Source organism: Nonomuraea sp. NPDC049725 (assembly GCF_040674795.1).
GTDB lineage: Bacteria > Actinomycetota > Actinomycetes > Streptosporangiales > Streptosporangiaceae > Nonomuraea > Nonomuraea ceibae.
The window spans coordinates 1-55,860 of the sequence record NZ_JBFANJ010000031.1 but is presented as its reverse complement, the minus strand read 5'-3'; the positions used below and the strand labels follow the sequence as shown (position 1 = coordinate 55,860).

51 protein-coding genes (1 of these 51 only partly in view) are annotated in these 55,860 nt (G+C 73.2%); 26 read left to right on the top strand and 25 right to left on the bottom strand.

Going from position 1 to position 55,860, the window contains the following annotated elements; genetic code table 11:
- Positions 1–470, top strand: partial view of an MFS transporter gene (locus tag AB0J53_RS43995; RefSeq protein WP_364183999.1) — the end only. The gene continues 973 nt to the left of window position 1, outside the view; only the last 470 of its 1,443 coding nucleotides appear in the window; the start codon falls outside the window, past its left edge; its stop codon occupies positions 468–470.
- Here AB0J53_RS43995 and AB0J53_RS43990 read toward each other — a convergent pair.
- On the bottom strand, positions 467–1,168 hold the full coding sequence (locus AB0J53_RS43990) for an alternative oxidase (protein WP_364183996.1): 702 nt from the start codon (positions 1,166–1,168) through the stop codon (positions 467–469). The two genes, AB0J53_RS43995 and AB0J53_RS43990, sit on opposite strands and share 4 nt — an antisense overlap.
- A 219-nt stretch (positions 1,169–1,387) precedes the next feature.
- Positions 1,388–1,660, bottom strand: a complete 273-nt coding sequence (locus AB0J53_RS43985; protein WP_219509881.1) for a WGxxGxxG family protein — start codon at positions 1,658–1,660, stop codon at positions 1,388–1,390.
- A gap of 246 nt (positions 1,661–1,906) precedes the next feature.
- On the opposite strand from AB0J53_RS43985, the gene AB0J53_RS43980 reads away from it, so the two are divergent.
- The 3 genes from AB0J53_RS43980 (at position 1,907) to AB0J53_RS43970 (ending at position 5,848) form a co-directional block, all read left to right on the top strand.
- Entirely contained in the window at positions 1,907–3,187 is a 1,281-nt protein-coding gene (locus AB0J53_RS43980; protein ID WP_364183992.1) for an aspartate aminotransferase family protein, read from the top strand.
- The gene (locus tag AB0J53_RS43975) at positions 3,184–4,689 is read left to right on the top strand and encodes a CoA-acylating methylmalonate-semialdehyde dehydrogenase (RefSeq protein WP_357593570.1); all 1,506 of its coding nucleotides are present in this window, start codon (positions 3,184–3,186) and stop codon (positions 4,687–4,689) included. The genes AB0J53_RS43980 and AB0J53_RS43975 overlap by 4 nt, the downstream gene beginning before the upstream one ends.
- 61 nt (positions 4,690–4,750) lie before the next feature.
- Positions 4,751–5,848 (top strand): extracellular solute-binding protein, encoded by a 1,098-nt coding sequence (locus tag AB0J53_RS43970; protein WP_364183989.1) that lies wholly within the window; start codon positions 4,751–4,753, stop codon positions 5,846–5,848.
- A gap of 229 nt (positions 5,849–6,077) precedes the next feature.
- Here the strand turns inward: AB0J53_RS43970 and AB0J53_RS43965 are convergent, their stop codons facing one another.
- On the bottom strand, positions 6,078–6,254 hold the full coding sequence (locus AB0J53_RS43965; RefSeq protein WP_246646013.1) for a hypothetical protein: 177 nt from the start codon (positions 6,252–6,254) through the stop codon (positions 6,078–6,080).
- Positions 6,255–6,486: 232 nt separating this feature from the next.
- Positions 6,487–7,815, bottom strand: coding sequence for a 4-aminobutyrate--2-oxoglutarate transaminase (gene gabT / locus AB0J53_RS43960; protein WP_357593566.1), 1,329 nt, complete (start codon positions 7,813–7,815; stop codon positions 6,487–6,489).
- A gap of 91 nt (positions 7,816–7,906) precedes the next feature.
- On the opposite strand from gabT, the gene AB0J53_RS43955 reads away from it, so the two are divergent.
- Positions 7,907–9,361 (top strand): PucR family transcriptional regulator, encoded by a 1,455-nt coding sequence (locus AB0J53_RS43955; RefSeq protein ID WP_364183985.1) that lies wholly within the window; start codon positions 7,907–7,909, stop codon positions 9,359–9,361.
- Here the strand turns inward: AB0J53_RS43955 and AB0J53_RS43950 are convergent.
- On the bottom strand, positions 9,358–9,984 hold the full coding sequence (locus tag AB0J53_RS43950; protein ID WP_219509874.1) for a TetR/AcrR family transcriptional regulator: 627 nt from the start codon (positions 9,982–9,984) through the stop codon (positions 9,358–9,360). The two genes, AB0J53_RS43955 and AB0J53_RS43950, sit on opposite strands and share 4 nt — an antisense overlap.
- Positions 9,985–10,215: 231 nt before the next feature.
- Here AB0J53_RS43950 and AB0J53_RS43945 point away from each other — a divergent pair, with 231 nt between their 5' ends.
- Together AB0J53_RS43945 and AB0J53_RS43940 are read left to right on the top strand one after the other, a co-directional pair.
- The gene (locus AB0J53_RS43945; RefSeq protein WP_364183981.1) at positions 10,216–11,643 is read left to right on the top strand and encodes an aldehyde dehydrogenase family protein; all 1,428 of its coding nucleotides are present in this window, start codon (positions 10,216–10,218) and stop codon (positions 11,641–11,643) included.
- 30 nt (positions 11,644–11,673) lie between these two features.
- Positions 11,674–14,262, top strand: coding sequence for a hypothetical protein (locus AB0J53_RS43940; RefSeq protein ID WP_364183979.1), 2,589 nt, complete (start codon positions 11,674–11,676; stop codon positions 14,260–14,262).
- Here AB0J53_RS43940 and AB0J53_RS43935 read toward each other — a convergent pair.
- Positions 14,243–15,418: a hypothetical protein gene (locus tag AB0J53_RS43935; RefSeq protein WP_364183976.1), complete on the bottom strand. Its 1,176-nt coding sequence runs from the start codon at positions 15,416–15,418 to the stop codon at positions 14,243–14,245. The genes AB0J53_RS43940 and AB0J53_RS43935 overlap by 20 nt on opposite strands.
- A 56-nt stretch (positions 15,419–15,474) precedes the next feature.
- Positions 15,475–16,446 carry a peptidase gene (locus AB0J53_RS43930; RefSeq protein WP_219509870.1) on the bottom strand — a complete coding sequence of 324 codons (972 nt, stop codon included), beginning with the start codon at positions 16,444–16,446 and terminating at the stop codon, positions 15,475–15,477.
- 188 nt (positions 16,447–16,634) lie between these two features.
- Here AB0J53_RS43930 and dxr point away from each other — a divergent pair, with 188 nt between their 5' ends.
- From dxr to AB0J53_RS43915, 3 genes are read left to right on the top strand one after another with little or no spacing between them, the layout of a single operon-like run.
- Entirely contained in the window at positions 16,635–17,825 is a 1,191-nt protein-coding gene (dxr, locus tag AB0J53_RS43925) for a 1-deoxy-D-xylulose-5-phosphate reductoisomerase (RefSeq protein WP_364183973.1), read from the top strand.
- Between the two features lie 41 nt (positions 17,826–17,866).
- Positions 17,867–19,036, top strand: a complete 1,170-nt coding sequence (gene ispG / locus AB0J53_RS43920) for a flavodoxin-dependent (E)-4-hydroxy-3-methylbut-2-enyl-diphosphate synthase (RefSeq protein ID WP_219509868.1) — start codon at positions 17,867–17,869, stop codon at positions 19,034–19,036.
- Complete coding sequence (locus tag AB0J53_RS43915; protein ID WP_364183969.1) at positions 19,036–19,470, top strand: cytidine deaminase; 435 nt, start codon at positions 19,036–19,038, stop codon at positions 19,468–19,470. The genes ispG and AB0J53_RS43915 overlap by 1 nt, the downstream gene beginning before the upstream one ends.
- Here the strand turns inward: AB0J53_RS43915 and AB0J53_RS43910 are convergent.
- A complete protein-coding gene (locus tag AB0J53_RS43910; protein WP_364183966.1) occupies positions 19,465–20,298 on the bottom strand; it encodes a MarR family transcriptional regulator in 834 nt (277 codons plus the stop codon). The two genes, AB0J53_RS43915 and AB0J53_RS43910, sit on opposite strands and share 6 nt — an antisense overlap.
- A gap of 103 nt (positions 20,299–20,401) precedes the next feature.
- Between AB0J53_RS43910 and AB0J53_RS43905 the strand changes: the two genes are divergently transcribed.
- The 3 genes from AB0J53_RS43905 (at position 20,402) to AB0J53_RS43895 (ending at position 23,594) form a co-directional block, all read left to right on the top strand.
- Positions 20,402–21,043, top strand: coding sequence for a hemerythrin domain-containing protein (locus tag AB0J53_RS43905; RefSeq protein WP_364183963.1), 642 nt, complete (start codon positions 20,402–20,404; stop codon positions 21,041–21,043).
- 94 nt (positions 21,044–21,137) lie between these two features.
- Positions 21,138–22,715 carry an alpha/beta hydrolase gene (locus tag AB0J53_RS43900; protein ID WP_364183960.1) on the top strand — a complete coding sequence of 526 codons (1,578 nt, stop codon included), beginning with the start codon at positions 21,138–21,140 and terminating at the stop codon, positions 22,713–22,715.
- 36 nt (positions 22,716–22,751) lie between these two features.
- On the top strand, positions 22,752–23,594 hold the full coding sequence (locus tag AB0J53_RS43895; RefSeq protein ID WP_219509891.1) for a GNAT family N-acetyltransferase: 843 nt from the start codon (positions 22,752–22,754) through the stop codon (positions 23,592–23,594).
- Here the strand turns inward: AB0J53_RS43895 and AB0J53_RS43890 are convergent.
- Positions 23,575–23,883: a hypothetical protein gene (locus tag AB0J53_RS43890; RefSeq protein ID WP_219509864.1), complete on the bottom strand. Its 309-nt coding sequence runs from the start codon at positions 23,881–23,883 to the stop codon at positions 23,575–23,577. The genes AB0J53_RS43895 and AB0J53_RS43890 overlap by 20 nt on opposite strands.
- 64 nt (positions 23,884–23,947) lie before the next feature.
- On the opposite strand from AB0J53_RS43890, the gene AB0J53_RS43885 reads away from it, so the two are divergent.
- Positions 23,948–24,331: a GntR family transcriptional regulator gene (locus AB0J53_RS43885; protein WP_364183957.1), complete on the top strand. Its 384-nt coding sequence runs from the start codon at positions 23,948–23,950 to the stop codon at positions 24,329–24,331.
- 5 nt (positions 24,332–24,336) lie between these two features.
- On the opposite strand, the gene AB0J53_RS43880 is transcribed toward AB0J53_RS43885, so the two are convergent.
- Both AB0J53_RS43880 and AB0J53_RS43875 read right to left on the bottom strand, forming a co-directional pair.
- Entirely contained in the window at positions 24,337–24,714 is a 378-nt protein-coding gene (locus AB0J53_RS43880; RefSeq protein WP_219509860.1) for a DUF3037 domain-containing protein, read from the bottom strand.
- Positions 24,711–25,514: a HipA family kinase gene (locus AB0J53_RS43875; protein ID WP_219509858.1), complete on the bottom strand. Its 804-nt coding sequence runs from the start codon at positions 25,512–25,514 to the stop codon at positions 24,711–24,713. The genes AB0J53_RS43880 and AB0J53_RS43875 overlap by 4 nt, the downstream gene beginning before the upstream one ends.
- 117 nt (positions 25,515–25,631) lie before the next feature.
- Between AB0J53_RS43875 and AB0J53_RS43870 the strand changes: the two genes are divergently transcribed.
- Both AB0J53_RS43870 and AB0J53_RS43865 read left to right on the top strand, forming a co-directional pair.
- Positions 25,632–27,431 (top strand): serine/threonine-protein kinase, encoded by a 1,800-nt coding sequence (locus AB0J53_RS43870; protein ID WP_364183953.1) that lies wholly within the window; start codon positions 25,632–25,634, stop codon positions 27,429–27,431.
- Between the two features lie 107 nt (positions 27,432–27,538).
- The gene (locus tag AB0J53_RS43865) at positions 27,539–29,482 is read left to right on the top strand and encodes a PASTA domain-containing protein (RefSeq protein WP_364183951.1); all 1,944 of its coding nucleotides are present in this window, start codon (positions 27,539–27,541) and stop codon (positions 29,480–29,482) included.
- Positions 29,483–29,494: 12 nt separating this feature from the next.
- On the opposite strand, the gene AB0J53_RS43860 is transcribed toward AB0J53_RS43865, so the two are convergent.
- Genes AB0J53_RS43860 through AB0J53_RS43840 form a run of 5 tightly spaced genes read right to left on the bottom strand, consistent with a single transcriptional unit; the run spans position 29,495 to position 34,707 of the window.
- Entirely contained in the window at positions 29,495–30,469 is a 975-nt protein-coding gene (locus tag AB0J53_RS43860; protein WP_364183948.1) for a hypothetical protein, read from the bottom strand.
- 54 nt (positions 30,470–30,523) lie between these two features.
- Positions 30,524–31,330 carry a carbohydrate ABC transporter permease gene (locus tag AB0J53_RS43855; RefSeq protein WP_364183945.1) on the bottom strand — a complete coding sequence of 269 codons (807 nt, stop codon included), beginning with the start codon at positions 31,328–31,330 and terminating at the stop codon, positions 30,524–30,526.
- Positions 31,320–32,231, bottom strand: coding sequence for a sugar ABC transporter permease (locus tag AB0J53_RS43850; protein ID WP_357593554.1), 912 nt, complete (start codon positions 32,229–32,231; stop codon positions 31,320–31,322). The genes AB0J53_RS43855 and AB0J53_RS43850 overlap by 11 nt, the downstream gene beginning before the upstream one ends.
- Positions 32,231–33,481, bottom strand: coding sequence for an ABC transporter substrate-binding protein (locus tag AB0J53_RS43845; RefSeq protein WP_364183942.1), 1,251 nt, complete (start codon positions 33,479–33,481; stop codon positions 32,231–32,233). Before AB0J53_RS43845 ends, AB0J53_RS43850 begins: the two co-directional genes overlap by 1 nt.
- On the bottom strand, positions 33,478–34,707 hold the full coding sequence (locus AB0J53_RS43840; RefSeq protein ID WP_364183939.1) for a Gfo/Idh/MocA family oxidoreductase: 1,230 nt from the start codon (positions 34,705–34,707) through the stop codon (positions 33,478–33,480). The genes AB0J53_RS43845 and AB0J53_RS43840 overlap by 4 nt, the downstream gene beginning before the upstream one ends.
- A gap of 99 nt (positions 34,708–34,806) precedes the next feature.
- On the opposite strand from AB0J53_RS43840, the gene AB0J53_RS43835 reads away from it, so the two are divergent.
- A complete protein-coding gene (locus AB0J53_RS43835; RefSeq protein WP_364183936.1) occupies positions 34,807–35,904 on the top strand; it encodes an ROK family transcriptional regulator in 1,098 nt (365 codons plus the stop codon).
- Here the strand turns inward: AB0J53_RS43835 and AB0J53_RS43830 are convergent.
- Positions 35,901–36,431, bottom strand: a complete 531-nt coding sequence (locus tag AB0J53_RS43830) for a TetR family transcriptional regulator (RefSeq protein WP_219509845.1) — start codon at positions 36,429–36,431, stop codon at positions 35,901–35,903. The genes AB0J53_RS43835 and AB0J53_RS43830 overlap by 4 nt on opposite strands.
- Before the next feature lie 76 nt (positions 36,432–36,507).
- On the opposite strand from AB0J53_RS43830, the gene AB0J53_RS43825 reads away from it, so the two are divergent.
- Positions 36,508–38,709: an MMPL family transporter gene (locus AB0J53_RS43825; RefSeq protein WP_364183932.1), complete on the top strand. Its 2,202-nt coding sequence runs from the start codon at positions 36,508–36,510 to the stop codon at positions 38,707–38,709.
- 3 nt (positions 38,710–38,712) lie between these two features.
- Here AB0J53_RS43825 and AB0J53_RS43820 read toward each other — a convergent pair whose 3' ends face one another.
- The gene (locus AB0J53_RS43820) at positions 38,713–39,513 is read right to left on the bottom strand and encodes a nucleotidyltransferase domain-containing protein (protein ID WP_364183929.1); all 801 of its coding nucleotides are present in this window, start codon (positions 39,511–39,513) and stop codon (positions 38,713–38,715) included.
- Positions 39,514–39,555: 42 nt separating this feature from the next.
- The gene (locus tag AB0J53_RS43815) at positions 39,556–40,017 is read right to left on the bottom strand and encodes a MarR family winged helix-turn-helix transcriptional regulator (protein ID WP_364183926.1); all 462 of its coding nucleotides are present in this window, start codon (positions 40,015–40,017) and stop codon (positions 39,556–39,558) included.
- An 89-nt stretch (positions 40,018–40,106) separates the two neighbouring features.
- Here AB0J53_RS43815 and AB0J53_RS43810 point away from each other — a divergent pair, with 89 nt between their 5' ends.
- A complete protein-coding gene (locus tag AB0J53_RS43810) occupies positions 40,107–40,949 on the top strand; it encodes an NAD(P)H-binding protein (protein ID WP_364183923.1) in 843 nt (280 codons plus the stop codon).
- Positions 40,950–40,964: 15 nt separating this feature from the next.
- The gene (locus AB0J53_RS43805; protein ID WP_364183921.1) at positions 40,965–42,347 is read left to right on the top strand and encodes an MFS transporter; all 1,383 of its coding nucleotides are present in this window, start codon (positions 40,965–40,967) and stop codon (positions 42,345–42,347) included.
- Here AB0J53_RS43805 and AB0J53_RS43800 read toward each other — a convergent pair.
- Positions 42,344–42,637: a hypothetical protein gene (locus tag AB0J53_RS43800; RefSeq protein ID WP_357585412.1), complete on the bottom strand. Its 294-nt coding sequence runs from the start codon at positions 42,635–42,637 to the stop codon at positions 42,344–42,346. The genes AB0J53_RS43805 and AB0J53_RS43800 overlap by 4 nt on opposite strands.
- A gap of 144 nt (positions 42,638–42,781) precedes the next feature.
- Here AB0J53_RS43800 and gdhA point away from each other — a divergent pair, with 144 nt between their 5' ends.
- Complete coding sequence (gene gdhA, locus AB0J53_RS43795; protein ID WP_219509837.1) at positions 42,782–44,125, top strand: NADP-specific glutamate dehydrogenase; 1,344 nt, start codon at positions 42,782–42,784, stop codon at positions 44,123–44,125.
- Here gdhA and AB0J53_RS43790 read toward each other — a convergent pair.
- Both AB0J53_RS43790 and AB0J53_RS43785 read right to left on the bottom strand, forming a co-directional pair.
- Positions 44,122–44,613: a cupin domain-containing protein gene (locus tag AB0J53_RS43790; protein ID WP_219509836.1), complete on the bottom strand. Its 492-nt coding sequence runs from the start codon at positions 44,611–44,613 to the stop codon at positions 44,122–44,124. The two genes, gdhA and AB0J53_RS43790, sit on opposite strands and share 4 nt — an antisense overlap.
- A gap of 75 nt (positions 44,614–44,688) precedes the next feature.
- The gene (locus AB0J53_RS43785; protein WP_364183917.1) at positions 44,689–46,521 is read right to left on the bottom strand and encodes a CHAP domain-containing protein; all 1,833 of its coding nucleotides are present in this window, start codon (positions 46,519–46,521) and stop codon (positions 44,689–44,691) included.
- A 303-nt stretch (positions 46,522–46,824) separates the two neighbouring features.
- Between AB0J53_RS43785 and AB0J53_RS43780 the strand changes: the two genes are divergently transcribed.
- Positions 46,825–47,472: a PaaI family thioesterase gene (locus tag AB0J53_RS43780; protein WP_364183914.1), complete on the top strand. Its 648-nt coding sequence runs from the start codon at positions 46,825–46,827 to the stop codon at positions 47,470–47,472.
- Here the strand turns inward: AB0J53_RS43780 and AB0J53_RS43775 are convergent.
- The 3 genes from AB0J53_RS43775 to AB0J53_RS43765 all read right to left on the bottom strand — a co-directional run bounded on the left by AB0J53_RS43775 (position 47,457) and on the right by AB0J53_RS43765 (position 50,817).
- Entirely contained in the window at positions 47,457–47,780 is a 324-nt protein-coding gene (locus tag AB0J53_RS43775) for a VOC family protein (protein WP_308125985.1), read from the bottom strand. The genes AB0J53_RS43780 and AB0J53_RS43775 overlap by 16 nt on opposite strands.
- Positions 47,781–47,858: 78 nt before the next feature.
- Positions 47,859–49,562 carry a serine/threonine-protein kinase gene (locus AB0J53_RS43770; RefSeq protein WP_364183909.1) on the bottom strand — a complete coding sequence of 568 codons (1,704 nt, stop codon included), beginning with the start codon at positions 49,560–49,562 and terminating at the stop codon, positions 47,859–47,861.
- Positions 49,563–49,620: 58 nt separating this feature from the next.
- Positions 49,621–50,817, bottom strand: coding sequence for a serine hydrolase domain-containing protein (locus AB0J53_RS43765; RefSeq protein WP_364183907.1), 1,197 nt, complete (start codon positions 50,815–50,817; stop codon positions 49,621–49,623).
- Between the two features lie 122 nt (positions 50,818–50,939).
- On the opposite strand from AB0J53_RS43765, the gene AB0J53_RS43760 reads away from it, so the two are divergent.
- Genes AB0J53_RS43760 through AB0J53_RS43745 form a run of 4 tightly spaced genes read left to right on the top strand, consistent with a single transcriptional unit; the run spans position 50,940 to position 55,751 of the window.
- Positions 50,940–51,875 carry a hypothetical protein gene (locus AB0J53_RS43760; protein ID WP_308126003.1) on the top strand — a complete coding sequence of 312 codons (936 nt, stop codon included), beginning with the start codon at positions 50,940–50,942 and terminating at the stop codon, positions 51,873–51,875.
- A complete protein-coding gene (locus AB0J53_RS43755; RefSeq protein WP_364183904.1) occupies positions 51,872–52,966 on the top strand; it encodes an FAD-dependent oxidoreductase in 1,095 nt (364 codons plus the stop codon). Before AB0J53_RS43760 ends, AB0J53_RS43755 begins: the two co-directional genes overlap by 4 nt.
- A gap of 2 nt (positions 52,967–52,968) precedes the next feature.
- A complete protein-coding gene (locus AB0J53_RS43750) occupies positions 52,969–54,213 on the top strand; it encodes a cytochrome P450 (RefSeq protein WP_364183901.1) in 1,245 nt (414 codons plus the stop codon).
- Complete coding sequence (locus tag AB0J53_RS43745) at positions 54,210–55,751, top strand: class I adenylate-forming enzyme family protein (protein ID WP_364183898.1); 1,542 nt, start codon at positions 54,210–54,212, stop codon at positions 55,749–55,751. Before AB0J53_RS43750 ends, AB0J53_RS43745 begins: the two co-directional genes overlap by 4 nt.
- The last annotated feature ends 109 nt before the right edge of the window (positions 55,752–55,860 follow it).

Here is a 55,860-nt window from a genome sequence, read left to right as displayed (position 1 = left end):
TGGCCGTCATGGCCGGTGGGTTCCTGGTGATGGCCACCACCACCGGCTATCTGGGGCTGCTGATCGGGCTCGTGCTCATGGGCGTCGGCGGCGGCCTGGCCGGGCCGTCGGCGTACGCGTCGCTGATGAACGCGATCCCGCTGGAGCACGCCGGGGTGGGCTCGGCCATGAACGACACCGTCCAGCAGGTCGGCCTGGCCCTGAGCATCGCCGTGCTGGGCAGCGTGCTGGCCGGGGTGTTCACCTCGTCCATGCCCGCGGGCGCGCCCGAGGCGGCCAGGGAGTCGATCGGCGTCGCGTTCCGGACGCCCGAACTGGTCGAGCCGGCCAAGGCGGCGTTCACCGACGCGATGCACGTCGGCTGCTTCGTGGGCGCCGGGTTCTGCCTGGCCGCGGCGCTGCTCGCGCTCCTCGTGCTCCGGCCCGCCGCCACCGCGCCGGACACCGCGCCCGAGCCGGTGAGCGCCTAGCGGATGCGGGGCTCGCGCATGCTCCGCAGGCTGTCGAGCTTGTGCGTCCGCTCGTCGTGGCCGATCTGCCGCAGCAGGTCGGCCACCGAGCGGTAACGGCCGTACTCGGCGGCGTAGGCGCCCGGGTCGGGGACGAAGTCCAGGTCCGGGTTGTCCGCCACGAACGTCATGTACTCGTGCTCGGCGTGGTCCTCGAACTCGGCGTTGAGCCGGTAGCTCCAGTCGGGCCGGACCAGGAACAGCACCCACGACACGTGGTAGTAGAAGAACGCGATCAGCCAGGGCGCGGCCCGGTGCAGCAGCCAGCCCTGCCGGTGCCCGGAGCGCTGCACCAGGTCCTGCATGATGAGCAGGTGCCACTGCTCGTTGTCCTGGTCGGCACGGGCCTCGACGATGCGCTCGAAGACCCGGCGGGCCAGCGCCGAGCGGCCTCTGTGGCGGTGCACCGCCCAGTAGCCCATCCGCTCCCACGCCTGGTAGGGCACCCGGGCGATGATCTCCAGCATGGCGAACTTCGTGTACGAGCCCTCCTTGCCGTACATGAGGTCCACGGGCTTGAACATCATCTTGGCCAGCAGGCTGTACTTCATGCGCGGGGTGGCGAGCGTGTCCTGCTGGGCCTGGCGGAGCTGGTCGCGGTCGAGCTTGGGCGGCCCGGGGTGGGTGGTGGCGGGGGCGTGGTCCAGGGCGAGCGTCATGCCGGTCTCCTCGGGTCTGCTGTGGTGATGACCCGATGGTGGCGGACCGGACCCGCGCCGGTCGTCGCCCGCGAGTGGGCTTTCCGGGTGCCTCCGGCGGCGTAGCCCGTACGCCGGCCGTACGCCCGCAGGCGGACGGGTGATCCCCTAAGGGACGGTGCCGGTGGACGGGGAATCCCCGTGCCGGGCTCGCCGGCACGGGGATCCCGCGCGAGGACCTTACGGGTTGCGGTGCGGCCGATTGGTCATGTGCTCGGCCGTGCCGACCTGGCTCTTCTGCTTGCGCATGCCGGTCAGGCCCAGCAGCCCGAGCAGGCCCAGCAGGCCCCACAGGCCGGCGTTGCTGCCGCCTTCGTCCCGGGTGTCGGTCGGCTGAGGTGACGGATTGACCTGGCTCTGCGCGGCCTGAACGGGTGTGTCCGCCGTGGCGGCCGCGGCCGGGGCGAGCGTCAGGAAGAAGGCCAGCCCCAGACCCGTGAGCGTCTTGCGCATTGGGTTCCCCCGATCCGGCGGTCTTACGACGGTCGCCAGACCGCCTGTCGCGTCTTCTGGACGGTGCTCCAGAAGGCTTCCCCCTGGAGGGGCGATCTCACATATTCCCTGCTAGACGTAGCCATACCATCACCCATCCCGACGAAACCTCTTCTCGGCCCCGGGTCGACAGTATGTAAGCCAATTCGGCGACAGGCCGACATCTTGCCGTTCCGGGGAACGCGCGGCAACAGCGATACTCAAGACATGTCCGAGCTTCTCGCGCGCCACAGGGCCGTGATCCCCGCCTGGGTGAGCCTCAACTACGACGAGCCCATCGAGATCGTCAGCGGCAAGGGCAACCGTGTCGTCGACGCCGACGGCAAGAGTTACCTCGACTTCTTCGCCGGCATCCTGACCAACATGATCGGCTACGACGTGCCGGAGGTGCGCGAGGCCGTCGAGCGCCAGCTCGCCACCGGCGTCGTCCACACCAGCACCGTCTACCTGCTGCGCGGCCAGGTCGAGCTCGCCGAGAAGATCGCCAGGCTGTCCGGCATCCCCGACGCCAAGGTGTTCTTCACCAACTCCGGCACCGAGGCGAACGAGACCGCCCTGCTCCTGGCCACCTGCGCGCGCAAGAGCGACCAGGTGCTCGCCATGCGGCAGAGCTACCACGGCCGCAGCTTCGGCGCCATCAGCGTCACCTCCAACCGGGCCTGGAAGAACAACTCGCTCTCCCCGCTCAACGCGCACTTCCTGCACGGCACCGACCGGCACCTGACCCAGTTCAAGGGCCTGTCCGACGCCGACTACATCCGCGCGTGCACCGAGGACCTGCGCCACGTGCTCGCCACCGCCGTCGCGGGCGACGTCGCCGCGCTCATCGCCGAGCCGATCCAGGGCGTGGGCGGGTTCACCATGCCGCCCGACGGGTTGTTCGCCGCCTACAAGGAGGTCCTGGACGAACAGGGCATCCTGTTCATCTCCGACGAGGTGCAGACCGGCTGGGGACGCACCGGCAGCGCGTTCTTCGGCATCCAGAACCACGGCGTGACGCCCGACATGATGACGTTCGCCAAGGGCCTGGGCAACGGGTTCGCCGTCGGCGGCGTCGTGGCGCGCGGCGACCTGATGGACGTCCTGCCCGCCGTCGGCCTGGCGACGTTCGGCGGCAACCCGATCTCCATGGCCGCCGCCAACGCCACCCTCGACTACGTCCTCGACCGCGACCTCCAGGCCAACGCCGCCAGGACCGGCAAGATCATCATCGACGGCCTGCGCGAGGCCGCCGCCCGCCTGCCCATCGTCAAGGAGGTGCGCGGCAAGGGCCTGATGTTCGCCGTCGAGCTGGAGAGCCCGGCCCAGGCCGCCCGCTTCATGGAGGAGACCAAGAAGGCCGGCCTGCTCGCCGGCAAGGGCGGCCTGTACGGCACCGCGATCCGCATGGCGCCGCCGCTCACCCTGACCGTCGACGAGGCCGCCGAGGGGCTCGGCATCATCGTCGGCGCGCTCGAAGTCATCAACGCGGAGGCGGCGCAGCAGTGAAGTCAGTCAAGCACTGGATCGGCGGAAAGCTCGTCGACGGTGACCCCCGTACGAGCGAGATCTTCAACCCGGCGACCGGGGAGGTCAGCGGCACGGTCGCGATGGCGTCGGCGGCCGATGTCGACGCGGCGGTCGCCGCCGCGGCGGCCGCGTTCCCCGCGTGGCGTGACACGTCGCTGGTCAGGCGCGCGCACGTGCTGTTCCGCTTCCGCGAGCTCCTGTACGCCCACCGCGACGAGATGGCGGCCCTGATCTCCGCCGAGCACGGCAAGGTCCACTCCGACGCGCTCGGCGAGGTGGCCCGCGGGCTGGAGGTCGTGGAGTTCGCCTGCGGCATCCCGCACCTGCTCAAGGGTGGTTTCTCCGAAGGGGTGTCCACCCGCGTGGACTCCTACTCGATCCGGCAGCCGCTCGGCGTCGTCGCCGGGATCACGCCGTTCAACTTCCCGGCCATGGTGCCGATGTGGATGTACCCGATCGCGATCGCGTGCGGCAACGCGTTCGTGCTCAAGCCGTCGGAGAAGGACCCGTCGGCGTCGCTGCTCATGGCGCGGCTCTGGCAGGAGGCCGGGCTGCCCGACGGCGTGTTCAACGTCGTGCAGGGCGACAAGGTGGCGGTGGACCGGCTGCTGGAGCACCCCGAGGTGCGCGCCGTCTCGTTCGTCGGCTCCACCCCGATCGCCCGCTACGTCTACGAGACCGGATCGGCCCACGGCAAGCGGGTGCAGGCGCTCGGCGGCGCCAAGAACCACATGCTCGTGCTGCCCGACGCCGACCTCGACCTGGTGGCCGACTCCGCGGTGTCGGCCGGGTTCGGCTCGGCGGGCGAGCGGTGCATGGCGATCTCCGTCGTGCTGGCCGTCGACCCCGTCGGCGACGAGCTCGTGCAGAAGATCGTCGAACGGGTCGAGCGGCTGACCATCGGCCCCGGCGACGACCCCGCCTCCGAGATGGGCCCGCTCGTCACCGGCCCGCACCGCGACAAGGTCGCCTCCTACCTCGACGTGGCCGTCGAGGAGGGCGCCAAGGTGGTCGTCGACGGCCGCGAGACGCCGGTGCGCGGCGGCGGCAAGGCGTCGGAGACGCCCGGGTTCTGGCTCGGGCCGACCGTCGTCGACCACGTCAGGCCCGGCTCACGGGTGCACGTCGAGGAGATCTTCGGGCCCGTCCTGTCGATCGTCCGCGTCGGCTCGTACGAGGAGGGCGTCGAGGTCATCAACGCCGGCGAGTACGGCAACGGCACCGCGATCTTCACCAACGACGGCGGCGCCGCCCGGCGCTTCCAGAACGAGATCGAGGTCGGCATGATCGGCATCAACGTGCCGATCCCGGTGCCGATGGCGTTCTACAGCTTCGGCGGCTGGAAGTCCTCGCTCTTCGGCGACACGCACGCCCACGGCACCGAGGGCGTGCACTTCTACACCCGCGGCAAGGTCGTCACCTCCCGCTGGCTCGACCCGTCCCACGGCGGCGTCAACCTGGGGTTCCCGACGAACAAGTAGGTTGTCCACAGGCGGGCGGGCTTCGGCTCCGCCCGCCCGGGGCCCCGGTAAGCTCCAGGGCGTGGATCTCCGACGCGCTCCCGCCCTGGCCCTGGCCGCCCTGGCGATGCTGGCCGGCACCGGCGCGGCCACGCCGTCGCCCAAGCCCACCACGAGCCCCACGCAGCGCGACGGCACCCTGCAGATCCTCGCCTACCGGGGCTATGCCGAATACGGCGGCACCAGCCCGCAGGCCAACTGGACGGGCACGTTCGAGAAGGAGACCGGCTGCCGGGTGGCCCGGCTCGACACGGTCTCCACGCCCGAGGAGATGGCGGCCCGCGTCGCCGAGCGGCCCTACGACGTGATCGCCGCCGATCCGGTGCTGGCCGCCTCCATGATCGAGGCCAAGCAGGTGCAGCCCATCGACACGGCCGAGATCGAGGGCTACGACGACCTGCTGGAGCCGCTGCGCGAGCTGGTGAGCGACTCCGGCAAGTCCTACGGGGTGCCGTTCCTGTGGGGCTACCACGAGTTCCTCTACGACCCGGAGCGGGTCAAGGGCGGCGACCTGGGCCAGGTGCTCAAGGCCGGGCGCGTGATGCTCAAGGACAGCCCGCTGACGCTGGCCGACGCGGCGCTCGTCGACGACGCCGTCGACCGGCCGTTCGAGCTGACCGCCACCCAGCTCGACCGGGTGGCGGAGGGGCTGGAGGGCCACGAGGACCGCACTTACTGGAAGAACCCGCTCGACCTGATCAAGGGCTTCGCCACCGGCTCGATCGACTACGCCCAGGCGACGCCCTACCACCGGCTGCTGCTGGAGAAGGCTGGCAAGAAGGTCAAGGCGGTCGCCGCGCGCAAGGCCACCGGGTGGGCCGACTCGTGGATGCTCGGCTCCGGAGTCACCGACACGGGCTGCGCCTACCTCTGGCTCAACCGGATGACCGACCCCGACTCCCAGCGTGACGCCGCCGCGTGGCTCGGGCTGGCGCCGGCCAATACCAAGGCGTGCAAAGGCCGCGCCAAACCGGTCTGTGAGGCGTACGGTGCGACCAGGTCACCACGGCTCGACCGCATCGCCTTCGCGGTGCGGCCGCCGGGCGACTGCCGTCCGCCGGAAGGAGAGTGCGTGGACTACGCCACCTGGACCGCCCGGTGGCGTGAGCTCGCGAAGTGACGGCCGGCCGGTGACCTCGCCCGCGGCGGGCGCGCTCTATCCCCCCGCTGAGCGCGCCTGCTGAGACGCCCCCGGGCGGTCCCCCGCCCTGGGGCGTCTCGTCTCCCCAGAGGCGGCCCCGGCGCGTACGGGGGCTGTGTGCGTGGTCGGTGTTGGCGTGGCCAGTACGGCTTGGTCAGTGGCGTGGCCAGTACGGCCTGGTCAGTGCGGCTTGGTCAGTGCGGCTTGGTCAGCGTGACGGGAAGGCCACGACGGTGGCCAGCGGCGACGGGATGAGGGCTTCGGCGCAGTCGGTGCAGGCCAGGGCCGTCATGTCGTCGGGGAAGCGGCCCACCCGCACGCGCGGACGCGGCCACCGCTTGTGGCAGACGACGCAGGCGTCGCCCTGGCGCTGCGCCCAGCTCATGCCCTCAGGGTCGAACGTCAACATCTCCCCAGCCGTTCTGGTCGGACCCCAGTTCATCACGCTCCCCGCGGCGCTCGCCCGGCTTCATGTCGGATCCGTTATAACCCCGGCCGCGTCCGTGCTCCGCTAGCTTCGCGTCAAGGCCAGGTGATTTCTCTACCCGGACGACAGGTCTTACACCAACAAAATCGGGCATCCAGCAACAAGCTGGATGCCCGATTTGCGGGTTTATCTACAGGCTGGCGAAAGCCTTCTCCAGGATGCCGAGCCCCTCCTCAAGCAGGTGCTCGGGCATCACCAGCGGCGGCAGGAAGCGCAGCACGTTGCCGTACGTGCCCGCGGTCAGCACCAGCAGCCCCTCCGCGTGGCAGCGCCGGACGACCTCCTGGACGGCGGCCGGGTTCGGGTCCTTGGTGCCCGGCACGACGAGCTCGACGGCGATCATCGCGCCGCGTCCCCGGACGTCGCCGATCACGTCGAACCGCTCGCTCATGGCCAGCAGCCGCGGGATCATCACGTCCCCGATGCGGCGGGCGCGGCCGACCAGGTCCTCCTCCTCGATGGTCTCCAGCACGCCCAGCGCCGCCTCGCAGGCCAGCGGGTTGCCGCCGTAGGTGCCGCCGAGGCCGCCCGCGTGCACGGTGTCCATGAGCTCGGCCCGGCCCGTCACCGCGGCGAGCGGCAGGCCGCCCGCGATGCCCTTGGCGGTGCAGATGATGTCGGGCACCACGCCCTCGTCCTCGCAGGCGAACAGGTCGCCGGTGCGCGCGAAGCCGGTCTGCACCTCGTCGGCCACGAACACGATCCCGTTGGCGCGGCAGAACTCGGCGATCCTCGGCAGGAAGCCCTTGGCGGGCTCGATGAAGCCGCCCTCGCCGGCGATCGGCTCGATCACCACGGCGGCCACGTTCTCGGCGCCGATCTGCTTGCCGATCATGTCGATGGCCTGGGCGGCGGCCTCCTCGGCGCAGTTCTCGGGGCCCGTCGGCCAGCGGAACGGGTAGGCCAGCGGCACCCGGTAGACCTCGGGCGCGAACGGGCCGAAGCCCTGCTTGTACGGCATGTTCTTGGCCGTCAGCGTCATCGTGAGCAGGGTGCGGCCGTGGTAGCCGTGGTCGAACACGACGACCGCCTGGCGGCCGGTGGCGAGCCTGGCGACCTTGACCGCGTTCTCCACGGCCTCGGCGCCGCTGTTGACCAGGAACGTGCGCTTCTCGTGGTCGCCCGGCGTGAGCTCGTTCAGCTTCTCGCACACGCGCACGTACGACTCGTACGGGGTGACCATGAAACAGGTGTGGGTGAAGTCGGCGGCCTGCTTCTGGACGCGCTCGACCACCTTGGGGGCGGCGTTGCCGACGTTGGTGACGGCGATGCCGGAGCCGAAGTCGATCAGCGAGTTCCCGTCGGCGTCCTCCAGCACGCCGCCGCCGGCGCGGGTCACGAAGACCGGCAGCGTGGTGCCGATGCCCGGGGGGACGGCGGCCTGCTTGCGGGCCAGCAGCTCCTGCGACTTGGGGCCGGGGATGGCGGTGACGAGGCGACGCTCCTGGGGAATGCTCATGGCTCTGACGGTACGGTGGCCGCCCGCCTGCTCCGATAGGGCGATATGGCACACTGTGGGTGCTCACCTTTGCCGGAATGGACAACTCGCGATGGCGCCTTCGCTGCGGACCGTGGTGCGGCGGATGGGGCTGCGGTCGCTGGCCGGCCCGCTGGACTCGGCCGTGCGCTGGGTGGCGGTCAGCGAGCTGGAGGATCCGACGCCGTTCCTGGAGGGTGACGAGCTGCTGCTCACCACCGGGATGCGCCTGGAAGGTGACTTTTCCGGCTATGTTGCCCGGTTGGTGGCGCGGGGCGTGGCCGGGCTCGGCTTCGGGGTCGGGCTCTCCCACGACGAGGTGCCGCCCGCGCTCGTGGCCGCCGCAGAGGAGGCCGGGCTGCCGCTGCTGGAGGTGCCCCGGGAGACGCCGTTCATCGCCATCGGCAAGACGGTCGGCGAGCTGCTGGCCGCCGAGCAGTACGAGGAGATCACCCGGGCGTTCGCCGCGCAGGGGCGGCTGACGCGGGCGGCGCTGCGGCCCGAGGGGCTGCACGCGGTCGTCGACCGGCTGGCCGCCGAGGTCGGCGGCTGGGCGGTGCTGCTGGACGAGACCGGGCAGGTGCGCCACGCCACGCGCGGGGCGCGGGCCGAGGCGGTGACGGGGGAGCTCGGCCGGTTGCGCGGCACGCGGATGCCCGCCAGCCTGTCGCTGTCGGGGCCCGAGGGCCACGTCGTGCTCCAGCCGCTCGGCGGCGGGGCGCGGCCGCGCGGCTACTTCGCCGTGGGGGCGCGGGAGGCGTTCACGCCGGTCGCCCACACCGTGATCAACGCGGCCGGGTCGCTGCTCACGCTCGCCCTGGAGCAGGGCGGCGCGCAGCGGGAGGCCGCCCGGCGGGTCCGGCAGGCGGTGCTGGAGCTGCTGCTGGCGGGGGAGGACGAGCGGGCGCGGGCGGTGCTGGACGCGCTCGGCGGCCGGCTGCCCGGCGAGCCGTTCGCCGTGCTGGCCGTCCCGGCGGAGGCCCTGGAGAGCGTCGAGGCCACGGTGTTCGCCACCCGCCTGCCCCAGGCGGCGGGCGGCGGCGCGCCGGCGGAAGGGGCGGCCGGTGGCGCCGGCGTCGTGCTGGTGGAGGAAGGGGCTGCCGACGAGGTCGCCGGGGCGGTCGAGGGGGCCGTGGGGGTGAGCACCGCCTGCCGCTACGGTGAGCTGCGGGCCGGGATCGACCAGGCCGTGCGGGCCCGCGCGGCGAGCCGGGGCGGCGTGGTGCGCTTCGCCGAGCTGGCCGGGCAGGGGCTCGTCGGGCTGCTGGACCCGGCTGTGGCGCAGGCGTTCGCGACCGCGCTGCTGGGGCCGCTCACCGCCTATGGGGCGCGGCCCGACCTCGTCGCCTCGCTGCGCGCGTACCTGGAGTGCAACGGGCACTGGGACGCGGCGGCGCAGCGGCTGGGCGTGCACCGGCACACGCTGCGCTACCGGATGCGGCGGGTCGCCGAGCTGCTGGGACGCGATCTCGACGACCCCGCGGTGCGGGCCGAGCTGTGGTTCGCCCTGGAGGCGGCCAGGCGCTAGGCGCGCTCCACCAGGTAGCAGCAGATCGTGGCCGTGGTCACCGCCTCGAAGGTGCGGCCGTCACGCAGGTGGCCCGCGCGTTCGAGGCTGATCGCGCCCTGGGCGGCGGCCCAGAGGGCGTCGGCGATCTTGCGGGGCTGGGTGGGGACGAGCCGCCCCGCCGAGATGCAGTCGGCGATCACCCGGTCGAAGATGTTGAGCGCCGCCCGGGCGAGGGTGCGGGCGCGCTCGCTGGGTTCGAAACCGGGGATCGCCCGCTCGAACATGAGGCTGTAGTAGCCGGGCTCCGACAGGCATGCCTGCCGGTAGGCCGGGGCGAGCGCCGTCAGGTGCTCGAAGGGGTCGCGGCGCTGCGGCACCGCGTCGAGGATGCGCCGGAAGCGCTCGAACCCCTCCAGGTAGAGGGCTTCGGCCAGCCCCTCCCTGTTGCCGAACATCGTGTAGATGACGGTGGTGGTGCAGCCGGCCTCGGTGGCGATCCGGCGCATCGTGAGGCTGTCGGCTCCGTCGGTGACCAGCAGGTTCACCGCGACGTCCAGCAGTCTGGAACGAAGCTCGTCCTGGCCGGCCCGTTCGCCCAGCAGGTAGGCGCCCTGGAGCCCAAGCGGCGCCGAGGAGGTCATGGGCCCACGCCTTTCTGCTCGGGGGCCCGCCGCGCTGAGGGACCCGCATCGATGACTTAGCCAGGGCAGAGACCGTTCAAACCGCTCCGCATCGTAAACATCCTGAATTAGGCCTACTTCTGTTACACAGTGGGTATACAAGAGGGCTTGTACGTAACGGTGGGGCCAGGCGGGAGTCTTGTGCAGCCTGGTGTAAATCCCCCTCTGTCCGCTTCGCATAACGTCGTGGGTATGGACGTGCGTACCTTCTGGCTCGCCGGACGCCCCGCCACCGGGGACGCCGAGCTGAGCGTGACCAATCCGCTCGACGGGCGCGAGGTCGGCCGATACTCGGTGCCGACCGGCGAGCAGGTCGAGGAGGCGATCGCGGCCGCGCGGGCGGTGGCCGGCGAGGCCGCCGCGCTGCCGGTGCACGTGCGCGCCGAAGCGCTCGCGCACGTGTCGCGGCGGCTGGCCGAGCGGGCCGACGAGCTCGCCCACCTGATCACCGCCGAGAACGGCAAGCCGATCTTCTGGGCGCGCGGCGAGGTCGGCCGCGCGATCTCCACGTTCCGGTTCGCCGCCGAGGAGACCCGGCGCTGGTCCGGCGACGTGCAGCGGCTCGACACCGAGCCCGCCGCCGCCGGGCGGCTGGCCTACGTCTCGCGCGTGCCCAAGGGGCCGGTGCTGGCGATCACGCCGTTCAACTTCCCGCTCAACCTGGTCGCGCACAAGGTCGCGCCCGCCATCGCGGTCGGCGCGCCGGTCATCGTCAAGCCCGCGCCCGCCACGCCGCTGTCGTCGCTGGTGCTCGGCGAGATCCTGGCCGAGACCGACCTGCCCGCCGGCATGTTCTCGGTGCTGCCCATCGAGAACGAGCGCGCCGCCGCGCTCGTCGCCGACCCCAGGCTGCCCGTGGTGTCGTTCACCGGTTCGGCCCCCGTCGGCTACGCCATCGCCGACCAGGTGCCGCGCAAGCACGTGACGCTGGAGCTGGGCGGCAACGCGGCGGCCGTGGTGCTGGCCGACGCCGACCTCGACTGGGCGGCCAAGCGGGTGGCGCTGTTCTCCAACTACCAGGCCGGGCAGAGCTGCATCGCCGTGCAGCGGGTGATCGTCGAGGAGCCGGTGTACGACGCGTTCGTCGAGCGCCTGCTCCCCGCCGTCGCCGGGCTCGTCACCGGTGACCCGGCCGACGAGAAGACGCAGGTCGGCCCGCTCGTCTCCGAGGCCGCCGCCGAACGGGTCGAGCAGTGGGTGCGCGAGGCCGTCGACGCCGGCGCCCGCGTGCTGGCCGGCGGCACCCGGGAGGGCGCCACGATCGCCCCGACCGTGCTCGCCGACGTCCCGGCCGACGCCAAGGTCTCCCGCGAGGAGGTCTTCGGCCCCGTCATGGTGCTGCAGAGGGCCGCCTCGATCGACGAGGCGTACGCGATGGTCAACGACTCGGCCTACGGGCTGCAGGCCGGGGTGTTCACCCGGTCGCTGGACGCCGCCTTCCGGGCCAACCGGGAGCTGGAGGTCGGCGGCGTGATCATCGGTGACGTGCCGTCGTACCGGGCCGACCAGATGCCGTACGGCGGGGTCAAGGACTCCGGGATCGGCCGTGAGGGCCTGCGATCGGCGATGGAAGATCTTACTTACGAGAAAGTGATGGTATTGACGGGTATCACCCTTTGACCAACGGCCCATCCAAGGCGGCGATGCTGCATGGGGGACAAATACCGGTACATCGATGCTGTCCGATTACTCGGCGGCGCTGATCCGGCGCTCGAAGCGCTGGTCAGCACCGGAACCGTCGCGCTCCTGCCCGTCGCGGGGGTGATGGAGGCCCGTGGGGCCCTGGTCAAACTCGGGGCCGAGCTGCTGGGACGCTGGCGCGAATGGCGTCCCGGCAGCACCTGGCGCTCCCGTACCGACAGGTTCGAGGCCGCGCACGCCGTGCTCGTCGTCACCGCCTACGTCGAGGCCGTCGACACGCTCGACCTGCCGTTCGCGCCCGGCGAGCTGCACGCGGGCGAGGGCGGCGGGCGGCACTACTGGGAGCTGGCCGCGCCGCTGTGCCCCTCGCCGCACACCTCCTTCGACGAGACCGTGGCGGCCGTGCGCGCCTACTACCTCGGGCTCGGCCAGCAGTTGCTCGCCCACGTCAGGGAGCTGGGCCTGTGGGAGCGGCTCGGCGACCACGACCGGCAGTGGACCGCCGCCGCCTACGGGGACGAGCTGGCCGAGATGGCCGTGCTCCGCTACACCGACCGCTTCCGCACGCTGGCGAGGGACGTGCCGGAGTTCGCGTTCTGGGCGGGCATCGCCGACCACCAGCCGAGCCTGCCCGGCATGGCCGAGCTGGAGCGGCTCATCTCGCTCGTCGCCACCGGCGAGCCGCTGCCCGAGCGGGCCGCCGCGCTCGACCGGCTGCACCAGGCGGCGCTCGTCCGGCCCATCGCCGAGACCGGCGCCCTGCCGATCGGCCTGCGGCTGCCGACGCTCGCGCAGGCGTACGTGACCCCGCAGTTCAGGGCGGCGCGGATCGCGCCCGGCGACGACCCGAGCGGCGACGCCTGGTGGGAGGGGCACCCGATCCGCTCCGACCTGCCCGTGTTCCTGGCCGGGTTCCTGACCTCGTCGGCGGCGGCCGAGGCGCCCCTCCTCGTGCTCGGCCAACCCGGCTCCGGCAAGTCGGTGCTGAGCAAGGTGCTCGCCGCTCGCCTGCGCGACGCGCCGTTCCTGCCGATACGGGTGCCGCTGCGTGAAGTGTCGGCCGGAGCGGGCATCCAGGAGCAGATCGAGGAGGCCGTCCACCACCTGAGCGGCGAACGCCAGGACTGGCCGGCCATCGGCAGGTCGGCCGGTGGCGCGCTGCCCGTGATCATCCTGGACGGGTTCGACGAGCTGCTCCAGGCCACCGGCGTGCGCCAGTCGGACTACCTGATGAAGGTCGCCAGGTTCCAGCACGAGGAGGCCGACGCCGGGCGGGCCGTCGCCGTCGTCGTCACCTCGCGCACCGCCGTCGCCAACCGTGCCGGGCTGCCCGAGGGCACCGTGGTCACCCGGCTGGAGCCGTTCGGCCCCGACGCCACCCGGCGTTGGCTCGAGGTGTGGAACGCCGTCAACGCCGACTACTTCCCGGCCGCCGGGCTGGAGCCGTTCACCCTGGACGTGGCCATGACCCAGCGGCACCTGGCGGGCTCACCGCTGCTGCTGCTCATGCTGGCCTTCTACGACGCCGACGGCAACGCGCTGCGCCGCGAACCGGGCACCCTCGGGCAGGCCGAGCTGTACGAGCGGCTGATGACCCGCTACGCCGAACGGGCGCTGGAGAAGCTTCACCCGCGCGAGCAGGTGGCCAGGCAGGTGGAGCTGGAGCTGCTGCGGCTGTCGTTCGTCGCCTCCTCCATGTTCAACCGGGGACGGCAGTGGGCCACCGTTGAGGAGGTCGACGCCGACCTGGAGGTGCTGCTGCCCGAACGGCGGCGCGAGCCCGCGCCGGTCCGGCGGCACGGCGGCGGGCACGAGGCCGTGGCCAGGTCCTTCTTCGTGCACCGCGCCCAGGTCGTGCGCGACGGCGAGGTGCTGCACACCTTCGAGTTCCTGCACGCGACGTTCGGCGAGTTCCTCATCGCCAGGCTCGTCGCCTCGCTGCTGCGCGAGCTGGTCGCCCAGGAGTCGAGCCTGGTGCTCACCGGCGTGCACGACGGGCTGCTGCGCACCGTGCTGTCCTGGGCGACGCTGGCCTCACGGCTGCCCGTGGTCTCGTTCCTCCAGGAGCTGGCCGACGACCCCGACCGGTGGCGGGCGGTGGTGCTGCGGCTGTTCCGGGAGCTGGACGCGCGCGAGGACTCCGCCATCGCCGCCTACCGGCCGTGGATCGCCGGGCCGCAGCGCCGATACGCCTACTACTCGGCCAACCTCATGGTGCTCGCCCTCGTGTGCGCCCCCGAGCTGCGGGCCAGCGAGTTCATGCCCGGACACGAGGACGTGGTGACCGAGTGGCGCAGCTACGCCCTGCTGTGGCGCTCGCAGTGCGCGCTCGCCGAATGGCAGAGCCTGGTGGACCTGGTCGCCGTGCGCCCGGTCTGGTCGCAGGACGACCTGCGGGAGCTGCACCTGAAGCTGTCGCTGCCCGACCTGTGGGAGCCCGCGCCGTACAGCTGGTCGTGGGCCGGGATGGACAAGCTCCTGACGATCGCGCAGCTCCGCCGCCAGATCATGTTCTCGGCCCTGCCCGACGAGGGCGCGCTGCTCGCCCTCTACGTCGACGACCTGCGCCGCCCGGAGGTCAGGCGCGCTCCGCCGTGAGGAACAGCTTCCTGGCCGCCTCGCCCAGGAACGGGCCGTACATGGTGCGCTGGTCGTTGCTGTACTTGAAGCTGCTCAGGGACGTGATCGTGCCCTTGCCGGTGGCGCTGTCGAACCCGGACATCCACGGCCCGCCGCTGGAGCCCGCCGTCATGTCGCAGCCCAGCCCCTGGTCGTGGGTGTCGCCGTAGGGGTCGTCACGCAGCTTGCCGGCGCAGTAGACCAGGTGGCTGCCGTCGTAGGGCGGGTCGGCCGGGTAGCCGAAGCCGAACGCGTGGCCGCCGCGCTTGGCGTTGAAGGCGATCTCCTGGGTGCCCACGACGTCGGCGACGTGCTTGCCGCCGGACGTGGCCAGCGCCACCATGCCCACGTCGTAGCTGTCGTCGGCGCTGCGCGACCACGGGCCCGCCACGAACATGCGGCGGGCCGTCCACTGCCCGTACGGCTTGCGGCCCGAGGTGCCGTAGGCGGGGACGAACGTCCAGTTCTGCGCCCAGGCGCCGGTGCCGTCCTTGACGCAGTGGCCGGCGGTGAGGACGACGTCGCGGTTGGCGCTGCGCACGGTGCTGGCCGAGCAGACGAAGTCGACGCCCGACATGGTGAGGAAGACCCGGCCGGTGGTCCTGGCCACCGCGCCGCCGACGGCCCACCGGGAGCCGGAGGTGGTGGCCAGCGGGCGGGACGACTGGTGCTGCGGGCGCGGCTTGACGGGGGCCAGCTCGATCGAGCGGTTGGCCAGCTGCGGGGCGGCGCCGAGGCCCGTGCCCCCGGTCAGGCCGTTGAGCGTGCCGGTGAGATTGCTGGAGCTGGTGAGGTCGGTGAGGCCCTTCTTCAGCTCCGTCACGTCCGTGAGGCCCTTGGCTCCGCCGGACTCCTTGGCGTCGGTGAGGCCGCCCAGCAGGCCGCCCTGGGTGACCAGGCCGAGCAGGCTGATCGGCAGCGCCTTGGACATGCGCTGCGGGGTCCAGTAGTCGAGCACCCGGCGCTGGTCGGCCGGGCCGCGGGCGGCGACGTGCTCGACGATGTCGCCGTGCGCCGCGGCGGGGACGGCGACCTGGCGGCCGGGGTGCTGCTCGGGGGCGGCGCCGATCAGCGCGGGCCCCAGGAGTCCGGCGACCAGGGGCGCGGCCGCCAGCACGGGGGTGGTCAGCGTCATGCCCCCCGAGTGTGCACCACGAGATGTGTTCTTGTGACTACTTTCGGTAAATTACCTCAGGTCGTGGCGGTGTTCTGGGCGGCCTCGTAGACCGATTGGGCTTCCGTCCCGAAATAGGGGCCGAACATCCAATTCGGGGCGAAGCTGTATTTGAAGCTGTTGACCGAGTTCTGCGTGCCGAGACCGGTCGCCTCGTTGAAATTCAGCATCCACGGACCGCCGCTCGCACCGCCGGTCATGTCGCACGTCAGGCCGAGGTCCTGGCTCAGCAGGAAGTCGTCGAAGGCCCGGCCGCTGCAGTAGACGAGCGCGGACCCGTCGTACGGCGCCGCCGCCGGGTAGCCGAACGCGTACATCTGCCGGCGCCTGGGCTGGTTGAACGCGACGCCCTGGCCGCCCACCACGTCGGTCAGCGAGCGCCCCTCCAGGGGCGCGACCACGGCGGCGGCGACGTCGAAGTTGATGTCCTCGGTGGCGTTCCACTCCTGGGTGGTCAGCAGCCGGGTGGCCGGCCAGGTGCCGAACGGCCGCTGCCCGGCGTCGTAGCCGGGGACGAAGACCCAGTTCGTGTGGAAGGCGCCGCCCATCTTCACGCAGTGCCCGGCGGTCAGCACGACGCTCTTGTTGGCGCTGGTCACGGCGCTGCCCGAGCAGGAGGCGTTGCGCCCCTGCGTGGTGAAGAACACGCGGCCGGCGGCCTTGGCGACCACGCCGCCGCCGGTCCACGGGCGGCCGCCGCTGTTGGGCGCCTGCCGCAGCTGCACGCCGGAGGCGCCGGTGGGCGGGGCGGTCCACGGGGCGCCCTCGGTCGGCTTGCCGGCGGTGGCGGCTGCCTTGGCGTGCGGCGCTGCCACGTCGAGCGGCCGGGCCGCGGCCATCCTGGCCGGTGTCCAGTAGTCGAGGACGGCCTGCCGCTCGCGGTCGGAGTCGGCCGCCGCCCGTTGCGCGGGCCTGGGCTCCGCGTGCGCGGGCGCGGCCGGGAGCAGGGCGAGGGTCAAAGCGGCGAGCAGGGTGACTCCGCGGTGCATTTTTCTACCTCCCGGGAACCGGATCTCGGGTTGGAAGGTAACTGCGCAATATCGCGATTTCTCGGCTTATGCGGATTCGGATATGGGGATATTCCGGCATTTGCGTACTGGGGGCTCTGGGGTCACTCCGGTTGACCACCTGGGCCTCCCGGTGCCCGCGCGGGCCGGGCGGAGGGGACAATGGAGCCGTGCATGAACAGTCCCTCCGCTCCGTGGTCGTGCTCGGCTCCACCGGCTCCGTCGGCACGCAGGCCCTCGACGTCATCGCCGCCTGCCCCGGCCGCTTCCGGGTCGCGGCGCTCGCCGCCGGAGGAGGCAAGGTCGACCTCCTCGCCCGGCAGGCCGCCGAGACCGGGGCGGAGGCCGTCGCCGTGGCCGACCCCGCCGCCGTGCCCGCCCTGAAGGAGGCGCTGGCCGCGCTCGGCGCCGCCCCCGAGGTGCTCGCCGGCCCCGAAGGCGTCGCGGAGCTCGCCGCCCGGCCGTGCGACACCGTGCTCAACGGCATCAACGGCGCGCTCGGCCTCACCTCCACGCTCGTCGCGCTGGAGGCCGGGCGCACGCTCGCGCTGGCCAACAAGGAGTCGCTGATCATCGGCGGCCCGCTGGTCAAGCGGCTGGCCAAGCCCGGCCAGATCCTGCCCGTCGACTCCGAGCACTCCGCCCTGCAGCAGTGCCTGTGGGCCTCCGGGCCGCACGGCTACGACCCCGACGCGGTCAGGCGGCTGGTCGTCACCGCGAGCGGCGGGCCGTTCCGCGGCCGGACCCGCGCGGAGATGACCGACGTCACGCCCGAGATGGCGCTGGCCCACCCCACCTGGTCCATGGGCCCGATGATCACCATCAACTCGGCGACCCTGGTCAACAAGGGCCTGGAGGTGATCGAGGCCCACCTGCTGTTCGACATCGGCTTCGACCGCATCGAGGTCGTCGTCCACCCGCAGTCGATCATCCACTCCATGGTGGAGTACGTCGACGGCTCGACCATCGCCCAGGCCAGCCCGCCCGACATGCGGCTGCCGATCGCGCTCGCGCTCGGCCACCCCGAGCGCGTCACCGGCGCCGCCCGGCCCGTCGACTGGACCAGGGCCCACACCTGGACCTTCGAGCCCCTCGACGACGCCGCCTTCCCCGCCGTGGCGCTGGCCAGGCACGTCGGCGCCGAGGGCGGCACCGCTCCCGCCGTCTACAACGCGGCCAACGAGGCGTGCCTGGAGGCGTTCATCGGCGGCCGGCTGCCGTTCCTGGCGATCGTCGACACCGTCGCCCGCGTCGTGGACGAGCACGAGGTCACCCCGGCCGGCTCGGTCGAGGAGGTGCTCGCCGCCGACGCCTGGGCCCGCGCCCGTGCGGCGGAGCTCGCGGCCGGGCAGTCCCGCTAGCTACCTAAACTGGACAACGTCGTCGACACTCAAGGGTTGAAATGTCTTCTGTAGCACTCGGCATCCCGACGCTCCGCCCCAAGCCGCTCGCCGAACGCCGCCACTCCCGGCAGATCATGGTCGGCAGCGTGCCCGTCGGCGGCGACGCGCCCGTCTCCGTGCAGTCGATGACCACCACGGTGACCGCCGACGTCAACGCGACCCTGCAGCAGATCGCCGAGCTCACCGCCTCCGGCTGCCAGATCGTCCGCGTCGCCGTGCCGTCCCAGGACGACGCCGACGCGCTGCCGATCATCGCCAGGAAGTCGCAGATCCCGGTCATCGCCGACATCCACTTCCAGCCCAAGTACGTCTTCGCCGCCATCGAGGCGGGCTGCGCGGCCGTGCGGGTCAACCCGGGCAACATCAAGAAGTTCGACGACAAGGTCGGCGAGATCGCCAAGGCCGCGGCCGACCACGGCGTCCCGATCCGCATCGGCGTCAACGCCGGCTCCCTCGACCCCCGGCTGCTGCAGAAGTACGGCAAGGCCACGCCCGAGGCGCTGGTGGAGTCGGCGCTGTGGGAGTGCTCGCTGTTCGAGGAGCACGGCTTCCGCGACATCAAGATCTCGGTCAAGCACAACGACCCCGTCGTCATGATCAACGCCTACCGGCTGCTGGCCGCCAAGTGCGACTACCCGCTGCACCTGGGCGTCACCGAGGCCGGGCCGGCCTTCCAGGGCACGATCAAGTCCGCCGTCGCGTTCGGCGCGCTGCTGGCCGAGGGCATCGGCGACACCATCCGCGTCTCCCTGTCGGCGCCGCCGGTCGAGGAGGTCAAGGTCGGCAACCAGATCCTGGAGTCGCTCGGCCTGCGCGAGCGCGGCCTGGAGATCGTCTCCTGCCCGTCGTGCGGGCGCGCCCAGGTCGACGTCTACACGCTGGCCGAGCAGGTCCAGGCCGGGCTGGAGGGCCTGAAGGTGCCGCTGCGGGTCGCGGTCATGGGCTGCGTCGTCAACGGCCCCGGCGAGGCCCGCGAGGCCGACCTGGGCGTCGCCTCCGGCAACGGCAAGGGCCAGATCTTCGTCAAGGGCGAGGTCATCAAGACCGTGCCGGAGTCGCAGATCGTCGAGACCCTGATCGAGGAGGCGCTGCGCCTGGCCGAGGAGATGGGCGTCGAGGTCGACCTGGACGACGACGAGAGCTCGGGCGTGCAGGTGACGGTCGGCTGATGCGGCTCGACCAGCAGCTCGTCGACGCGGCCATCGCCCAGCTCGAACGCCGGTGGCCGGCCGGCGAGGAGGGTGGCGCCGCCGCCGTCTACCTCGACGACGGCCGCATCCTCACCAGCGTCGGGCTCGACAACCTCAACGGCGGCGTGTCGCTGTGCCACGAGACCGGCGCGCTGTGCCAGGCCTACACGCTCGACGCGAAGGTCACCGCCTCCGTCTGCGTCTTCCGGGAGGGCGACGCGCTGCTCGTGCTGCCGCCCTGCGGCCTCTGCCAGGAGCGGCTGGCGCTGTGGGGGCCCGGCGTCGAGGTCGGCGTGCCCGACGGGGCCGGCGGCTGGCGCGCGCTCACGCTGCGCGAGGTCAACCCCCACTACTGGGGGCCGCAGTTCACCCCCGACGGCTCCTGGCCCACCAAGGAGATGCACTCCTCATGACGTGAGGAGCTTGCCGAGCAGCGCTCGCAGCTCCTCCGTCGCCTCCGTGCCGAGCAGGGCGCGGACGTCCTCGCGCAGCCGCGCCGCCGCGTCGCGCACCACGACCAGCCGTTCGCGGCCCAAGGGCGTCAGCTCCAGCGCGTAGCGGCGGCGGTCGTGCGGGTCCTGGCCCCGGGCCACCAGGCCGAGCCGCACCAGCTCGTCGACGATCTGGGCGGCCGTCGGCTCGGAGACGTGCATGCGCTCGGCTAGCGCCTGCTGCGGGCAGGGGCCGAGCTCCTCGATCGCGGCGAGCGAGCCGAAGTGCCGGGTGCGCAGGCCCACGTCGGCCAGCAGCGCGTCGCCCATGCGCCGCAGCCGGTAGTGCGCCTGCGCCACCAGGTAGGCGGTCGTCCGCAGCGGCTCCGACTCCGGGAGCAGCAGGCTCAGGAGCTCGTCGAGCCGCCGCCGCTCGGCCGGGGTCAGCGCGGCCGTGATGCGCGCGTCGTGCTCGGCGACCGCCTGCCGCATCGCGTCGCGGGCCGCCCGGCCCTCGGGGGTGATCGACAGCACGTACGAGCGCCGGTTGGCGGGGTTGCGCGTGCGGGTCACGTACCCGGAGTCCTGGAGCCTGTCGATCAGGCGGACCATGATCGTCCTGTTGATGCCGAGCCGTTCCGCGAGGTCGTGCTGGGAGCCGGCGTCCTGGTCGGCGAGCGTGTCGAGGACCACGTAGTCGCGCGAGGCCGGGTCGGCGTCCAGCGCCTCGGCGGTGAAGCGCGCATACACCCTGCGCAGCAGCGCCCCGACGGAGCCGCGCAGCGTCTCCGAGAGAGTCCCTTCCGTCACCGATCACACCTCCGGGCGGCAGCTTACCCGAGAACCGTGATGGTTAGGCGAACTGTTAGTTGGCTTGTTGACGATTAATGTGTGGATGGTTATGGTCGCTGACATGGCACTCGACTTCACGATGATGAACGCGATGCACGACGCGCTGCGGCGGGAGCTGGAACGGCTCGCCAGGGTCGCCGCCCGGGCGGGGGACGAGCCCCGCCGGGTCCTTGCCGCCGGGGCGGGGTGGTCGCTGTTCAAGAGGTTCCTGCCCGTCCACCACACCGCCGAGGACGAGGCGCTGTGGCCCCCCATGCGCGCCGCGCTCGCCGCACGCCCCGACGACCTCCTGCTGCTCGACGCCATGGAGGCCGAGCACGCCGCCATCGACCCGCTGCTCGGCGCCGTGGACGCCGCGCTGGCCGACCGCGACCACGGCGCCGAGCGGCTGGCCGGCCTGATCGACGAGCTCGCCACCGGCCTGCGCGGCCACCTGCGCCACGAGGAGGCCGACGGGCTCGCCCTCGTCGACGCGGTGCTGACCGCCGAGCAGTGGGCCGGGTTCGGCGCGGCGCACCGCCACCGGATCGGCCACGACACCACCTACCTGCCGTGGGTCCTCGACGGGCGCGCCGACGAGGCCGCCGCGAGCATCCTCGACGGCATGCCCGACGAGATTCGCGCCGCCTACCGCGACGACTGGCGGCCCGCTTTCGACCGCCTCGACCTCTACGCCCAGGAGCGATCACTCACCACGGAGTGATCACAGGATGGCAAGTATTTCTCCATACCCACCGTCACCGGACGGCTACGTACGGGAGCATTCCCTTCGCCTATGAAGTGGGGGAGGGGACCGGGTGAAACGGTTCGTGGGGTTGGTCGCCGGTGCGGCGACGCTGGTCGTCGGGGTGGCGCCGGTCGCGGTGACCGCCGAGGTGCGGCAGGCCGCCGCCGCCGACAGGGTCAGATGGGAGAAGTGCCCGGCCGCCGAGCGCAAGACGGCCGCGGCGGCCACGATGGAGTGCGGCACCGTACGCGTGCCGCTCGACTACCGGGAGCCGTGGGGACAGTCGATCCAGCTGTCGATCAACCGGATCAAGGCCAAGGTGCCGCGTGACGGCAACCACCTGGGCACGCTGCTCGTCAACCCGGGCGGGCCGGGGGCGTCCGGGCGGACCCTCGCGCAGTACGTCGCCGCCGTGCTGCCCGCCGGGGTGCGCGACCGCTACGACGTGGTCGGCTTCGACCCGCGCGGCGTCGGCGCCAGCCGGCCGGCGATGCGCTGCGTCGACCCGGAGACCTACTACCGGGCGCCCCGGCCCGACGCGGTGCCCCGCACCGCCGCCGAGGAGCAGGCGCTGCTCGGCCGGGCCGCCGAGTACGCCAACCGGTGCGGCGACTTCTGGTCGTGGCTGCTGCCCCACATGACCACCGAGAACGTGGCCAGGGACCTCGACGGCATCCGCGCCGCGCTCGGCGAGAAGCAGATCAGCTACCTCGGCTACTCCTACGGCACCTACATCGGCGCCGTGTACGCCACGCTGTTCCCCAGCCGGGTCAAGCGCCTCGTCATGGACAGCTCGGTCGACCCCGACGGCGTCTGGTACGCCAACAACCTGGCCCAGGACCGCGCCTTCCAGCGCAGGCACCGCGCCTTCCTCGACTGGACGGCCCGGCACAACTCCGTCTACAGGCTCGGCCGCACCGCCCGGCAGACCGGGTTCGCCTGGAACGCGATGCGCGCCCGGCTGCACGATCGGCCGGCGGGCGGGGTGGTCGGGGCCAGCGAGCTCGACGACACCTTCACCGTGGGCGGCTACAGCGACCGCGTGTGGCCCGAGCTCGCCGCCGCCTGGTCGGCGTACGTGCGCAAGGGCGACACCAAGCCGCTGCTCGCCGCGTACGAGAAGCACGGCAAGAACGACGCCGCCGACGAGAACGGCTACGCCGTCTACCTGGCCATCCAGTGCCGCGACGCCGCCTGGCCGCGCGACTGGGCCACCTGGCATGCCGACATGACCCGGATGCACCGCCACGCGCCGTTCCTGACCTGGCCGAACGCCTGGTTCAACGCGCCGTGCAAGTTCTGGCCGGTGCCCGGCGGCAGCCCCGTCAAGGTGCACGGCTCGTGGCGGCTGCCGCCGGTCCTGATGATCCAGTCGCGCGACGACGCCGCCACCCCGTACGCGGGCGCGATGTCGATGAAGCGGCACTTCGCCACCGCGCGCATGGTCGTCGACACCGGCGGCAACCACGGCGTCTCGCTGGGCGGCAACCAGTGCGTCGACCGCCACCTCGCCGCGTACCTGGCCGACGGCACCCTGCCCGCCGACGGGGCCACCTGCCGGGCCGTGCCGGAGCCCCGTCCGGCCGCCCACATGCTGTCAGGCGGGACGGGAGGTCACGAAAGGCTCACCGAGGCGCTGTCCAGATGAGCTAATCCAGGGGTGTTCGCGTAGTCTGACCATGTGATGCTGCGTACATCGGCGTCGCGTGTCCTCGACGACAGCGACCGGGACGAGGTGCTCGCGCTGCTCGACACCGACCCGGTCGCGAACGTCTTCGTCGCCTCCCGGGTGCGCAGCGTCGGGCTCAACCCGGCGCGGCTCGGCGGGCAGATGTGGGGCTTCGGGCCGCGCGGCGCCATCGCCTCGCTCTGCTATGCCGGAGCCAACCTGGTGCCGGTCGCCGCCGGGCCCGAGGCGGTGCACGCGTTCGCCGACCGGGCGCGCAAGCAGGGGCGGCGCTGCTCGTCCATCGTGGGCCCGGTCGACGCGGTGTCGCTGCTGTGGGAGCGGCTGGAGCCGCACTGGGGCCCGGCCCGCGCCATCCGCTGGGCCCAGCCCGTCATGGCGACCTCGCAGCGGCCGCCCGTGCTGTCCGACCCGCTGGTGCGGCGGGTGCGGCCCGACGAGTTCGAGACGCTGCTGCCGGCGTGCGTCGCGATGTTCACCGAGGAGGTGGGCATCTCGCCCAACCTCGGCGACGGCGGCGCCCTCTACCGCACCCGGGTGGCCGAGCTGATCCGCATCGGCCGCTCCTACGCCCGCATCGAGAACGGCCGGGTGGCGTTCAAGGCCGAGATCGGCGCCGTCACCCCGCAGGCGTGCCAGATCCAGGGCGTCTGGGTGCACCCCGAGCTGCGCGGCCGCGGCCTCGCCGTGGCGGGCATGGCCGCCGTCGTCGAAGCCTCCCTCGCCTGCTTCGCGCCCGTCGTCTCGCTGTACGTCAACGACTACAACCACGCGGCGCGGGCCGTCTACCGCAAGGTCGGCTTCCGCGAGGTCGACACGTTCATGTCCGTGCTGTTCTGAGCCGCGCCGCCGTCTCCTCGACGAGCTGGGTGAGGATCGACGCGTAGCCGGGGCACTCGTCGAGCAGCTCGTCCAGCCGAGCCCGCCAGGCGCCCGATTCGAGCAGCGGCGTCACCTTCCGCCCGTCGGACTGCAGTCGCAGCCGCGTCTCGGCGAGCTGGAGCTCGTACATCACGCCCAGATAGCGGCCGATCGCCTCGCTGAGCCACCAGTAGGTCTCCGTGCCGGCCGCGGCCACGAAGACGCGCGCGCCCTCCCAGGCCACCCGCCGGGGATGCAGGACCGCCATAAACGGGATGCTACGCCTCGTCTCAGGATACGAGAATGGTCTTGCGCGGAAGGAAGGGAAGATCGTGCCGGAGCCGAGAGCGACGTGGAAGGTCGGGGTGGACGTCTACACCACCGAGGAGCAGGCCAGGGAGCTGCAGAAGCGGATCGAGCTGCTGCTCTGCCCCGAGCCCGAGCACGCCGGGCCGTGCCCTGTCCCGTGGTCGTCGTGGCGCCACCCGGGCGGGGGCGACGGCGACGGCGGCCTCGCCGAGCAGTACGTGCTGGAGCGCCTGCGCGAGCGCGTCGTGACCGGCGGCGAGACCCGGCTGCCGTCCCGCCCCGCCCTGCGGAAGGAGTACGGGGTCGGCCGGGCGGCCGTGGACCGGGCGATCCGCAAGCTGGAGGAGGCCGGGCTGGTCGAGACCGTCAGGGGGCGCGGCACGTTCGCCGTGCGGCGGCCCGCCTGACCCCCTCAGAGGCGGACGAGCTTGCCGAACAGCCGGTCGAGCTCGGCCTCCGGATCGCCCGTGAGTCCCGCGTGCACCGGGCCGGTCTGCACGATCGTGCTGCGCGGCGCCGTCAGCCAGCGGAACCGCCCGCCCAGCGACTCACGCGCCAGCGGGCCCGAGTCCTCGCCGCACGCCAGCTCGTACGCGCCCAGCGCCTGCTCGACGCAGCCCACGTCGGCGGCCGGGTCGAGCGCGCGCAGCCGGGCCGCGTCGAGCTCGACGCGGGCGCACAGGTAGGCGCGCGGCTGGCAGTAGAGGAGCACGCCGGCGTTGATCTGCTCGCCGCGCTCCACCCTCGGCACCACGCGGATGATCGCGTACTCGTAGACGTCCCTGGTCACGCGCGGCCTCCTCGCCAGAACTCGCCGACCGAGCCGGGGCCGGGGCGGACCGTCGCGGGCTCGCCGCGCACCAGCCACGCGCGCGGCCCGTGCGCGCGCTGGAGCAGATGCTCCACGTACGCGTCGCGGACGGCCTGCGCGGAGGCGAAGCCGGGCTCGTCGTCGAGCCAGTCGTCGGGCACCAGGGCGGTCACCGCTTCGAGCAGGTCACGGGTGACGCGCTCGTGCAGGGCGACCCGGCCGAGGTCGCCCGCGAACGGCGCCAGCACGTGGTCACCGGCGTCGAACGGGCGCTGCGGGTCGGCGCCCTTCCAGTTGTGGTGGAACCAGAGCGCGGCGCCGTGGTCGATGAGCCAGATGTCGCGGTGCCAGAGCAGCAGGTTGGGGTTGCGCCAGCTCCGGTCGACGTTGTGGATCAGGCCGTCGAACCAGATCAGGTCGGCGGCGAACGCCGGATCGGGCTGCCAGGCCAGCGGCTCGAAGCCGAGCGCGCCCGGCAGGAAGTCGACCGCCAGGTTGCGGCCGGTGCTGGCGTTGAGCAGGTCCTGCACCTCTTCGTCCGGCTCGCGGACGCCGAGCTGCGGGTCGAGGTCGATGACCTTCAGCTCGGGGGTGCGGAAGCCGAGGCGGCGGGCCAGCTCGCCGGAGATGATCTCCGCGACGAGCACCCGGCGGCCCTGGCCAGCTTCACGAAATTTCACGACATAGGTGCCGAGGTCGTCGGCCTCGACCACCCCCGGCAGCGAGCCGCCCTCGCGCAGCGGCGTCACGTAACGCGTCGCCGCGATCTCTTCCAGCACGCCCCGAGGCTACCGCGCCCCGTGGGATGCCCTGTGGCAGCCCGTGGCAGCCCCGAACCTGAGGCGGCTCAGGGTGAGTACGCGAGGCTTATCTCACCCCTGTCATAATGGCGGGCTATGTCCGAGCTCCGTGCCGATGATCCGCGCCGGCTGGGCGCGTACCGGATCTCCGGGCGGCTCGGCCAGGGCGGCCAGGGCGTCGTCTATCTCGGCCACTCCGGCGACGGGACCAAGGTGGCCGTCAAACTGCTGCACGCCAGCCTGTCGGCCGACCCGGTGGTGCGCCGCCGGTTCCTGGCAGAGGTCGAGGCGCTGCGCCGCGTCGCGCCCTTCTGCACCGCCCAGCTCCTCGACGCCGACCTCGAAGGCGACCAGCCCTACCTCGTCAGCGAGTACGTCGACGGCGTCTCCCTCCGCGAGCACGTCCTCACCGCCGGGCCGCGCACCGGCGGCTCCCTGCACCGCCTGGCCATCGGCACCGCCACCGCCCTGGTCGCCATCCACCGCGCCGGCGTCGTGCACCGCGACTTCAAGCCCGGCAACGTGCTGCTCAGCCTCGACGGGCCCCGGGTGATCGACTTCGGCGTCTCCCGGCTCGCCGACGGCACCGCCACCACCGGCATCATCCCCATGGGCACACCCGCCTACCTGGCGCCCGAGCGCATCGAGGGCCTGCCCGCCGGGCCCGCCGCCGACCTGTACGCCTGGGCGCTCACCGTCGCCTACACCGCCACCGGCCGCCACGCCTTCGCCGGCGGGACCCACCAGGAGGTGCTGGCCAGGATCCTGTACGGGCGGCCCGACCTGGGGAACCTGTCCGGACGGCTCCGTGGCATCGTGGACGCCTGCCTCGCCCGCGACCCGGCCGACCGGCCCGGCGCCGAGGAGGTGCTGGGGCTGCTGCTCGGCCAGGACCTGACCGGCGGTGACGTGCTCACCACCGGCGCGATGGCCGCCGTCGACCCGGGGGCGCGTCCGGAGCCGGACGGGAAGACCCTCGAATGGCAGCTGCCCGACGACACGACGGACCCGGGCACGGGACCGGCCCTGGGGTTGGGTGGCGGGCCGCTGACGGGACCGGCGTCGGGGTCGGGTGGCGGGCTGTTGACGGGGCCGGCTCTGGGGCCGGCCGGCGGGGCGTTGTCGGGGGCGCAGGTGACGGAGGGCGGCCGCACGCCGGGCGGGCGGAGCCGGCGGGGGGCCGGGCGCAGCGCGCTGGCCGCTCTGGTCGATCCCACCGCGCCGCTGCCCGGGGTCGCCCCTTCGGGGGCCTCCTCGGGGGCTGCGTCCGGGGCCGCCTCAGGCGGCTTCGCGGGCGATGGCGCCGGGCCGGGCGGACATGCGGCCGGGGACGCCGCGTCGGGCGGTCTCGCGCTGGGTGGGGCCGCGCTGGGTGGGGCTGCCTCGGGTGGGGCTGCCTCGGGTGGGTTCGTGCCGGGGGACGGGTCGGGCGGCTCGTCCGCCGGTGGTTCGGGGTCCGCCGGGGGGTTCCCGGCTGTGGGGAGGCGGGGGCGGAAGGGGCGCTGGCCGCGGTGGGGGATCGGCGTGGCCGCCGTGGTGCTCGCCGCCGCCGGGGTCACGTACTGGATGGGGATGGACGGCGCGACTCCCGTGGACGGGACCTGGACCGGGTCGGCGCGGCACCCGACGGCCGACCGGGTGTTCCCCGTGGAGATCAGGCTGGACGGCGAGCGCGAGTCGCGCATGCGCTGGGGCGCGGACCTGCACTGCACCGGGGAGCTCAGCCCGACCTCGCGCGGCCTGGTGTTCACGCTGGGCGACGTCGCCGGGAAGGAGTGCCACCCCGGCACCCTGCACCTGCTGCCGACCTCCGACGCCGACCGGATGGGCATCTCGGTCATCCGCCAGGGACAGCATGATGTGACGTATTCGGGCACGGTCTCGCGCACTCCGTGAGCCGGAGTGTCACGGTCAGGCGGCGATGGCGCGGTCACCGTTGACTCCCCGGCACCGGTTGCCTTCAGTGGAAGGGAAACAGGGGTGGCGGCGAGGGGAGGCTACCCGTGCCGACGGCGCAGCCCCTCAGAACGGGGGACCCGCGCACACTCGGCCCCTACGAGCTGGCCGGGAGGCTGGGCGAGGGCGGCCAGGGTGTGGTGTACCTCGGGACGAGGGACGACGACACCTACGCGGTCAAGCTGCTGCACGGCCCCGTGGGGGACGAGCGGGCGGCGTTCCTGCGTGAGGTGGAGCTGGCCAAGCACGTGGCCAGGTTCTGCACGGCCCAGGTGGTCGACGCCGGGTTCGACGAGGGCAGGGCGTACATCGTCAGCGAGTACGTCGACGGGCCGTCGCTGGCCCGCGAGGTCATGCTCACCGGGCCGCGGCGCGGCGGGGCGCTCGAACGGCTCGCGGTCGGCACCGCCACCGCCATCGCCGCCATCCACCGGGCCGGGATCGTGCACCGCGACTTCAAGCCGCAGAACGTGCTGCTGGGCTCCGACGGCCCGCGCGTGATCGACTTCGGTCTCGCCAGGGCGCTGGACGCGGCCGCCACCGTGAGCGGGCGGGGCGTCGGCACCCCCGCGTACATGGCGCCCGAGCAGATCACCGCGTCGGCGGTCACGGGGGCGGCGGACGTGTTCTCGTGGGGGGCGACGATGTGCTTCGCCGCCAACGGGGCCGCGCCGTTCGGGCAGGACTCGGTGGCGCCGGTGCTGCACCGCATCCTCACCGCGCCGCCCGAGCTGGGGCTGCTCGACGGGCAGCTCCGCGTGCTCGTCGCCGCCTGTCTCGACAAGGACGCGCGTAACCGGCCCACAAGCAGGGACCTCCTGCTGGCGCTGCTGGGGGACTCCGGCGGGCTGCCCGATTCGGTCCTCCGGTCGCCGCCGGCCCACGTCCTGAGCGCCCCGGGCGTGGCCGTCCCGGCGCCCCGTACGGACATCTCGGGCCCTGAAGGACCGGAAGGACCTGGACCCATGGGAGGGAGCGTCGCCCGGTCGAGGCCCTTGGCCGAGCCCGAGGCCACGGGCGCGGCCTCCGGCTACCGGCTGCCCGCCACCCCGGAGCCCCCTGCGCCGTCCGGTGGCGGGCGGCGGGCGGCGCGGCGGGCCGGGGTGGCGGTGGCGGGCGCCCTGGTGGTGAGTGTGGCGATTCTCGGGATGCTGCTGGGGCCGGCGCTCAGCCGGGACGACCGGATGCCTCAGGGCGGCGGCGCGGCGGGGCCGGGTGCGACGGTGGCGACCGTGTCGCCGGTGGAGGAGGCCATGCCGCCGGAGGACGAGGGGCGGCGCGGCCCGGGGGAGCCGGATCCGCCGGCGGTGAAGCCGGCTCGGGTGCCGGTGCCGCCGCTGGCGGGGTTGAGCCGGGCGGCGGCGGTGCGGGCGCTCCAGCGGGCGGGGCTGGTGGCGGGCCAGGTGTCGCTGGTGGACTCGGGGCGGAAGGTCGGCCTGGTGCTCGGGAGCCGGCCCGGGGCGGGCGTCGCCGTGGAGAAGGGGGCCGTGGTGTCGCTGCGGGTGTCGGCGGGGGTGCCGGTGCCGTCGGTCGCCGGGATGGGCCGCGAGGCCGCGGAGGCGGCGCTGGCCGGTGCGGGGCTGGCGGTGGGGCCGGTGACGAGGAAGTGCGGGCCGGAGCCGGACGGCCGGGTGCTGTCCACCTCGCCGGAGGCGGGCAGCCGGGTCGCGGGCGGTACGCCGGTGGCTCTCACCGTGTCGCGGCGGGGCGTCGAGGTGCCGTCGGTGATAGGCCGGTCGCGGGAGGACGCGGCCGGCACGCTGCGCGGGGCCGGGTTCGAGGTCACGGTGCAGGGCCAGGTCGTGGCGGACGAGTCGCAGGTGAACCTGGCCATCGCGCAGTCGCTGGAGGCGGGCGGGTGCGCCAGGAAGGGGGCGGCGGTGGTGGTCACGGTGGGGCTGGCGCCGCAGTCGGGCCCGGACCCGTCGGAGCCGACCGGCAAGCCTGCCGACAAGCCGACGGCCACCCCTGGGGCCCGGGCGAAGCCCTGAACGCGGGCGGGGTCAGCGGCCGTTGCCGGTGATGATGCCGGTGTAGGAGGCGATCACCTTGACCTGCGCGGGTTCGTCGCTCTTCGGCGGGATGTGGGCCGCCACCTGGAGCAGGTCCGTGACGTTCATGTACGTGTAGAACTTGCCCTTGATGAGGCCGTTGTCCTTCTGGAACACGTAGTTGCGCTGCGGCCCCTGGCGCACGTCGTAGCGCCGGGTGCGCTGGAAGGTGGTGAAGACGAGGGCGCCGCCGTCGGCGGTGCGCAGCGCGTACGAGGGGTAGCGCGACGCGGGCCGGACCACTTCCTTGAGCTTGGCGTACGGGGCCATGTTGCGGCGGTTCCTGGCGGCGGAGGTGGTGAGCTCGTCGGCGGCGAATCGGGTGGAGCTTTTGCCGCCGAGGTGGGCGGCGTAGCTCTTGGCGAAGTCGGCGGGTGACATGAGCAGCCCGGTCGCGTCGGCCGGCTTCACCTCGGCGGCGGGGGTGGCGAGCTCGGGGGCGCCGCCGATGCCGGAGAAGACGTCGGGCGCGTACACCTGGCGCCAGCCGTCCGCCTCCTTGGTGAACAGCAGGTACGTGGGGGTGTCGGCGGTCTTCGTCCGGCCCTTCCACAGGGCGGTGGTCAGGAACCAGGTGGGCGTGGGCGCGTGGAAGGCAGGCCGGGTGTAGCCGAAGGGCACGTACTCGGTCGTCCTGGAGAGGGCGCGGCTGGAGGCGTAGGCGGCGCGGTCGATGGCGTAGCTGGAGCCGGCCTCGTACGCGGCGAGCAGTTCGTCGCTCCTGGCCTTGTTGGCGGCGTTGTTGCGCTTGACGTAGTCGTCGAGGACGGCGGCGGCCTCCTGGGGGGAGACCACGGCCGCCGGGGCGGCGGACGGGGAGGGGGGCTGCTGACGGGCGGGCCGGTCGGGGCCGGGCAGTCCGGAGCAGCCCGCGACCAGGCAGGCCGCCAGGACGCCGCCGATGACCGTTCCGTGCCGCCGCCGCATGCCCCGCACCTCCACAACCGACTTAACAGAAAGAAGTGGACAAAGGTAGCAGAGTCACTTGAGGGCCCCGGCGGTGAGCCCGGAGACGATGCGGCGCTGGAAGAACAGCACCATGAGCACCAGCGGGATCGTGACCAGCACGCCCGCGGCCATCTGGGTGCCGAACGGCGTGTCGAACTTGGCCGCCCCGGTGAACTGCGCGATGCGTACGGTGGCCGTCTGGACGTCCTGGTCGTTGACCATCGTGACCGCGATGATGAACTCGTTCCAGGTGGCGATGAAGGCCAGGATGGCCGTGGTGAAGATGCCCGGCGCGGCCAGCGGCACCATGACCCGGCGGAAGGCGGCGAACGGCGTGCAGCCGTCGATCATCGCGGCCTGCTCCAGGTCGTAGGGGAGCTGCCGGAAGAACGTGGTCAGGTTCCAGATGGTCAGCGGCAGCGCGAACGACATCGAGGGCACGATCATCGCCTGGTAGCTGTTGATCCAGCCGATCGAGGTGAACAGCTTGAGCAGCGGCACGATGAGCAGCGCCCCGGGGAACATGGAGACCGCGATGATCAGGGCCAGGATCACGTTCTTGCCCCGGAAGCGCAGCCGGGCCAGGGCGTAGGCGGCCAGCGTGCCGATGACGAGCGTGACCGCGGTCGTGGTGCCGGCGACGACGAGGCTGTTGACCAGCGACCGGCCGAACCCCATGCCCTCGGCGAAGACCGCGTCGTAGCTCTCCAGCGACCACGGGCTGGGAAGTGGCGAAATTTCGTAAATGTCGGAGGTGCGGCGGAAGCTCGACACCACCATCCAGTAGAACGGCACCAGGCAGTACAGCGCGATGCCGATCATCCCGGCCCTACCCCACATCGCGGGCCTCCTTCCGCCGCTGCCGCACGTCGCTCAGCAGGTCGGCCCCCAGCAGCTTGACGAACACGAACGCGATCACCGCGATGTAGACGAACAGCGCGGTCCCGTACGCCGAGGCGGGCCCGTAGTGCACCCGGGTGGCCTCGTCCCAGATCAGCCCCGACAGCGTCTCGACCGAGTGCTTGCGCGGCCCGACGAGCACGTACGGCAGGTCGAACACCCGCAGCGCGTCCATCAGCCGGAACAGCACGGCCACCAGCAGCGCGGGCTTGACCAGCGGCAGCGTGATCCGGCGGAACCGCTGCCCGGCCGAGGCGCCGTCCACCCGCGCGGCCTCGTACACCTCCGACGGGATGATCTGCAGCCCGGCCAGCACGAGCAGGCCGACGAACGGCGCGGTCTTCCAGACGTCGGCGACGACCACGGCGAGCTTGGCCCACGGGCCGTCGGCCGTCCACAGGATCTCGGTGCCGAGCAGCGCGTTCGCCACGCCGTCGGCCTGGAAGATCCACTTCCACATGAGGCCGGCGACCGCGGTCGGCACCGCCCACGGGATGAGGATGCTGGCCCGCAGGATGGCCCGGCCGCGGAAGGCGCGCTGCATGACCAGCGCCATCGCGACGCCGAGCACCACCTCCAGGCCGACCGTGACCACGGTGAACAGCGTCGTGTTGAGCGCCGCGTTCAGGAAGCGCTCACCCGCGACGCCGGCGTAGTTGGCCAGGCCGGCGAACCGCTCGCCCTCCACCACGAACCCGTCCGCGTCCAGCGTCTGCCCGCTGGTGTAGAACGACTCGCGCATCGCCGCCACCAGCGGGTAGAACACCACCAGCGCCAGCACGATCATCGTGGGGGAGAGCATCGCGGCCGCCAGCCACGACTGCCCGCGCGGCCTGCTCATCACGGCTGGAGCAGCGGGCCGAGCGCCGCCTGCAGCTCGGTCATGGCCTGGTCGACGGGCTTGGCGCCGGTCACGACGGCGTAGGCCGACTCCTGGATGGCGGCGGTCACGTCACCGTAGCGGACCGCGCTCGGGCGCGGCTTGGCGGCCAGGATGCCCTCCTTGAGCGCCGGCAGATACGGATACTTCTTGATCAGCTCCGGGTCGTCGTAGACGGCGGCCGTGGCCACCGGCATCGAGCTGGACAGCGCGAACGCCCGCATCTGCTCGGCGCTGGTCATGAACGCGACGAAGTCCCTGGCCGTCTGCTTGTTCTTGGAGAAGGACGACACGGCCAGGTTGTTGCCGCCGAGCGTGCCCGCGCCCGGCCCGTCCAGCCCGGGGATCGGCGCCACGTCCGTCTTGCCGGCGACCTTGCTGGACCCGTCGGTCTTCTGCGCGGCCTCGTAGCCGTAGGCCCAGTTGCGGTAGAAGAGCAGCTTGCCGTCCTGGAAGGCGACCCGTCCCTCTTCCTCCTTGTACGTGATCGCCTCCTTCGGCATCATCCCGCTCTTGAACCCGTCGGCCAGGAACTGGGCGGCCTTCTTGGCGCCGTCACCGGTGACCTGCGGCTTGCCGGAGGCGTCGACCAGCTCGCCGCCCGCGGAGTGGACGGCCTCGGAGAAGTTGACGGTCAGGCCCTCGTACTTGTCGAACTGGCCGCCGTAACAGGACATGCCCTTCTGCTCGGGCAGGACCTCGTCGCAGATCCGCCTCATCTCGTCCCACGTCTTCGGCGGCTTCTTGACCAGGTCCGTCCGGTAGTAGAGGAGCCCGGTGCCGGTGAACATCGGCATCGCGTACAGCTTGCCGCGGTACTTGCCGGTCTCGACCGTGGGCGGCAGGAACGCCGAGGTGTCCAGCTTGAGCTCGTCGATCCACCGGTTGGCGGCGAACTCGCTGGTCCACACCGCGTCGATGAGGATCACGTCCCCGGTGTCGGACTTGGTCTGGGCGCTCTGGACGAGCTTCCTGCGCTGCTCGTCGGCGGCCTCGGGCAGCAGCACCACGGTCGCCTTCTCGTCCGGGTGCGCGGCGTTCCAGGCGTCGACGATCTTCTGGACCGACTCGGCCTCGAACTTGCCGCCGACGAACGTGATCGGCCCGCGCCCGTCGCCGCCGCCCTGCGCGGCCGGTTCCGGGTCGGACGAGCCGCAGGCCACGAGGCTCGCGCCGAGCGCCAGCAGGGCCGTGATCTGCCGTGTTCTCATGTGGGGGTTCCTTCCAGCGTGACGGTCTCGCCGTCGAGCCGCGACCTCTCGGCGGCCCAGGCGATGAGGTGGCTGTGCAGGCTCTCGCCCGGCGACGACAGGATCGGCGTGCGGTCCCTGCTCGACACGGCGGCGAGGAACGCCCTGACCAGGCCCTCGTCGCCGCCGCCGTGCCCGCCGGCGGCGGTGCCGTCGCCGGTGGCCCGGGTGTCGACGGTCTCGGCGCGGCCGGTGACGAAGTCGTGCACGGTCAGCAGTTCGCCGTCGCCCTCGATCGAGCCCCGGGTGCCGAAGATCCGGGTCTGCCGGTGCGCGGCCGGGGTGAAGCCGGTCATGGTGAACGACGCGGTCGCGCCGCCCTCGAACTCCATGTTCACGACCTGGTGGTCGACCACGTCGTTGTCGCAGTCGTAGACGCACCTGCCGTACGGGCCGGTCCGCAGCGCCTCCAGGACCCCCTGCTCGGAGACGTCGTCGGTGAGCACCGACAGCGGCCAGCGGTCCTGCCCGGCCAGCGGCAGGTAGATGCGCCGGGCGGAGTACGGGCAGCCGGGCTCGGCCGGGCAGTCGAGGCAGCGCGCGGTCGCCCCGGCGGGCCGGTTCTCCGGGCGGAAGTGCTTGAGCCCGCCGAACGACGACACCCTGCGCACCTGCCTGCCCATCAGGTGCACCAGCCAGTCCAGGTCGTGGCAGGACTTGGCCAGCAGCATGAACGTGGACTCGTCGGCCCGGCGCCAGTTGCCGCGCACGTACGAGTGGGCCTGGTGCCACCAGCCGACCGGCTCCAGGTGCTGGACGCTGACGATCTCGCCGATCCGCCCGGCGTCGAGCAGCGCCTTGAGCGCCCGCGTGTAGGGCGTGTAGCGCAGCACGTGGCAGACCGCGAAGATCGCCTCGGAGCGTTCGGCCGCCGCGACGATGGCCCGGCAGTCGTCCTCGGAGACCGCCATCGGCTTCTCCAGCAGGATGTCGTAGCCCAGCTCGGCGAAGCGCACCGCGGGCTCGACGTGGTCGCGGTCCTGGGTGGCGATGATGACCGCGTCGGCCTGGCGCGGCAGCGCCGCCAGCTCGCGCCAGTCCCCGTACGGCGCGGCGCTGGGGAACCTGTCGCGCCGGCTCGCCACGGGGTCCGCCACCGCGACCACCCGTGCCAGGCCCGAGTCGACGGCGTGGCGGGCGTACGCGGTCCCCCGCGAACCCGCGCCGACGACGGCGAGAGTCACCATGTGCGCCTCCACATATGTAACCGATTAACGTATGTCGGCCGATGCTAGGATCCGGGCTCATACTCGTCAATAGGAAACTTATGGAAAGAGGTCTCGTAAGTGACCGACCTCCGGCCGGGTGACGCGTCGCTGGTGCGCAAGGTCAACACCCAGGTGACGCTGCGCGCGCTGCGCCGGGAGGGCGTGGCCACGCTGACCCAGCTCGGCCGCATCACCGGGCTGTCCCGGCAGACCGTGGAGGCGGTGCTGGACGAGCTGGGGGAGCGCGGCTGGGTCCGGGAGGTGCCGCCCGACGGGGGTGTGATGGGCCGGCCCGCCCGGCGCTTCGGCTTCCGCGCCGACGCCGGCCACGTCGTGGGCGTGGACGTGAGCGGCGACCGGGTCGTGGTCACGCTGGCCGACCTCAACGGCGAGGTCGTCGCCTGCGAGCGCGTCCCCGTCGCCGCCGGCGCGCCCGCCCCCGAACGCCTCGACGTCGCCCGCCGCGCCTGCCTGGCCTGCGTGGACGGCGCCGGCGTGGCCCGCACCCGGGTGTGGGCGCTGGCGGCGGGCACCTCCGGCATCGTCGACCGCTCGGGCCGGGTGTCGCTGTCGCTCACGCTGCCAGGCTGGACCGGCGTCGACCTGGCGGGCATCGCCGGGCGCTGGTTCGGCTGCACCGCGCTGGCCGCCAACGACGCGAACCTGGCCGCGCTCGCCGAGCACTGGCGCGGCAGCGCCCAGCACGCCTCCGACGTCGTCTATATCCTGGCCGGGCACCGGCTCGGCGCGGGCATCCTGATCGGCGGCAGGCTGCACTCCGGCCGCTCCGGCGCCGCCGGGGAGATCGGCACGCTGCGCCAGGTCGGCTGGGAGGAGGCCGCGACCTCCCTGGTCAAGGAGGGCAGCGCCGAGGAGGTGTTCGCGGCGGCGGCGGCCGGTGACCGGGCCGCGCTGCGCGCCGTCGACCGCTACGCCGAGAACCTGGCGATCGGCGCCTCGGCGCTCGTGCTGGCCGTGGACCCCGACCTGCTGGTGATCGGCGGCGCCTACTCCCAGGCCGGGGACGTGCTGCTGGCGCCGCTCCGCCGCCACCTGGCCGAGCTGTGCCTGAGCGGGCCCGAGGTGGTGACCTCCACGTTCGGCGACGACGGCGTGGCCCTGGGCGCGGTGCGGCTCGCGCTCGACCGGGTCGAACGCGACGTGCTCGGGCTCTAGCCGGCCAGCGTCAGCACCGCGCGCACCAGCGACCGGCGCACCCGCTCCTCCGGCAGGTCCATCGTCTGTGTGACGCCGAGCTGCAGCGCGCCCAGCACGGCCCAGCCGCGCAGCCGCGCCTCGTCGTCCGGGTCGGGGCCGGTCAGCCGGGCGAAGAGCTCGTCGCGGAACGTGCGCACCGCCTCGCCGGTGGAGCCCGGCGGCGCGTCGTCGGCGCCGCCCAGGTCCTCCATGAACAGCCGGACCACCGCCCGGTGGCGCACCACAAACCCGGTCAGCGCCTCGGCGAAGGCCCGCCTGTCGCCGCCGAACTCGGTGCCGAGCAGCGTGAGCATGTCCTCCACGCACGGCGCGAGCAGCTCGGTGGCCAGCCGGTCCTTCGGGTGGAAGTGGTAGGCGACGGCGGTCTTGGTCAGGCCCACGGCGGCGGCGATGTCGGCCAGCGAGGTGCGGGCGTAGCCGCGCTCGGCGAACAGCTCCCTGGCGGCGGCCAGGATGCGGCTGCGGGTGTCGTCAGGTGTGGTCATCGTCTCATTTCCACCGGGGCGTGCCTGCTTTATCGTAAAACCCTGTACGGGCGTACAGGACGGGGGAACAGGCGAGATGTCACGTTTTCTGGGCCGGCTGGGCGAATGGTGTGCCAGGCGTGGCCGGCTCGTCCTGGCATTATGGGTCATCGCCGCCGCCGCGCTCATGGGCGGCAGCCTCGTGTTCGGCAGCCCGGTCAGCAACGACGTGGCCATCCCCGGCACCGACAGCCAGCGGGCCCACGACCTCATGCGCGCGGGCTTCGGCCCCGGCTACGAGGTCGGCGGCACCGTACAGCTCCTGGTCTACTCGCCGGACGGATCGCTGCTGGACGAGCCGCGCAAGGCGGCCGTCGAACGGGCGCTCGACCGGCTGCGCGAGCAGCCGCACGTCGACGAGGTCAGCACGCCCTACAGCGCCGCCGGGATGTCGCCCAGCCTGCAGATCGGCCTGATCACCGTCCGGCTGAGCGGCCACGACAGCACCCAGCAGGCCGCCACCGCGCAGGCCCTGTCCGACGCCGCCGAGCCCGCCAGGCAGGCCGGGCTGGAGGTCGTCGCCGCCGCCAGCGGCAACCCCGCCGACAAGGAGATCAAGACCGGGCCCAGCGAGGTCATCGGCGTCGTGTGCGCGCTGCTCGTGCTGGTCTTCGCCTTCGGCACGCTCACCGCCGCCCTCGTGCCGATCTTCACCGCGCTCGTCAGCGTCGCCTCCAGCCTGGGCGTGATCGGGCTGCTCGGCCACGTCGTGGACGTGCCCAAGCAGGCCGGCATCATGGCCACGATGATCGGCCTCGGCGTGGGCATCGACTACGCGTTGTTCCTGCTGTCGCGGCACCGGCGGCTGCTCGCCACCGGGCTCACCGTCCGGCAGGCCGTGCGCGGCGCCGTGTCCAGCTCCGGTGGGGCCGTGGTGTTCGCCGGCGGGACCGTCATCATCGCGCTCAGCGCGCTCATGTTCGGCGGCTTCCCGCTGCTGCGCACGCTCGGCTGGGTCACCGGCATCTCCGTCGTCACCGCCGTGCTCACCGCCGTCACGCTCGTCCCCGCCCAGCTCGGGCTGCTCGGCCACCGGGTGAACGCGCTCAAGGTGCCGTTCCTCGGCAGGCGGCCCGAATCGTCCGGGTGGGGGTCGCTCGGCGCGTGGGTGGCCCGCCGGCCCTGGCGGGTGCTCATCGGCAGCGTGCTGCTGCTCGGCGCGCTCGCCGCCCCCGCGCTGTCGCTCCAGCTCGGGCCGCTCGACGAGGGCTACGGGGCCAAGGACGACCCGGGACGGCGCGCGTACGAGCTCATGGAGGTCGGGTTCGGGCCCGGCAGCAACGGGCCGGTCAGCGTCGTGGCGACGGTGCCGCACGCGGTGACGGACGCCGACCTGGACCGGCTCCGGGACGAGATCGAGACCGTCGACGGCGTCCGCCACGTCTCCGACGGCGAGATCGGCGAGTCCGGCACCGTGATGATGGTCCAGGTCATCCCCGACCACGCGCCCAGCGACCCGGAGGCCCTGGAGGTCGTCAAGGCCATCAGGGGGCTGGACCTGCCCGGGTTCGAGGTGCACGTGGGCGGCGAGGTGGCCGCGCTGGCCGACGCCGGTGACCGCATCTCCGAACGCACCCCGCTGGTCATCGCCGTCGTGGTGCTGCTCAGCGCGCTGCTGCTGTTGCTGGCCTTCCGGGCGCCCATCGTGGCGATCAAGGCGGCGCTGATGAACCTGGTGTCGCTCGGCACCGCGTTCGGGGCGCTCGCGCTCGTCTTCTCCATCGGGCTCGGCAGCGGGCTCGTCGGCATGGACCCGCCGGCCGGCGCCTCGTACCTGGAGACGCTGTTCTTCAGCGTGCCGATCGAGACGTACGTGCCGTTGCTGCTGTTCGCGGTGCTGTTCGGGCTGTCGATGGACTACGAGGTGTTCCTGCTGACGGCCGTGCGGCAGGCGTACCTGAAGCACGGCGACAACCGGCGCGCCGTGGCCGAGGGGCTCGGCTCCACCGGGCGGGTGATCACCTCGGCGGCGCTCATCATGGTCGCGGTGTTCACCGCGTTCATCGCCTACCCCGACCCGATGGTCAAGACGTTCGGCGTGGGGCTGGCGGTGGCCATCGCGGTGGACGCCACGCTGATCCGCGGCTTCCTCGTCCCGGCGACCATGGTGCTGCTCGGGCGGTGGAACTGGTGGTGCCCGCGCTGGCTCGACCGGCTGCTGCCCAACCTGTCGGTGGAGGGCGAAGAAGACGAGCGGCCCGCCGCCCCCGCCCGCGAGCCGGAGCGGCTCACCGTCTGACGCTCACCCCAGGGCGGCGCGGGTCTCGGCCACCAGGGCCCGCGCCTCCTCCACCGCCGCGGCCAGCGGCTCCGCCTCCTGGCCGAGCGCGCCCAGGATCGCCCGCACCCGCCCGGCGAACCCCTCGGGCGCGGCCGGGAGCGTCCCGGCGACCGCCAGCGCGCCCTTCTCGTTGAGGCACCAGCGCCGGTCGGCCGCGTACAGCGCCTGGGCCAGCACGCCGAACGCCCGCGACAGGCACAGCGCCACGTGCAGCCCGTCGGCGCGGGCCGCGCTCTTGGCCGCGATCCCGGTCAGGAACTCCGCCTCCCACGCGCCCGCCGTCAGCGCCCGCCGCAGCGGCTCCGGATAGACGGCGACCTCCGCGCGCAGCCGCGCCAGCTCGCCCGACGGGTCCGCGAGCACCTGGCCCAGCGCCACCTCGCCCGGATAGCACGGCGACCAGAAGCCCAGTGGGTGCCCGGCCTGGATCGCCACCTCGTAGCGGCCCTCCCGGCACTCGGCCCACACCCGCTCCACCCGGTCCAGGTCACGCAGGATCCAGTCCACCGCGACGCCGCCGACGGTCAGCCAGGCGCCGCCGTTCACCCACGGGCCCCAGCCGCCCGGCCCGGCCACCTCGACCCCCGGCCCGGCCAGCGCCCGCAGCGCGCCGAGATCCAGCTCGCCCCGGTAGTAGACGCCCAGGTCCCAGTCGGAGCCCGGCCCGTGCTCGCCGCGCGCCCGGCTCCCGCCGAGCATCACGCCCCGCACCCCGGGCACCTCGGCCAGCCTGGCCGCCATCTCTTCGACGTACGCGCGCATCGTCGGAAGTGTGCCAGCCCGATGCCGTCGCGGCCAGCGGTTTTACCGGGGGTCCGGGGCCCTGCGGGTGCTGAGGGTGGCCAGGGAGTCGACGTACTTGAGCATGAGGCGGGCGAAGTCGAGCCGGTCGCGCTCGGACCAGTCGGCGGTGATGAACTCGTAGGCGGCCCGCTGGTGGCGGCGGAAGCGGGCCATGAGCTCCCGGCCCTCCGGGCTGAGGTGCAGGACGGTGCGGCGGCCGTCCTGCTGGGAGGCGGCGCGGACCAGGTAGCCGGCCTTGATGTTGTCGCTGACCATCCGGCTGGCCACCGAGGGGTCGACGCCGAGCAGGTCGGCCACCCCGCCGACGGTGACCTCCTCGCCGGGGTGCTCCAGGACGACGTTGAGCACGAGCGTCCGGCTGAGGTCCTTGGCGGAGATCGGGTTCTCGACCTCCAGCAGCGAGGTGCGCCTCAGCTTGGAGAACGCGGGACCCACGGCGTCGAGCAGCTCATCGTCCGTCATTTGTAAATCGTACCTCTGAGGGCACATGTTGACAGGATTTTATATGCATGCTGTCATGCATGTGTCTTCAGTCAACGAATGGAGTGGCCATGACCATCCTCGTCACCGGCGCCCGCGGCCAGGTCGCCCAGGCGCTCGTCGCCCGCCTCCACGCCGCCGGGCTGCCCGTCCGCGCCGCCAGCGCCCGCCCCGCCGAGCTCACCGTCCCCGCCGGGGTCCAGACCGCCGAGGTCGTCCTCGACCGGCCGGAGACGTTCGGCCCGGCCCTGCACGGCGTCGAACAGGTCTTCCTCTATCCCGACCCCGACGGCATCGACGCCTTCACCAAGGCCGCCCAGGCCGCCGGCGTCGGCCACGTCGTCCTGCTGTCGTCCTCGTCGGTGCTGGGCCCCGACGCCGAGACCGACCCCATGGCGAGCCACAGCCTCCTGGTCGAGCGGGCCCTGACCGCCTCCGGCCTGCCGAGCACGTTCCTGCGGCCGGACGCCTTCGCCGGCAACGCCCTCGGCTGGGCGTACGACATCAGCCAGGGCCGGCCGGTCCAGCTCGCCTACCCCGACGCCGAACTCGCGCCCATCCACTCCGCCGACATCGCCGACGTCGCCTGCGAGGCGCTGACCGGCACCCGGCTCCGGGGCCGCGCGATCACGCTCACCGGCCCCGAAGGGCTCACCTTCAGGCAGCAGCTCGCCATCCTGTCCGAGGTCGCCGGGCACGAGATCCCCGTCGTCCGGATCACCCACGAGGAGGCCGAGCGCCAGCTCACCCGCTACATGCCGGCCGCGTCCGCCGGATCGCTCCTCGCCTGGTGGGCCACCGCCTCCCGGCAGCCCGCCGCCATCGCCGACACCACCCAGACCCTCCTCGGCGCCCCCGCCCGCACCTTCCGCCAGTGGGCCGCCGAGAACGCCGCGGCCTTCACCCGGCGCTGAACGAGAGAACCCCCCTTGTCCACAGTTGTGACCACCGGCCGGAGACGCTGGGCCGTCCTGGTCGTCGTCCTGTTCGCCGCCATCCTCGACCTCCTCGACGCGACGATCACCAACCTCGCCGCGCCCACCATCGCCGCCGACCTGTCCGGCGGCGAGCCCCTCATCCAATGGCTCGGCAGCGCCTACGCGCTGTCCATGGGAGTCCTGCTCGTCGTCGGCGGACGCCTGGGCGACAAGTACGGCCGCCGCCGCCTGTTCCTCATCGGCGTCACCGGCTTCACCCTCGCCTCCGTCGCCTGCGGCCTGGCCTGGGACCCGGTCTCGATCGTCGTCTTCCGGCTGCTCCAGGGGGCGCTCGGGGCACTGCTGATCCCGCAGGGGTTCGGCATCCTCGGCGCCGTGTTCCCCCGCGAGGAGCTCGGCAAGGCGTTCGGCGTCTTCGCCCCCGCCCTCGGCCTGGCGTCCATCGGCGGGCCGATCCTGGCCGGCGTCCTCATCGACGCCGACCTGCTCGGCCTCGGCTGGCGCGCCATGTTCCTGATCAACATCGTGCTGGGCGGCCTGGCGGTCGTCCTCGCCGTCCGGCTGCTGCCCCGCGACGAGGGGGAGCGCGCCGTCAAGGTCGACGGCCCCGGCTCCGGCCTGCTCGCCGCCGCCATGCTCGGCCTGCTGTACGGGCTCATCGACGGCGCGGGCCACGGCTGGACGCCCCGGGCCGTCGCCTGCCTGGCGGCGGGAGCGGCGTTCTTCGTCCTGTTCGCCCGGCGTCAGCGCACCGCGCCGAGCCCGCTCCTCGAACCCTCACTGCTGCGCAACCGCGGCTTCGTCTCCGGGCTGACCCTCGGCCTGGTGTTCAACGCCGCGGTCTCCGGCCTGCTGTTCCTGCTCGCGCTCTTCCTCCAGGACGCGCTGCACCGCACGCCCACCCAGGCGTCCGCCAGCCTGGCGCCGCTCGCCGCCGGCATCGTCGTCGCCTCCGTCGCCTCACACCGGCTGCTGGACCGCCTCGGCCGCCGGCTCATCCTGACCGGGCTGCTCATCACGCTCACCGGCGCGCTCTGGCTGCTCGCGCTGGGCACCGGACCGGCCGTCTGGGCGCTCGTCCCTCCCGTCCTCGTCATCGGGCTCGGCCTGGGCTCCTGCTTCGGCAGCGTCTACCAGGTCACGCTCGGCGGCGTCGACGCCAGAGAGTCGGGCAGCGCCAGCGGCGCCCTGTCGGCCAGCCAGCAACTGGCCAACAGCGTCGGCGCCGCCGCCGTCACCACCGTCTACCTCCACACCGCCGGCGGCGTCACCGCCGGGCTGACGGTGGTCGCCGCGGCCCTCGTGGCCTGCTGCGGGCTCGTCCGGCTGCTGCCCGGCCGCCGGCCCGTCGAGGGCGCCCACGCCGGGAGCTAACCGACGCGGGTGCAGTCCTGCATCAGGACCTCGCCCGGCAGCGCCGCCCGGCCGCCGCCGGTGCACCGGATGCGGATCGCGTACTGCCGGGTCTGGCCGGTCACCTCGCCGGCGAACTCACCCGAGGTGACCGCCCCCGGAGTGGCCTCGCAGGAGCCGTACAGCACGGTCGTCGCCGGGTCGCCGCGCAGGTTGTCGCAGGTGTAGGCGGGCACGTCGGTCGCCTGCGCGGGGGAGGCGGTGCCGAGCGCGGCGCCCGCGAGGGCGGCCAGGGCGAAGTCGCGGATCATCGTGTCTCCTCGTGGGGGTTCGCGTTCGCCACACAGAGTAAGAGTCCGTCACGCAGCGTGCGACCCGTTTCGGGGTCCCGGCGACTTCTCACAAATGCGCACCTCTTAAGGTGAGGGGCGAATGCAAATGAGTGGGGAGAATCCGTGTTGCACGAGAAACTGTCGTCGATCTATGACAACGTCCTGCGCCGCAATCCTGGGGAGATCGAGTTCCACCAGGCGGTGCGCGAGGTGCTGGAAAGCATCGGCCCAGTGCTCGGCAAGCACCCTGAATACGCCGAATCGAAGATCATAGAGCGTATTTGCGAGCCCGAGCGGCAGATCATCTTCCGCGTGCCGTGGGAGGACGACCGCGGCGAGGTGCACATCAACCGCGGCTTCCGGGTCGAGTTCAACAGCGCCCTCGGCCCGTACAAAGGCGGCCTGCGCTTTCACCCGTCCGTCTACCTGGGAATCGTGAAGTTCCTCGGCTTCGAGCAGATCTTCAAGAACAGCCTCACCGGGCTGCCCATCGGCGGCGGCAAGGGCGGCTCCGACTTCGACCCCAAGGGCCGCTCGGAGCGCGAGATCATGCGCTTCTGCCAGAGCTTCATGACCGAGCTCTACCGCCACATCGGCGAGTACACCGACGTCCCCGCCGGTGACATCGGCGTCGGCGGGCGCGAGGTCGGCTTCCTGTTCGGCCAGTACAAGCGCATCACCAACCGGTACGAGTCCGGCGTCATCACCGGCAAGGGCCTCGCCTACGGCGGCGCCCAGGTACGCACCGAGGCCACCGGCTACGGGTGCGCCTTCTTCGTCGACGAGATGCTCAAGGCGCGCGGCACGTCGTTCGACGGCAAGCGGGTCGTCGTCTCCGGCTCCGGCAACGTCGCCGTCTACACCATCGAGAAGGTCCAGCAGCTCGGCGGCACGGTCGTGGCCTGCTCCGACTCCTCCGGCTACGTCCTCGACGACAAGGGCATCGACCTGGAGCTGCTCAAGCAGATCAAGCAGGTCGAGCGCGCCCGGCTCGACGTCTACGCCGAGCGCCGCGGCGAGCACGTCTCGTTCGTGCCCGGCCGCAGCGTGTGGGAGGTGCCCTGCCAGGTCGCCATGCCGTCGGCCACGCAGAACGAGATCACCGGCCGCGACGCCGCCCACCTCGTCGAAGGCGGCCTGCTGGCCGTCGGCGAGGGCGCCAACATGCCCACCACGCCCGAAGGCATCAAGATCTTCCTTGACGCGGGCGTGGCCTTCGGCCCCGGCAAGGCCGCCAACGCCGGCGGCGTCGCCACCAGCGCCCTGGAGATGCAGCAGAACGCCAGCCGCGACTCCTGGACGTTCGAGTTCTCCGAGCACCGGCTCCAGGAGATCATGCGCGACATCCACGGCCGCTGCCTGCAGACCGCCGACGAGTACGGCATGCCGGGCAACTACGTCGCCGGCTCCAACATCGACGGCTTCCGCCGCGTGGCGGACGCGATGCTCGCCCTCGGTCTGATTTAGACCATGTACTGGTCGTGGCGCAGGTAGAGGTCGGCCAGCTCCTCGGCGCTGGGCTGCCGGCCGCTCGCCATCAGCGCCACGCTCTCCTCGAAGTACGCCTCCCGCGGCGCGCCCGGCGTGAACAGGATCAGCATCGACGCCGGCTCGCCGGACTCGTTGCGGAAGGCGTGGACGCCGCCCTCGGGCACGAACAGGAAGTCGCCCGGCTTCCCGTCGATCCAGGTCGTGCCGTCGTAGAGCCGGATCGTGCCGGACAGCACGTAGAAGGACTCGGTGATGGTCCGGTGGAAGTGCGGCGCCGGGCCTGACGGCCGCGGCCCCATCTCCCACCGGTAGAGCCCGAACGCGCCGTTCGTGCTCGCGCCCGTGCCCAGGTAGTGGGCGGCGCCTCCGCCGCCCATCTGCAGGTCGGGCGGCGCGTCGGCGGGGCGCAGCACGGCGTTCCGCTCGCCGCTCTCGCCGAAATAGCGGGGTTCGGGGTAGGACATGAGACTCCTTCGCGGCTCGTGGTCCTCCCGAGCATAGGGCGGGCCCGTCGCCCGCCCTCCGGCCCGGGGGTCCGGTCAGGCGCGGTGACGGCCCCGGCGCTGGTGGGCCGTACGGCGGGCGCCGCCGCCCCGGGAGGGGGCGGTGTCCTCCGACGACTGCCGCTGCGGCGGGCCCGTCAGCGCCATCTGCTGGTGCGCCGCCGTACGCGCCTGCTGGGCGGCCGTGCGGTGGCGGCGGCCACGCAGCGGCGCGTCCTGCGCGAACGGCTCCAGGTACTGCGGCGACACGCCCCCGTTGCGGTGCCGGCGCCCGCGCGGGGGAGCGTCGGCGGCGAACCCCGGCTCCTCGATCGGATGCTCGTAGCGCCGCCGCCGCCCGGCGTAACCGTGCTGGCGGACAGGCGGCCGGGCGAACGCGTCGAACGCGTCGAACGTGTCGGCGCTGCCCCCCGGCACGAGCGCGGCCCCGTCCGAGAACACCGGCCGCGCGAACTCGCCGGTCGTCGCCGGGATGCGGGCGAACTCGCCGGTGGTTTCCGGGAGGCGGGTGAAGGCGTTGAAGGGGGTCGTCGCCGGGGGGATGACGATGGGGGCGACCGAGGCGGTGACCGGGATGACGATGGGCTCGAACGGCCCTGTGGTCGCCGGTGCGGCGGTGGGGACGACGAGGGGCTCACGCGGGGTGGTGACCGGCGTGGCGGTGTCCTGGAGGGAGCGGAGCGCGCTGACGGGCTCGGCGGCGTCCAGGAGCTTGGGCGGCGCGGCCAGCTCGACGGCGTCGCGCCTGGCGGCCAGGGAGACGCGCTTGCGCGGCTTGCGGCGGCGGTGGGCCGGGGCGGCGGGAGGCGCGGCGACAGCGGCGGCGGCGACGGCACGGCCGGCCGGGCGCAGGCGCAGGCTCCTGGTCTTGGCGATGGCCAGCACCGCGAGCGCCGCGACGAGGGCGGAGGTGACCAGCGTGGTGGAGTCGGCGGGCGCGGCCGGGGTGGCGATGGAGGCGTCCACGATGGCGGGCATCGGCCCGGTGGTGGCCGCGCTGGTGTCGGCGGTCGAGTGCTTGGCGTGCTTGCCGGGCTTGGGCGCGGCGGACGCGGCCTTGCCGTCGGCGGACGGCGCTCCCACCTGGGCCTGCGGCGCGGTGGCGGTTTTGGCGTCCTTGGCCGGCTTGGCGGCCGTGGCGGGGGCGTCGGGCCGGGTGCGGGACTCGGTCTTGGGCTGGGCCCGCCCCGACTCGGTCCGGCCGGAGTCGGGCGAGGCGATCTCCAGGTTCTGCAGCGAGCCGGTGCGGGCCCCGGGCGTGGGGGCGGCGAGGGGGATGCGCAGGTCGCTCTCGGCGCGCGGGATCAGCGTCGTGAGCTGCTCGGACGGCTGGTAGGTGCCCGCCTCGGCGGATCGGGTGCCGGCCTCCTTCAGGACGCGCTGGGCCTCCTTCTCGTCCAGCCGTTCCTTGATCTTCCACGGGTAGCCGTAGCCGACGACCTTGCTGGTGTCGCGTTCCTTGCGCTTGGCGACGCCGCCGTCGATGTTGCCCTCGATGGTGAAGATCCGGCCGCCCTCGACGCGGGTGACGACCCCGACGTGGTCGATGCGGTCGATGTCGTTGGTGCCGCTCCAGTCGTAGAAGACGAACGCGCCGGGCTGCGGCTTGGTGCCCCAGGCGTCCTGCCGCTTGAACCACTTGGCGTGCGCCACGGTCCAGGCGAACTGCCCCATCCACTCCTCGTACCCGAGCTTGGTGGCCGCCCAGGAGAGGAACATGTCGCACCAGGGCGCGCCGGTGTAGTCGGCGTCGAACTCGACGTTGGAGCCGTACCAGTCGCCGAACTTGGTGTACGCGCCGGCCTTCTCCGAGTAGCCGAGCTGGCTCTCGAGAAGATCGATGAACTTCTTCATCTCTGGGGTCGTCATGGAAGTGCGGGGGAACCCTTCCGAGCCGGGCCGGTTTCGGCACGAGCGTCCCGGGGTACCAGGGGTAGTCCTGGGACGGTCGTGACGAACCGGAGACCTGTGTTCGTCCGTGATGCAGGAGGCTACCGGCACGTAACGGCAGGTCAAGCACGCGCAAAGACACTGCCATCCGTTGCCCATGGCCGATACCGCAGGTCAGCTATGTTACGGAAGTGTCACGACAAAGGTGATAAAACCTCAAAAGATCTACCGAACCGGGCGTGTCGTTCCCGTTTAGAACGGAATTCGGTAGCGTGGACCATCATGACGATCGAGGCCGCCACCGACGGAGCCAGAGCTGAGGCGCTGACCGAGCTGGCCGAGCGGACCAGACGCCTCATGGACGCCGTGGCCACCACCGGCGCGCCCCCGGACGAGCTGGCCGCCGTCGCCGCCGAGCTGGAGGCCCTGACCAGGCGGCTCGGCGGATCCGGCGGCCCGGCCCCGCACCCGTACGAGATCGCCCCCGACGGCAGCCTGCGCGCCCTCGGCAACGCCGTCGTGGGCGCGGCGAACCCGTTCGCCCTCCCGCTCGTCGTCGAGCGGACAGCGGCCGGGGTGCGGGCCGAGGTGACGTTCCGGCCGCTGCACGAGGGGCCGCCCGGCGGCGTCCACGGCGGCATCAGCGCGATGGTGCTCGACCACCTGCTCGGCCAGGCCAACGCCGCCGCCGGGTTCGCGGGCGTGACCGTCTCGCTCACCATGACCTACCGGGCGATGGTCCCGTACGGCGCCCCCGTCGTCGCCACGGCCGAGCACACGCGGTCGGAGGGCCGCAAGAACTGGGCCGGCGGCCGCATCAGCGCGCCCGACGGCACGGTGCTCGTGGAGGCGGCCGGGCTGTTCGTCACCCCCGCCGCCTGGGTGCGCGACGGGCTGCCGGTCCGGGGCGCCGCTCAGAGCGGCGAATAGAGCACGAAGACGTTGCCCGACGGGTCGCGCAGCACCGCCCGGGTCTCGTGCGGCCCCGCCTCCGGCGCCCGCACCACCTCGGCGCCGCGCGCCGCCAGCTCCGCCACCGCCGCCGCCGTGTCGTCCACCCGATACGAGGGCGCGGCCGACGCGGTGACGTGCTCGGCCGGACCGGCCAGCGCGATCGTCACCCCGCCCGCGTCCAGCGCCGCGAACCTGTCGCCGTCCCGGAACCGCACCGGCAGCCCGTAGAACGCGATCGCCTGGTCCAGATCGGTGACGGGAATCAGCACGTTGCCGAGCCTCACACTGGCCTCCCCTGAGCTGGTCGTGCTCCCAGCATCCGGCGTCCGGCCGCGCCGCCGCATCCTGCGGTGTGCCCGGCCTCAGCCGGTGGCCGGGGCCGCCTCCGGCGTCGGGTGGGTGGTGGCGGGCGACGGGGACGGCGTGGCGGGGGTGCGGGTCGGGCACGGAGGGCCGTCCACGGGCACCTCGCGGATCTGGGGGCCGTTGGCGGCGGCCGGCTCCGTCATGGCGAGGATCGCCAGGTACGCCCGGTCGCCGCAGGGCACCGCCGCCGGGGTGCGGCCCACCTGGGCCGTGTACGCGGTGCGGCCCGTGAGGGTGCGCGTCTCCTGGCCCACCTCGCGGGCCTCGCCGCCGTTCTCCCGTCGCAGGTACGCGATCCGCAGGCGTATGGGGCCCGGGCCGTCGGCCAGGACGCGCACCGAGCCCGCCGAGCCGTCCCAGGCCAGGACGCCCGCCTCCCGCACCGACGGGGGAGCCGGCGGCCGAGTCGGGGGCGGGGTCGGGGGCGGGGTCGGGGTGGGCGCGGCGGACGGCCGCACCGCCGACGCCGTCGCCGTAGGGGCCCGGGGCGTCGGCGTGCGCGTGGGCGTGCGCGTGGCGCGGCGGTCGGCGGGGGGCGCGGTGCCGGGCGGCGGGTCGCGCCTGTCGGGGGTGGTGGTGACCGGGTCCAGCGCGCTCGGGGTGTCGTCCGGGGGGAGCAGCACCGCGCCCGGCGGGACCCGGCCCTCGGTCATCAGCAGCGTGACCGCCACCGCCACCAACGTCGCGCCCGCCAGCCACAGATGCGTCGGCACCCCGGCCGCCCACGCCGGCCCGCGCCCCCTCCGCGCCCCACGGGAGGGCCGGGGCGCGTCCCCGGACGGGGAGGCGGCGGGGGAGCTGCGAGCCGTCGCCTCCGCGCGGGGTCGTGCGGCCGGAGCCGCGTCGGCCAGCGGGAACCGGAGGGCCAGCAGGGTGGCCAGCTCGCCCAGGTGGCGGCGTCCGCGTTTCTCCCATTCGGGCCCGTACGCGGTGAGGGCGTCACGTTCCAGCTCGGCGGCGAACCGGCGGGCCGAGGCGAACCGGGCGGCGGGGTCCTTGGCGAGGCCGAGGCGGAGCAGGTTGCGCAGGGAGTCCGGGGCGACCTCCAGCGGCACCGGCTCCACCAGGTGCCTGTCGCGCAGCGCCGGGACGTCGTCACCCCGGTAGGGCACGCGGCCCCGTACGGCCTCGAAGAGCACGCACGCCGTCGCGTACAGGTCGGCGGGCGGCCCGGCCTCGCCGCGCGTCCACAGCTCGGGCGACATGTACGGCGGGCTGCCGGGCGGGACGCCGGGCTCCTCGGCGTGCGCCACGACGCCGAAGTCGGTCAGCTTGACGGCCCCGTCGGCCTGGACGAGCACGTTGCCCGGCTGGACGTCGCGGTGCGCCAGCCCTCGCTCGTGGGCGGCGGCCAGACCGCCCAGCACGGCCTTGACCAGGGCGAGCGCGGCCTCGGGGCGCACCCGGCCGTGCTCGGCCAGGATCGCGCGCAGCGACACCCCGTCGACCAGCTCGGTCACGACCGCCGCCCGGCTGCCCGTCCGCACGTACTCGTACGTCCTGGCCACGCCGGGGTCGTCGAGCTCCACCAGGATCGCGGCGTCCTCGGCGAAGCGGGCCATGAAGGCGTCGTCGCGGCGCAGGGTGGCGTTCAGGTACTTGATGGCCACGTGCGCCCCGGTGGCCTGGTACGTGGAGAGGAAGACGCGGCCGGTCCGGCCCTCGCCCAGCTGGCGTACGTCGCGATAACCAGGGACCAAGTCGAACCCCCAAGGCAGACCGTCCAGGATTCGACGTTCTCACCCGAGGTTCCGGTTGTCACGAAATATCCGGCAGCGACGCGTACACCGCCTCCGTCAGGCGGTAGGCCCGCATGCTGCCCGACACCATGTCGGCCATCCGGTTCATCACGTAGCCCACGGCCAGCTCGTGCTCCGGATCGCCCAGCCCGAGGAACCCGCCCATCCCGCTGTGCCCGAACGCCGTGCGCGACGGCATCAGGAACGTCATCGACGGCCGCATGAACCCGAGCCCGAACGAGCTGTCGACCACCAGCACCCGGTCGGGCCCCGCGACCCGGGGCCGGATCGCGTCGGCCAGCGTCGCGGGCCGCAGCAGCTCGCCCGCCACCAGCGCCCGGTAGAAGCCGGCCAGCCCGGCGGCCGTGGTGACGACGCCCGCCGCCGGCCAGCCCGCGCGCAGGATGACGGGGTGGTTCGCGCCGCCGTCGAGGAGCCGCATCGCCGGGTTGCCGAGCGCCCGGTTCATCAGGCTCTCCGGGTCCCGCGCCGCCGCGGCCATCCGGTCGACCACGTCACCCCCACCAGGGGCCTCACGGGGCGCGGCGGCCTCCGAGGGGGCCTCCGGGGCGGGCTCCGGGGCGGGCGTCGCGGGGCGGCGGGCGGGGCCCGTGATCCGGGCGGCGCGGGCGATGACGTCGTCCGGCGCGCCCATCCACAGGTCCAGCCCGAGCGGCCCGGCGATCTCCGCCGCCACCAGCTCGCCGACGGACTTGCCCGTCACCCGCCGCACGACCTCGCCGACGAGGAACCCGTACGTGAGCGCGTGATAGCCGTGCGCCGACCCGGGCTCCCACAGCGGCTCCTGGCCCGCCAGCCGGGCGGCCATCGCCGGCTGGTCGCCGAACTCCGCCACGGGCACCGGCGTCTCGATCACCGGCAGCCCGGCCTGGTGGGTGAGCAGGTGCTCGACGGTGACCGCACGGGCGGCGAACTCCGGCCACACGTCGGCCACCGGCGCGGCCAGGTCCACCAGCCCGCGCTCGGCGAGCTGGAGCAGGACGGTCGCGGTGAGCGCCTTGGTGCAGGAGTACGCGAACGCCGGGGTGTCGCGCAGCCATGGCCGCCCGGTGTGCCGGTCGGCGATCCCGTCCCACAGGTCGACGACCAGCTCGCCGCGATGGTAGACGGCGAAGGCGGCGCCGAGCTCCTGTCCGTCGGCGAACTGCCGCTCGAACACCTCGCGCACGCGGGCGAACCGGGGATCGCAGTGCATCGTCCCTCCGGGGGCAAGGAAGCGCTTACTTGGCCAGCCGAGCGTAACAACGCAAAGGACAACCAGGCACCCCTCCTGATATGTCACGATATGCATGGGTACAAATACACACTGTGACTACTGTGAGACGCGTAGAAATCGGCTGGCCCAGCTTGGGCATGGCCGTCACGGCAGAACTGGACGAGCGCAACGCCGCTCTGGCACAGAGCCTGTGGGACGCGCTGCCGTACCGCAGCCTGCAGGGCCATGCCCTGGTGGCGGGCCATCACCTCTATCACGTAGCTCCGGTCCACCAGATGCTGCACCAAGCAGCCACGCACTCGGTGGACCGGCGGACCGTGCCCGACGGCACGATCTTCTCATCCCGGCTGCAACACCTCGGGATCAAGTACGGCGAACTCACCGAGCCGATGCCGGCCACGCCCATCGGCCGCATCACCGAAGGCGACCTCGACACGCTCGTCGAGGCCGGCCAGGCCGTCTGGGAGGCGGTCTACCGCACCAAGAAACCCGTCATCGCCGAGGTCAGAAGGGCCGGTGAGAGCTTCGGGCACAGCCTGCCCCGCCTGACCGTGTCCGACCCGGAGGTCGACGCCCTGATCGCCGACCTGCACGCCGAGACCGAGCGGATCTGGCTGGTCCCGCCGCAGGAACTGGTCGACCTGCACGAAGGCCGCATCACCTCGAACGCGGGCAGCTTCGAGACCGTCCTCACGACGCTGCTGTTCGTCAACGGCGAGACCCGGCCGCTCGGCTACGCCTGTTACGGCGGGCTGGTGCGGGCCGCCCACGAGCAGATGCCGATGGAGTCGCTGCACCAGATGGCCAGGGTCCTGGCCAAGACCCCGGCCGAGTTCCTCGGCTACTGCGGCCTGCAGACGCTGTGGGGGTTCACCGAGAGGCTGTTCGACGTCCTGGACCGGCTCGACGACCGCGAGGACTTCATCGCGGTCATGTCGCACATGGCCCTGTACGTCAACTGCCTCGGCGGCTGGAACCTGCACCTGTTCCCCTGGCAGGTGGGCGACCACCTGCGGCGCGTGCGAGCGCTCGGGTGAACGCGCAGGCGCAGGTCGTCGTCATCGGCGGCGGGGTCATCGGCCTGTCGATCGCCTACCACCTGGCCGAGGCCGGGGTGCGCACCGTGCTGCTGGAGCGCGGCGAGCTCGGGTCCGGCGCGTCGAGGGCCACGGCCGACGTCGTCAGGTCGTACTTCGCGGGCAACCCGGTCAGCTCGGCGATGGCCGTCCGCAGCCTGGAGGCCTACCAGGCCTTCGGGTCGCGGCCGGCCGCCCAGGTGCCGCTGCGGCAGGTCGGCTACCTGGTGCTGCTCACCGAGCCGGAACAGGTGGCGGCGATCGAGGCCGAGCTGCCCGCGCAGCGGGCGGCCGGAGTGCGCGTCGAGCTCGTCGACGCGGGAGAGGCCCGCCGGCTCAACCCGCTCGTCGGCCCCGACCTGCCGCTGCTGGCCGCCGCCTGGTCGCCCCAGGCGTACGTGTCGGACACGGCGGCGATCGTGGCCGGATACGCCGAGGGCGCCAGGCGGGCCGGGGCGAAGCTGCGCACCGGCTGCCCGGTGCTCTCCGTCGACCCCGACCGGGGCCGGGTCGAGACCACCGACGGCACGATCACGGCCGAGGCCGTCGTGTGCGCCGCCGGCGCCTGGTCCGCGCCGCTCGCCCGGTCGGCGGGCGTCGACCTGCCGCTCACCGAGCCGGTCACCCAGGAGCTGCTGCTGACCGACCCGCTGACCGAGCTGTCGCCCATCCCGTCCGTCCCGGTCACCCTGCACGCCGCGAGCGGCCTGCTCATGCGGCTGCGCGGGGACCGGATCCTGATCGGCATGGGCTACCCGGACCGGGACAGGGAGGCCTGGCGCGCCCGCGTCGCGGAGCGGCTGGCCGCCACGTACCCGCGCCTGGCCGGGGTGGCGCTGCACCCGGCGATCAGCGGCGTGCGGGACGCCAGCCCGGACAAGACGGCGTTCATCGGGCACCGGCCGGGGCCGCCCGCGTTCCTGTACGCGGCCGGGTTCTCCGGGCACGGGCTGTGCAACGCGCCAGCCGCCGGGGAGCTCGTCCGCGATCTCTACCTGGGCAAGGACCCGTGGCTCGACGTCGCGGACCTGGCCGTGGAAAGGGCCGGATGACCATGACGACCGAACAGGAGAGCCGGGAGACCGGGCGGGCCTTCGTGCTCGACCCGGCCACCCCGGACGTGCACGCCGACAACGAGCGGCTGCGGGAGGCGGGGCCGCTGGTCCCGGTCGAGGTCGAGGGGGTGCGCGCGTGGGCGGCCACCCGCTACGCGACGCTGGCGGCCGTGCTGGCCCACCCCGACCTGTCCAGGGACGTCAGCCACTGGGCTCCTGAGGGCCGGGCCGAAGTCCGCAAGGCGACGGCCGTGGAGAAGATCACCTCGGACACGTCCATGCTGAACTCCGAGGGCGAGACCCACAAGCGCCTGCGCGGGCCGCTGATCAAGGCGTTCACCGCCCGCCGGGTGCAGGGGCTGCGGCCCGAAATCGAGCGGATGGCCGCCGCGCTCGTCGACGAGCTGGCCGCACTGCCGCCCGAGCCCGTCGACCTGCGGCTGCACTACGCCTACCCGCTGCCGCGCGACGTCATCTCCGAGCTGATGGGCATCCCGCCCGGCATGCGCGACGAGCTGCACGAGCTCACCGACGTGGCCGCCCGCGTCGGCGACGGCCCGGACGACGTCAGCGGCTCCCGCGACGCCCTGTACGTGCTGCTCGACAAGGTCATCGAGGTGCGGCGCGGCACGCCGGGCGAGGACGTGATCACCGACCTGATCAGCGTGCGCGAGCAGGACGGGGAGCGGCTGACGCGCTCGGAGCTGCTCGACACGATCGAGCTGCTGTTCATCGCCGGGCATGTGACGACCGTCAACCTCATCACCAACGCCATCCGGGCCATGCTCACCCAGCCGGGCCAGCTCGACCTCGTGCTCGGCGGCTCGCTGCCGTGGAGCGCGGTCGTGGAGGAGACGCTGCGCTGGGACTCGCCGGTCGCCCACTTCCCGATGCGCTACGCCGTACGGGACCTGGAGATCGACGGGGTCACGGTGCGGAAGGGGGAGGCGGTGCTGGCCTGCTTCGCCTCCGCCGGGCGCGACCCCGACCAGTACGGCGAGCGGGCCTGCCGGTTCGACGCGGCGGCGCCGCAGCCGGGGCACCTGTCGTTCGGGCACGGGCCGCACTTCTGCCTGGGGGCGCCGCTGGCCCGGATGGAGGGCGAGGTGGCGCTGGCCGCGCTGTTCTCGGCCTTCCCGGAGATGAAGCTCGCCGGGCCCGCCAGCGGCACCCGGCCGCTGGGCACGGTGCTGGGCAACAGCACCCGGTCGCTGCCGGTGCTGCTGGGCAGGCGGGCGGGATGAGCGGGACGACGGCCCGCCGGGTTCCGCCCGGCGGGCCGGACCCGTTGCGGGCCGGCCGCCGGGCCTCCGGGCGGTCCAGGCCCGCCCGGACGCCCGGGTTCGGGGAGGCGCTGGTGCGCGGGCTGACCGCGGCCGGGCCCCGGGACGCGCTGGTGTGCGGGCAGGAGCGGCTGAGCGGGGAGCGGGTGCTGGCCATGACGGCCTCGGCCGCCGCCGCCCTGGAGGCGCGCGGCGTGCGCGCCGGGCAGGCGATCGCCCTGCTGTACGGCGGCCGGCCGGAGTCGCTCGCCGGACGGCTCGTGACGCTCGCGCTCGGCTGCCCGGCCATCCTGGTGCCCGCCGGGCTGCCGCCGGAGACCGCCGCCCGCGCGATGCGCGCGACGGGCGCCACGACCCTGCTGTACGAGGCCGGGCGGCAGGAGGACGCCGAGGCGCTGCTGCGGATCTGCCCGGTGCCCGTCCACGGCCCGCTCGACCGGCTGCTCGCCACCGCGGGCGCCGGGACGGCGACGATCCCGGCCGGCCGGGGCCTGGCGTCGGTGACGTTCACCAACGGCACGACGGGGGAGCGCAAGGCCGTCGCCTACAGCCACGCCGTCGAGGCCGCGCAGCTCGGCGCGGCCAGGGCGCTGATAGGGCCCGGGGCGTGGCGCTTCCTGGTGTGGCCGGGCTTCCACCTGCCCACGCTGACCGCGCTGTGGACGCTGGCCACCGGCGGCACGGCGGTCCTGGCGACCGCCGAGGACACCGGGCGCGAACGCGAGCTGATCGCCCGCGAGGGCGTCACCCATGTGCTGGCCGGGCCGCCGTTCGGCTTCTACGGCCTGGCCCGGCGGCTCGGCCACGTGCCCGGCGTGCGCCAGATCCTGTACGGGGGAGCCCCGGCGGTGCCGGCCCGCAGCCGGGAGGCCGTCGAGGCGCTGGGCCGCGTGGTGCGGCAGTCGTACGGGCTGACCGAGGGCGGGTTCGTCACCACCCTGTCGCCCGCCGACCACGCGCGGCCGGGGCTGCTCGCGTCCGTGGGCCGGGCCGTGGCGGGGGTGGAGCTGGAGATCCGCGACGAGCGCGGCGCCCGCGTGCCGGACGGCGAGGTGGGCGAGGTGTGGACGCGCTCGCCGCAGGTCATGACCGGCTACCTGGGCGACCCCGGGCTCACCGCGGCCACGCTGCGCGACGGCTGGGTCCGCACCGGCGACCTCGGCCGCCTCACGCCGCCCGCCGAAGGCCGCCACCTGTTCCTGGTGGACCGGGCCGGGAGCGGGCTGCCGCCCGGCGTGCACGCCTATCCGGTCGAACAGGTGCTCACCGGGCACCCCGGGGTGTCCGACGCCGCCGTGTTCGCGCTGCCGGACGGGGGCGTGGGGGCGGCCGTCGCCGGGCGGGCCGATGAGTCGGAGCTGCGCGAGCTGGTGCGCGGGGCGCTCGGTCCGGCCTGTGAGCCCCGGCGGCTGTGGCTGATGGACGACCTGCCCCGCACCGGCTCCGGCAAGCCCGACAAATCCGCCCTCCGCGCCCGGTACGGCCGCCGGCCCGGCTGACCCGGCGGGTCCCGCTAGATGATTGATTCCAAGGGGTTGGGATCAGTGGTCGTAGGCGGTGAGTGAGCGGGCGATGGGCTGACCGGTCTTGTCGTTGTGCCAGATCACG

Bases quoted from the DNA above. Each gene is read 5' to 3' on its own strand.
- AB0J53_RS43990 (WP_364183996.1), bottom strand. From the start codon at position 1,168: ATGACGCTCGCCCTGGACCACGCCCCCGCCACCACCCACCCCGGGCCG.
- AB0J53_RS43985 (WP_219509881.1), bottom strand. From the start codon at position 1,660: ATGCGCAAGACGCTCACGGGTCTGGGGCTGGCCTTCTTCCTGACGCTC.
- AB0J53_RS43980 (WP_364183992.1), top strand. From the start codon at position 1,907: ATGTCCGAGCTTCTCGCGCGCCACAGGGCCGTGATCCCCGCCTGGGTG.
- AB0J53_RS43965 (WP_246646013.1), bottom strand. From the start codon at position 6,254: ATGAGCTGGGCGCAGCGCCAGGGCGACGCCTGCGTCGTCTGCCACAAG.
- gabT (WP_357593566.1), bottom strand. From the start codon at position 7,815: ATGAGCATTCCCCAGGAGCGTCGCCTCGTCACCGCCATCCCCGGCCCC.
- AB0J53_RS43955 (WP_364183985.1), top strand. From the start codon at position 7,907: ATGGCGCCTTCGCTGCGGACCGTGGTGCGGCGGATGGGGCTGCGGTCG.
- AB0J53_RS43950 (WP_219509874.1), bottom strand. From the start codon at position 9,984: ATGACCTCCTCGGCGCCGCTTGGGCTCCAGGGCGCCTACCTGCTGGGC.
- AB0J53_RS43945 (WP_364183981.1), top strand. From the start codon at position 10,216: ATGGACGTGCGTACCTTCTGGCTCGCCGGACGCCCCGCCACCGGGGAC.
- AB0J53_RS43940 (WP_364183979.1), top strand. From the start codon at position 11,674: ATGGGGGACAAATACCGGTACATCGATGCTGTCCGATTACTCGGCGGC.
- AB0J53_RS43935 (WP_364183976.1), bottom strand. From the start codon at position 15,418: ATGACGCTGACCACCCCCGTGCTGGCGGCCGCGCCCCTGGTCGCCGGA.
- AB0J53_RS43930 (WP_219509870.1), bottom strand. From the start codon at position 16,446: ATGCACCGCGGAGTCACCCTGCTCGCCGCTTTGACCCTCGCCCTGCTC.
- ispG (WP_219509868.1), top strand. From the start codon at position 17,867: ATGTCTTCTGTAGCACTCGGCATCCCGACGCTCCGCCCCAAGCCGCTC.
- AB0J53_RS43915 (WP_364183969.1), top strand. From the start codon at position 19,036: ATGCGGCTCGACCAGCAGCTCGTCGACGCGGCCATCGCCCAGCTCGAA.
- AB0J53_RS43905 (WP_364183963.1), top strand. From the start codon at position 20,402: ATGGCACTCGACTTCACGATGATGAACGCGATGCACGACGCGCTGCGG.
- AB0J53_RS43895 (WP_219509891.1), top strand. From the start codon at position 22,752: ATGCTGCGTACATCGGCGTCGCGTGTCCTCGACGACAGCGACCGGGAC.
- AB0J53_RS43890 (WP_219509864.1), bottom strand. From the start codon at position 23,883: ATGGCGGTCCTGCATCCCCGGCGGGTGGCCTGGGAGGGCGCGCGCGTC.
- AB0J53_RS43870 (WP_364183953.1), top strand. From the start codon at position 25,632: ATGTCCGAGCTCCGTGCCGATGATCCGCGCCGGCTGGGCGCGTACCGG.
- AB0J53_RS43860 (WP_364183948.1), bottom strand. From the start codon at position 30,469: ATGCGGCGGCGGCACGGAACGGTCATCGGCGGCGTCCTGGCGGCCTGC.
- AB0J53_RS43855 (WP_364183945.1), bottom strand. From the start codon at position 31,330: ATGTGGGGTAGGGCCGGGATGATCGGCATCGCGCTGTACTGCCTGGTG.
- AB0J53_RS43850 (WP_357593554.1), bottom strand. From the start codon at position 32,231: ATGAGCAGGCCGCGCGGGCAGTCGTGGCTGGCGGCCGCGATGCTCTCC.
- AB0J53_RS43845 (WP_364183942.1), bottom strand. From the start codon at position 33,481: ATGAGAACACGGCAGATCACGGCCCTGCTGGCGCTCGGCGCGAGCCTC.
- AB0J53_RS43840 (WP_364183939.1), bottom strand. From the start codon at position 34,707: ATGGTGACTCTCGCCGTCGTCGGCGCGGGTTCGCGGGGGACCGCGTAC.
- AB0J53_RS43830 (WP_219509845.1), bottom strand. From the start codon at position 36,431: ATGACCACACCTGACGACACCCGCAGCCGCATCCTGGCCGCCGCCAGG.
- AB0J53_RS43825 (WP_364183932.1), top strand. From the start codon at position 36,508: ATGTCACGTTTTCTGGGCCGGCTGGGCGAATGGTGTGCCAGGCGTGGC.
- AB0J53_RS43820 (WP_364183929.1), bottom strand. From the start codon at position 39,513: ATGCGCGCGTACGTCGAAGAGATGGCGGCCAGGCTGGCCGAGGTGCCC.
- AB0J53_RS43815 (WP_364183926.1), bottom strand. From the start codon at position 40,017: ATGACGGACGATGAGCTGCTCGACGCCGTGGGTCCCGCGTTCTCCAAG.
- AB0J53_RS43810 (WP_364183923.1), top strand. From the start codon at position 40,107: ATGACCATCCTCGTCACCGGCGCCCGCGGCCAGGTCGCCCAGGCGCTC.
- AB0J53_RS43800 (WP_357585412.1), bottom strand. From the start codon at position 42,637: ATGATCCGCGACTTCGCCCTGGCCGCCCTCGCGGGCGCCGCGCTCGGC.
- AB0J53_RS43790 (WP_219509836.1), bottom strand. From the start codon at position 44,613: ATGTCCTACCCCGAACCCCGCTATTTCGGCGAGAGCGGCGAGCGGAAC.
- AB0J53_RS43785 (WP_364183917.1), bottom strand. From the start codon at position 46,521: ATGACGACCCCAGAGATGAAGAAGTTCATCGATCTTCTCGAGAGCCAG.
- AB0J53_RS43780 (WP_364183914.1), top strand. From the start codon at position 46,825: ATGACGATCGAGGCCGCCACCGACGGAGCCAGAGCTGAGGCGCTGACC.
- AB0J53_RS43765 (WP_364183907.1), bottom strand. From the start codon at position 50,817: ATGCACTGCGATCCCCGGTTCGCCCGCGTGCGCGAGGTGTTCGAGCGG.
- AB0J53_RS43750 (WP_364183901.1), top strand. From the start codon at position 52,969: ATGACGACCGAACAGGAGAGCCGGGAGACCGGGCGGGCCTTCGTGCTC.
- AB0J53_RS43745 (WP_364183898.1), top strand. From the start codon at position 54,210: ATGAGCGGGACGACGGCCCGCCGGGTTCCGCCCGGCGGGCCGGACCCG.